Genomic DNA, 47,981 nt, shown 5'->3' with positions numbered 1-47,981 from the left:
GCCGAGGACGCGGCGCTGACCGCGTGCGTGCAGCACGTCACCGCGCAGCACGGACCCACATCGCGGGAAAGGGGTCCGTGGCCGCTCCGGCGGCCACGGACCCCTTTCCTTTCTCTCTCCTGCCGTGACGGCTCAGCGGCGGCGGAACAGCCTGCGCGCCCCGAGGAAGAGCACCATCGCCCCGGCGAACGTCAGCGCGGCCTTCGTCAGCGTCAGACCGCTGTCCTTCTCCTCGCTCCCGGCGTGGCTGCCGCCCTTGCCACCGCCGTCCTTCCGCTGCTCCTTGGCCGTGGCGTCCGGCAGCAGTTCCCCGTCCAGCGCCTCCGCGCTCACCCGGGAGTACCTGCCCTCGGTGCCGTACATCAGGGTGCCGCCGTCCGGGCTGAAGGTGACGGCCTCGCCCTGCCGCTGGAGCGGCAGCCCCGGCTCCTCGTCGAGCTCCTGGGGCTTCCCGCCCCGCCAGCGGTACTCGGCGGCGCTGAAGTAGCCGCGCAGCACGAGCCTGCTGCCGTCGGGCGCGAAGGCCCCGTCGGTGACCTCCATGTCGATGGGCGCGATCCGGCGGAAGACGTTCACCCCGGAGGGCGAGAGGGTGTCCGGCCCCTGGTACAGCCCGCCGTCCTCCTCGCTCTTGCTGGCGATGTAGACCTTGCCGGTCTTCGGATGGACCATCATCGCCTCGGCGTTGCGCGGTCCGCCCTGGTACTGGACGGTGAACTGGGTGGCCTTCACCGACATGTCGCGCAGCTTCTTCGGCTCGGGGAAGCGGTAGATCCACACGTGGGACCACTGTCCGCCGAGGTTGTCACCGATGTCGCCGACGTAGACATTGCCGTCCGGGCCGACCGAGACGGCCTCCACGTCCCGCGGTGAGCCGATCCCGCGCATCGCGATCCGCGCGACGGTCTTCCCCGTCCGGCTGTCGACCGCGTAGACGTAGGGCCCGTCCGAGCTGTCGTTGTGCGTCCAGTAGACGCCGGGGTGGGCGCGGCTCGCGGCGAGCCCGCTGGACTCGGCGATCCGGGAGTCCTTGATCTGGAACGACGACGGGGAGTCGTCGTCGGCCGCGGCGGGAGCGGCGGCGGGCAGGGCCACCAGCACGGCGGCACCGAGGAGAGACGGAAGCGGACGCATGGGCCCAAGCCTGCCATCCCGCAGGGACGCGCAGGGCGGGGGAACCGGACCGGCGGCCGGGGGCGGGGCGGACCGGGTATGACGCCGTATGTTCCGGGAAAGCGAAGGACACCATTCCCCCCGGAATTCCAAAGGGAATTCCTGAACCGCAGATAATTTGATCTGATCCGGGGAACATTTCAGCGAAAATTTATCGGTCATTGACGGCATAGCGGGCGGCGGCATTGCATTAAAGAATGGGCCCGCCCTACGGTCTCTGCCCATGAGCGATTACAACCAGTCCTCTTATGCGCAAACCGCGCCGCCCGTATATCCGGGCGCTCCGCAGAACGGCGGCGCGGTCGCGCCGTCCAAGAAGTTCGCGGTCCTCGGGATCGTCGGTTCCCTCGTCGCCCTGGTCGGCTCGCTGGTGAACTGGGTCGTCTCCAGCGAGGACATGAGCGACGGCGGCATCAAGGGGATGGACGGCGACGGCGTCATCACGCTGATCATCGCCCTGGTCGCGACGGTGCTCTTCCTCGTCACCCTGGCCCGCCAGAAGGCTCCGCTCTACCTCGGCGGCGGGCTGCTGGGCGCAGGCGCGGCCATCGTCGCCGCGATCAACATGGCGGACCCGGCGCGGCTGCTCGCGCAGAAGCTGGAGGACGAGGGCCTGCCCGCCGACGCCGCCGAGAAGGCGGCCGAGGAGGGCGTGGACAAGTTCGACATCGTCGCGGGTCCTGGAATCTACATGGTGCTGGCCGGCGGTCTGCTGGCGCTCGCCATCGGCATCGTCGGATTCATGAAGTCCCGCAACAGCAACTGATTCACATTTCTTTCACACGTCCGCCGCACCAGCTCGATACGGCGGAATCCGCAGGCCCGCATTTTGACCACACGGGGGGTCAAAAGGCGGGCCCTCGGATTTTCCCGGCCGGAAGCCGCGGCGGAATTCGCTGCCTGCGCTCCGGCCGTGGACCCTGACGGTGCCCCCTTGCTTGGAGCACACTCCAAGGGCTTGGCTGGCCTCATGAAGTACACGCAGCTCGGACGCACAGGTCTCAAGGTCAGCCGACTGGTCCTCGGCACCATGAACTTCGGCCCGCAGACCGACGAGGCGAACAGCCACGCGATCATGGACGCCGCGCACGAGGCGGGGATCAACTTCTTCGACACCGCCAACGTCTACGGCTGGGGCGAGAACAAGGGCCGCACCGAGGAGATCATCGGGAGCTGGTTCGCCCAGGGCGGCGGACGGCGCGAGAAGACCGTCCTCGCCACCAAGGTGTACGGGAACATGGGCACCGACAGCCCGGTCTGGCCCAACGACGACCTGCTCTCGGCCGTCAACATCCGCCGGGCCGTGGACGCCAGCCTCAAGCGGCTGCGCACCGACCACATCGATCTGTACCAGTTCCACCACGTGGACCGCGCCACCCCGTGGGAAGAGATCTGGCAGGCGATGGACGTCCTGGTCCAGCAGGGCAAGATCCTCTACGTCGGCTCCTCCAACCACGCGGGCTGGCACATCGCCAAGGCCAACGAGACGGCGCGGCGCCGCGGTTCCTACGGTCTGGTCAGCGAACAGTGCCTGTACAACCTGGCCGAGCGCCGCGCCGAGATGGAGGTCATCCCGGCCGCGCGCGACTACGGCCTCGGGGTGATCCCCTGGTCGCCGCTGCACGGCGGGCTGCTGGGCGGCGCGATCCGCAAGGAAAGGGAGGGCGGTGCCGCCCGCAGCTCGTCCGGCCGCAGCGCCGACGCGCTGAACAGCTCCACGGTGCGCGGGCAGGTGCAGGCGTACGAGGATCTGCTCGACAAGCACGGTCTGGAGCCCGGTGAGACGGCGCTGGCCTGGCTGCTCACCCGGCCCGGGGTGACCGGCCCGATCGTCGGCCCCCGCACCGCCGACCAGCTCGCCTCGGCGGTCCGGGCGACGGAGCTGACGCTGGACGACGAGCTGCTGCGCTCACTGGACGAGATCTTCCCCGGTCCCGGCCCCTCCCCCGAGGCCTTCGCCTGGTAGCCGCCCCCGGCGGCGGGCACGCGGCCGCGCGCGGCGGGGTCAGCCCCCGAGCGCGGCCGCCACGGCGACGACGAGGAGTATCAGCACCAGCGCGCCGCTCATGATCATGTTTCTGGTCTTCGGGTCCACACCCTGAGACTAGCCGGGCCGTTCAGCGGCCGAGCGGCCAGGCCGCCACCACCTCGTAGCGGGGCTGCCGGCCGGCCACCCCGGGGGCCGGCGGATGGCTGCGGACCAGGCTCAGTTCCCGCACCGGCCACACCCGGCCCGCGAAGTCGGCCAGCTCGGCGACATAGGGCGCGAGGCTGGTGGCGCCGCGGTTGCGGGCGATCGTCAGATGCGGGTGGTACGGCCGGTGCCGGTCCATCGGCACCCCGGCCCGACGGGCCCCGGCCTCGGCGGAGTCGGCGAGCCCCTTCAGGGCCGCGCTGTCACCGTCCACCCCGACCCACACCACCCGGTCCGCGAACCGTCCGCCGCCCGCGAGCCGCAGCGTATGGGGTTCATGGCGGTGGGCGGCGCGGGCCAGCCGGGTGTGCAGTCCGGGCAGCACCTCCTCGGCCACCTCGCCGAAGAAGGCGAGGGTGAAGTGCCAGCCCGCCCGCTCGGTCCAGCGCAGCCCGTCGGCACCCGGCAACGCATGCAGCGCGTCCACCCGGGCGGCCAGCTCGACGATGGCCTCCTCGGGCGGCAGCACGGCGGCGAAGAGTCTCATCCGGCCAGTCTCGCGCACCGGGCCCGCCGGAAGGGCGGGCACCGCGAGGGGCACGCCCGCGCCCCCGGGCGCCCTGCCACCCGGTCCGGACCGCGGCCTCCCGCCAGGCGCGCGGCGGACGGAAACCCCGGAAGGGACCGCGTGCGCGGGACCGCACGGCCAGCCGCGCGGGGAGACGGACCCCATCGGCTCGCGGCCTCGGCGGCCTAGGCCGCCGGGGCCAGCCGCTCCTCCTCGGCGCGCGGGACGAAGACCACATGCGGACGGCCCCGCCGCAGATCCAGCTTCATCCGCAGACCACCGGCCCGGACCAGGATCAGCCCCACCCCGACCGCCGCCGCGGCCGAGACCAGTCCGCCCGCGGCGAAGCCCACCCGGGCGCCGAAGGTGTCGGTCAGCCAGCCGACCAGCGGGCCGCCGATGGGGGTGCCGCCGACGAAGACCATCATGAACAGGCTCATCACCCGCCCCCGCATCGCGGGATCGGTCGCGAGCTGGACGCTGGAGTTCGCCGTGACGTTGAAGGTCAGGCTGAAGATGCCGATCGGCACCATCAGCGCGGCGAAGAGCCAGAAGACCGGGGTCACGGCCGCCGCCACCTCCAGCACGCCGAACATCAGCGCCGCCATGACCAGCAGCCGCCGCCGGGCCACCACCCGGCGGGCCGCCAGCAGCGCACCGGTCACCGAGCCGATCGCGATCAGCGTGTTGAGCAGGCCATACGTACCGGGTCCGGCATGGAAGACATCGTCGGCGAAGGCGCTGAGCCAGATCGGGAAGTTGAACCCGAAGGTGCCGATGAAGCCGACGAGCACGATCGGCCAGATCAGATCGGGCTGACCGGCGACATAGCGCAGCCCCTCCCGGAGCTGCCCCTTGCCGCGCGGGGTGCGCTCGACGGTGTGCAGCTCGCTGGTGCGCATCATCAGCAGGCCGATCAGCGGGGCACCGAAGGACAGGCCGTTGATCAGGAACGCCCAGCCGCTGCCCACGGCGGTGATCAGCACACCGGCGATGGCCGGGCCGACCAGCCGGGCGGACTGGAAGTTCGCGGAGTTCAGACTGACCGCGTTGCGCAGCTCACCGGGGCCGACCATCTCATTGACGAAGACCTGCCGGGTCGGGTTGTCGACGACGGTCACCATGCCGAGCAGGAACGCGATCAGGTAAACGTGCCAGACCTGCACATGGCCGCTGAGGGTGAGCGCGGCGAGCGCCAGACCGCACAGCCCCAGCGCGGTCTGGGTGAACAGCAGCAGCCGGCGGCGCGGATAGCGGTCGGCGATGACACCGCCGTAGAGGCCGAACAGCAGCATCGGCAGGAACTGGAGCGCGGTGGTGATACCGACCGCGGTGGAGGAGCCGGTGAGGCTCAGCACCAGCCAGTCCTGGGCGATACGGGACATCCAGGTGCCGGTGTTGGAGATCACGGCACCGGTGGCGAAGAGGCGGTAGTTGCGGACCTTCAGCGAGCGGAAGGTGCCGCCCTTGGCGCGTCCCGTCGCGGGGGCGCCGGAGGTGCGGGAGTCGGAGTGGGGATGCGGTGCGGGTGCGGAGTCTGCTCCGGGTCCCGTACTCAAGGGGCTTCGCCTCCTGATGGCTCGGGTTCTTACAAGTGCGCGAGCTTCTCCAGCACGGGCGCGGCGGCGCGCAGCGCGTCCCACTCCTCTTCGGACAGCTCTCCGACCAGCTCGGCCAGCCAGGCATTGCGCTTGCGCCGGCTCTCTTCGAGCATGGCCTCCGCCCGTTCGGTCTGCGAGACGACCTTCTGCCGCCGGTCCTCCGGATGCGGCTCCAGCCTGACCAGTCCCTTGGCCTCCAGCAGGGCCACGATGCGGGTCATCGACGGCGGCTGGACATGCTCCTTGCGGGCCAGCTCACCGGGGGTGGCACTGCCGCACTGGGCGAGGGTGCCCAGCACCGACATCTCGGTGGGACTGAGCGACTCGTCCACCCGCTGGTGCTTGAGCCGCCGGGACAGACGCATCACCCCGGACCGCAGGGCGTTCACGGCGCTCGCGTCGTCTGGCGGTGCCTCCGCCGAAGGCTGGAGACGGGACGGATCCGGCATGGTCTTTAGCATAACTCATTACCTCGCCTAAGGAAACCCGGGGAACCCTTTCCCGAGAGTGTCACCCAAAAGAGTGAGATGACTCCGAAAAGTGACGCACAGTGGCCCGAGGGGCGGCGACCCTGGGCCGCATGGGATCGAAGGTGCTCAGCCTGCGGATGGACGGTGAGCTGCTGGACCGGATCCGGCAGCACGCCGCGAAACGCGGAATGAGCGTCCAGGACTACGTCATCCGGACGCTCATTCGCGAGGACTTCGACGAGCGTTTCAAGACGTCCGTCGATGAGACGGAGCGCTTCTACGGCCAGGTCGGCTGACCCGGCCGTGCCCCGGCGCAAGGCCGGGGCACGCACTCCGCGCGGGGTGGCTCAGCTCGCCCCGACGGCCTGCTCGATCGGGTGGAGCAGGAAGTAGACCATGAAGCACAGCCCCACCACGGCCAGCAGCCACGGGATCTCCCGAGTGCGCCGGGTGGCGATCCGCAGCAGCAGGAAGGACAGCACACCGATACCGATCCCGTTGGTGATGCTGTAGGTGAACGGCATCGAGATCATGGTCAGGAAGGCCGGGATCGCGATGGTGAAGTCGCTCCAGTCGATCTCCTTGACGTTCGCCGCCATGATCAGGAAGCCGACGACCACCAGCGCGGGCGTCGCGGCCTGCGACGGGACCACCTTGGCCAGCGGGGTGAAGACCAGCGCGAGCAGGAAGAGACCGCCGGTGACGATGTTGGCGAGCCCGGTGCGGGCCCCCTCGCCGACACCCGCCGTGGACTCCACGAAACAGGTGTTGGCGGAGGCCGAGCCGAAGCCACCGCCCGCGACCGCGACACCGTCCACCATCAGGATCCGGCCCATTCCCGGGAGCTGACCGCGCTCATCGGTGAGCTTGGCTTCCTCGCCGACGCCGATGATCGTGCCCATCGCGTCGAAGAAGCCGGACAGCAGCACGGTGAAGACGAAGAGGCAGCCGGTGAGGATCCCGACCTCATGGAAGCCGCCGAACAGGCTGACCTCACCGATCAGCCCGAAGTCCGGGGTGTCCACGATCTTCTCCGGGACGTTGGGGACGGTCAGCCCCCACGAGGCGTCCGGGATGTCGACCAGCGCGTTGACCGCGACCGCGGCCACGGTCATGGTCACGATGCCGATCAGGATGGCACCGCGCGTCTTGCGGACGACCAGGACGAAGGTGAGCGCCAGCCCCACCACGAAGACCAGCACCGGCCAGCCCTGGAGCTTGCCCTCGATACCGAGCCCCATCGGCACGGTGGTGTGGGCCTTGTCCGGGTTGCGGGTGATGAACCCGGCGTCGACCAGGCCGATCAGGGCGATGAACAGCCCGATGCCGATCGCGATGGACCGCCGCAGCCCGCCGGGGATCGCGGCCATGACCCGTTCCCGCAGTCCGGAGGCGACCAGGACCATCAGCACCAGGCCCGCAAGGACCACCATGCCCATCGCGTCCGGCCAGCTCATCTTGGGGGCGAGCTGGAGCGAGACCACCGCGTTGATGCCGAGGCCCGCGGCGAGCGCGATGGGGACATTGCCGATGATGCCCATGAGCACCGTGGTCAGCCCCGCCATCAGCGCGGTGGCGGTGACGAGCTGGCCGTTGTCGAGGGTGTGGTGGAACTTGTCCTCACCGGCCCCCAGGATGATCGGGTTCAGTACGACGATGTAGGCCATCGCGAAGAACGTGGCCAGACCGCCGCGGAGCTCCCGGGAGATCGTGGAGCCGCGTTCACTGATCTTGAAGAATGTGTCGATGCCCTTGGTGGGCGGTGCCGGGGTCTGCCGCTTGGCATCGGCCGGCGCGGGGGCCGAGGGGGACATAAGGACCTCTGTGGTGCGCGAACATCAACAGTGGGCCCTTTGGATGATCACACAAGGATGCCTACTCAGACCCGGAACGGTTCAGTATGAATATATAAATGGCCGAACGCCAAACGTCTCCCCTGAGCTGCCCGGATGGCACGGGATCCGGTCCGGAACGGCCCCCGGGCCCGGCCCGTAAGCTGTGCCCATGACGAAGTGGACCCCCAAGCACGAGGCGCCGCCGCCCCTGGAGGGCAACGTTGTGGCGACCATCACCGGTGGCACGATCGTGTGGTTCGTCCTCTTCCTCGTCCAGCTCCCCTTCTACGGCTGGTACGACGACCACGGCCATCTGTGGTGGCTGTGGACCTGTCTGGCCGGTGGCGGCCTCGGGCTGATCGGCATCTGGTACGTACGGGCCCGTGAGGCCGCGCTCCGCCGCGCCGACGAGGGCCGCCCGGCGGCCGACGGCGGCTGACGGGCCGCCGGAGGGCCCGCCGGCCGCGGCCGGCAATCGACGCCTGGACAGGTGAACGGCGCGCCGCGCACGTACCGTCGAAGGCATGCCGGACCGGGTCGCCCCGGGACTGACCGCCGCCGAGGTCGCTGAGCGCGTCGCACGCGGTGAGATCAATGACGTCCCGGTGCGCTCCTCGCGCTCGTTCACCGAGATCGTCCGCGCCAATGTGCTCACCCGCTTCAACGCGATCATCGGCGTACTGTTCCTGATCATCCTGGTGGTCGGTCCGATCCAGGACGGACTGTTCGGCTTCGTGATCGTGGCCAACACCCTCATCGGGATCGTCCAGGAGCTACGGGCCAAGAAGACCCTCGACTCGCTCGCCGTCATCGGCGAGGCCCGGCCCACCGTCCGCCGCGACGGTGTGGCCACCGAGATCCCCACCGGCCGGATCGTCCTCGGCGACCTCATCGAACTGGGCCCCGGGGACAAGTGCGTCGTGGACGGCGAGGTCACCGAGGCCGAGGGGCTGGAGATCGATGAGTCGCTGCTCACCGGCGAGGCCGATCCGGTGCTCAAACAGCCCGGTGACACCGTGATGTCCGGCAGCTTCGTGGTCGCGGGCGGCGGCGCCTTCACCGCCACCCGGGTCGGCCGCGAGGCGTATGCCGTCCAGCTCGCCGAGGAGGCGTCCCGCTTCACCCTGGTCGCCTCCGAACTGCGCAGCGGTATCAGCCAGATCCTGAAGTATGTGACCTGGATGATGATCCCGGCCGCGATCGGCCTGGTGATCAGCCAGTTCGTGGTGAAGGAGAACGACTGGCGGGAAGCGGTACGGCGGATGGTGGCCGGGATCGTGCCGATGGTCCCCGAGGGCCTGGTGCTGCTCACCTCCGTCGCCTTCGCGATCGGGGTGATCCGGCTGGGCCGCCGGCAGTGCCTGGTGCAGGAGCTGCCCGCGATCGAGGGGCTGGCCCGGGTGGACGTGGTCTGCCTGGACAAGACCGGCACCCTCACCGAGGGCGGGATGGACGTCCGTGAGCTGCGGCTGCTCGACGGACACGGCGAGGCACCACCCGGCGACGGGCGCGGGGGCGGGCACGACGAGGGCTATGTGGGGCAGGTGCTGGGCGCCCTCGGCGCCAGTGACCCGCGTCCCAACGCCAGCCTCCAGGCGATCATCGACGCCTATCCGCGCCCGGACGGGTCCGACGGCGATGACGGTGCCGACGGCGGCTGGCGCTCCCGGGACGTGCTGCCGTTCTCCTCGGCCCGCAAGTACAGCGGCGCCACCCTCGACGCCCCCGACGGGCGGCGCGCCACCTGGCTGCTGGGCGCGCCCGAGGTGCTGCTGGCCGAGGGCGATCCGGCGCTGGGCCAGGTGGACGAGCTCAACGCACACGGGCTGCGGGTGCTGCTGCTGGCCCGTGCCGAGGACGGGACGGGCCCGCCGGCCGCCGGGGCCCCGGGCCCCCGGCCGGTCACCGCCGTCGCCCTCGTCGTCCTGGAGCAGCGGCTGCGGCCGGACGCCGCCGACACCCTGCGCTACTTCGCCGAGCAGAATGTCGCCGCGAAGGTGATCTCCGGTGACAACGCCGTCTCCGTCGGGGCCGTCGCGGCCGAGCTGGGACTGCCCGGCGCCGCGCACGCCCTGGACGCACGGCGGCTGCCCGCCGAAACCGCCGGGATGGCCACCGCGCTGGAGGACGGAACGGTCTTCGGACGGGTCACCCCACGCCAGAAGCGGGACATGGTGGGCGCGCTCCAGTCGCGCGGCCACAACGTGGCCATGACCGGCGACGGCGTCAATGACGTACTGGCGCTGAAGGACGCGGACATCGGCGTCTCGATGGGCTCGGGCAGTGAGGCCACCCGCGCGGTCGCCCAGATCGTGCTGCTCGACAACAGCTTCGCCACCCTGCCGTCGGTGGTGGCCGAGGGCCGCCGGGTGATCGGCAACATCGAGCGGGTGGCCCGGCTCTTCCTGGTGAAGACCGTCTACTCGGTCCTGCTCGCGGTGCTGGTGGTGTGCTTCCGGGTGGAGTACCCGTTCCTGCCCCGCCATCTGACGCTGCTGTCCACACTCACCATCGGCGTGCCCGCGTTCTTCCTGGCACTGGCCCCCAACAAGGAGCGCGCCCGGCCGCGGTTCGTGCGCAGGGTGATGCGGTACGCCATCCCCGCCGGGGTGATCGCGGGCGCGGCCACCTTCGCCGCGTATCTGCTGGCCCGTCATTACTACACGGGCCGGGGCGCACTCCAGGCCGAGACCAGCGCCGCCACGCTGACGCTGTTCCTCATCGCGCTGTGGGTGCTGGCCATCGTGGCCCGGCCGTACACCTGGTGGCGGATCGGTCTGGTGCTGACGATGGCCCTGGGGTTCGTGATCGTGCTGGCCACCCCATGGCTCCAGCACTTCTTCGCGCTGCGCCTGGTGGGGACGGCGATGCCGTGGACGGCGGTGGCCATCGCCGCCGTGGCCTCGGCGGTGCTGGAGTGGGTGTGGCGCCGGATCGCCGCGAACGGCGATCCGGCGTCCTGAACCAGCCTGGAGGCCGCTACCGCACGTCCACGAAGTCGGCCGTGGACTTCACCGGCCCGGTGGTGCCGGTGCCCGCGAAGTTCCAGCGGAAGTAACCGTCCTCGACGGCGGTCACGGTCGTCTTGAGCGCGCCCGCGGCGGCCGACTTCACCGTCTTCACCGCGGTGTAGGTGGAGCTGTTCTTCTTGCGGAACTCCAGCGTCACGGGCTGGACCGTGTAGCCCGCGTAGGCGGCCGTCTCCCAGTTGGCACGGGTCAGCGCACCGGTGACGGTGATCGTCCGGCCCTTGCGCACCGGCTCGGGCGAGGCGTTGACGGTCAGCTTGGCGGCGCGCCGCACGGTGAAGGACGCGGCCTTCTCCGTGTTCATGTAGTCGTCGTCGTTGGCGTCGACCAGCACATTGGCGTACCAGGTGCCCGCCGGGTCGTTGTCGATGAAGTCGACCCGCGGGTCCACGGTGAAGGACGCCGTGCAGGTGGAGGTGTGGGCGTCGGTGGCCGAGGCGACACACTTCGCCGGGCCGGTCGCGTCCAGGTACCCGTAGGACGGGCCGTCCACGTAGATCTGCGCGTCCTTGATCCCCGAGTTGTCGGTGGCGGTGACGGCGACCGTGAAGGTCTTGGCCTTCGTGGTCCCCACCACGACGTCCTTGCTGTTCACCGTCACGCTGCTGATCGTCGTGTCGCCGAAGCCGTCCGCCTGCGCGGCGGGCGCGGTCAGGGCGCCCACCCCCGCGGCGGTGGCGGTGGCGAGCACGACGAAGGTCATGCGCTTACGCATCGATTCCCCCACAGAATGCTGAGGCCCCGGGCCGCGAATGTCGCGGTCGGGGCCGGAACTGGCACAACTGTACGATCTTCACGGGACGTTCACAATGTTGTGGATGTTCCACGATGCGGATCCCTCCCGAAACCACCCCGTCCGACCCCAACCCGCCAGTAATGTGGGCGATATGACGGGGCACCGCTTTCGCGCAGACGAGATCGACACCAGCAAGCCGCATTCGGCACGGATGTACGACTACTTCCTGGGCGGCAAGACGCACTACGCGGTCGACACCCAGGCCGCGGAACAGGTCGAGGCCGTCTGGCCGGACGTCAAACCGTGGACCCGCGCCAACCGGGCCTTCATGCACCGCGCGACCCGCTGGCTCGCCGCCGAGGCCGGGATCCGGCAGTTCCTCGACATCGGCACCGGTATCCCCACCGAGCCCAACCTCCACCAGGTGGCCCAGGGCGTGGCGCCGGAGTCCCGGGTGGTCTACGCGGACAACGACCCCATTGTGCTGGCCTACGCCCAGGCCCTGCTGCTCTCCACCCCCGAGGGCCGCACCGCGTACATGCACGCGGACATCACCGAGCCCGAGGCGATCCTCGCCGCCGAGGAGCTGCACTCCACGCTCGATCTGACCCGGCCGGTGGCGCTGTCGCTCAACGCGGTCCTGCACTTCATCGCCGATGAGCAGAAGCCGTACGACATCGTGCGACGGCTGGTCGACGCGCTGGCGCCGGGGAGCTATCTCGTACTGTCCCACGGCTCGCCGGACCGCCGCCCCGGCATCTCGGACGCGGTCACCAACCTCTACCGCAGCAGCGGCATCCACGTACAGGGCCGCACCGAGGAGGAGATCCTGCCGTTCTTCGACGGTCTGGAACTGGTCGAACCGGGTGTGGTGATGCCGCACCGCTGGAAGCCGGAGAGCGAGCGGGCGCGGGCCGAGGCGGAGGCCCTGGACCTGTGGATCCACGCGGGCGTGGCCCGCAAGCCCTGACGCGGACGGCCCCGCCGCCGCCCCCGGAGGGACGGCGGCGGGGCCGCCGTGGGTCATGGATCAGGCCGTCAGCACCTCTTGATCTCGCCGGAGGACTCGAAGTGCCCGGAGTACGTCCACAGCGCCCCGCCGACGTCCTGAACCGAGTACCACACCCCGCCGCCGCCGACCTTGAGGGCGCACCAGACCCGGGCGGTCTCACCTCGTTGGAACGTACCCGCCCTGCGGGACCTGGTGCTGGCCTGCTCGTAGACCGGCGCCGGTTCGAAGGCCTTCAGCTCCACATAGCCACGCTTGGCCGGCACGTGGCTGTCCGCCTGGGCCACCGGCGACACCATCGCGGTCAGCGCGATCACCGCTCCGGCCAGCGCCGTCCCCCGTGCGAGCTTGCTCATGGGCACACTCCCTGAACGTCCGAACTGTCATCGGTCCGGACCCGGGGTCCCGCACGGCCTCGGTGTTCCCCCGGCACCGCGCCCCCGCGTCCTGTCCGTCAGTCTGCCGGGGCGGCGGGTACGGGGCGTTAGCACTCGGTCCACAGCCCGATTGGCTCTGCGTCGCCCCGACCGGACACGCCCTAGTCGAACCAGCGGGCGCGGGCCAGTTCCTCGGTGCGGGTCAGGTCCTCCAGCAGGGCGGCCACCTCGAAGCGGCGGGACCACTGGCCCGCGGCCCAGGACAGTCCGGCCGCGACGCCCTCGACCGTCGAGGCGTGCAGGGTGCCGTCCAGGTACCGCCAGTCGAGCTCGGTCCCGCCCTCGACCAGCAGTTCCTCATGCTCGACATACGACAGCGGGGCGTCCGGGAGGAGTTCGCGCACCGCCTCCGCGACCTCGTGGGGTTCCCCCTGGGAGACCACCGGCGCCGGGTACGCCTCGGTCAGCCGCCGCACCTGGAACAGCTCCGCCAGGTCCGCCGCCCGCGCCGGGGCCACCGGCAGCAGGGCCCGGCCGTCCGCCTCGGCCAGCGGCATCAGGTCGGGCGCGTCCGCGACCAGCGCCTCGCCCGCGTCCACCACGTGCGGACGCCCGTCCACCACGGCCCGTAGATCGTCCGGCAGGGTCACCTGTTCGGGGTCGAGACCGGCCAACTGTCCGTAGAGCGCGCGTAGCTGGGCCGGGGTCACCTCTCGGTCCGGGTCGGCCAGCCGGGCCAGCAGCTCGGCCGCGCCGCCCGGTTCGTCCAGCAGCGCCGCCACCGAGGTCCGCACCCCGAGCGCGCGCAGCACCTGCTCGTCCTCAAATCCGGCCGCGTCCACCGCCTCGTAGAGCCCGGCCAGCAGCGGATCGCCGCCCGCCGCGCGCAGTCCGGCGGGACGGCGGCCGTCCAGCACCGGATGGCCGCGCAGCCACCACGCGGTGTACGACCGCACGATCTCGGTGGTGCCGTCCGGCAGCAGCACCCGCACCGGGGCGGTCAGCGCGTCCCGCAGCGGCGGCTGGGCGAGCATCGCCAGCGCCGCCGGCCAGGCGTCGTCGTCTACCAGGTCCAGGTCCCGCACCGCCACGATCTCGGTGGCCACCGGCGGCACCGGGGTCTCCGGCAGCCGGTCCAGCGCGTCCTCGCACCACACGTCCACCGCGTCCAGCACACCCACGTCATCGGGCTCGGTGTAGTCGCCCTCGCGCGGCTCCAGCTCATCCGGGTCCAGCACCACATCGGTGGCCCGGACCAGGGCGAAGCCCGCCAGCACCCCGACGGCGGCCAGCGGCTGTTCGCCCCAGCGCTCGGCCAGCTCGGCGTCGCACGCGGCGAGTTCGCCCTCCCGCATCACCCGTTCGAAGGCGCTCCCGGGCAGCACCAGCTCACCGGCCGGGGCCAGCTCCCCGTCCTCGTCCGGCAGCGCCAGCGCGGCCAGCCACGGTTCGTCACCGGGCGCCAGCCGGGCCTGCTGGACCAGGCCGAGGACGGTGTCGGCCAGCGCGTCGGCGTCCAGCGCCGCGCCCAGCCCGGCGCCGTCCTCCGGGAACGGGTCGTAGTCGTCCTCCGCCTCCAGCGAATGCGCCACGGCGGCCCGCACCTGGGGGGTGGTCAGCACGGCGCGCGGGGTGGCCGGGGTCGCGCCCAGCTTCTCCAGCAGCGGATGCGCGGCATCCGGGTGCGCCACCTTCAGGCCCAGCCGGGCCAGTGTGCGATGGGTCTCGGCGACGCCCTCGCCCTCACCGCCGATGTCGGTCTCCCCGGGCAGCGGGAGCAGCACCTGCCGCGGCCCGATCGTCGTCCGGCCGTCGGCCAGCGGCACCGGCAGCCCGCTGAGCCGGTCCGGGTCGGTCCCGGCCAGCGCGTCGTACAGCCGCCGCCACCAGGACGGGTCGCGCTCCACCCCCGCCAGCCGGTCGATCACCTCGCCCAGCGGCACCCGCGCCACCTCGAGCACCCGCAGCTCCGTGCGGCGTTCGAGACCGGCGGGCAGCAGGGTCGGGAACAGCTCGGCCAGCACCTCCACGGTCGCCGCGCCCGCGCCCTCGACGATCTCCGCGTCACGGGGGCGCAGCGCGTACGGCTCACCCTCCAGCGCGCCGGGCGCCAGGACGTCGTCGTCCCAGCCGCCGAGGTCGGGCGCCGGGGGCCGCTCCGGCGTCCCGCCTGCGGCCCCCACCGCGGGTCCGCCCTCCGCCGCGTCCGGGCCGAGCGCGTCCGGCGAACCCAGCCAGCCCGCCACCGGTTCGCGGCCGCTCTCGCCCGCCGCCGGTGCCGCCGCGCTGGGCAGGAACGGCACCCTCGGCAGCCGCTCCAGCACCCGCTGCCGCAGCTCACCGTCCAGCTCGCCCTTGCCCAGCGGGCCCGGGACCAGGCCGATCGTGCCGACCCCCACCGGATGCCAGTCGCGCAGCAGCGCGGCGTACGCCTCGGCCGCGCGGTCCAGCAGGAAGTCCGTGAGCGGGCCGGGCGCGGTGTGCCGGCGGGTGGGCTCCAGCGGGAACGAGGCGATCAGCAGCGCGGGCAGCCCCATCGGCTCGTCGGTGGGCGTCGGCGCGTGCACCACCGGGGCTGTGGCGGGCCGCACCGGCGCGCCCTCGGCGTCCACCGGCACCGCCCAGGTCACCGACCACACCGGCCGCAGCCGCTCCTCGACCGGCCGGTCGGCGAGCAGCGCGGTGTCCAGCCGTCCGCCCGCGGTCTCGGTGCGCCAGCGCGTCGTACCGCGCTCACCGCTGTCCTCGACGACCGTGTACGGCCCCTCGGCGCGGCGCCGCAGCGTCCGTACGCCCTCGGGCGTCTCGACCACGACCTCGGCCAGCCCGGGCAGGGTCAGCAGCAGCGCGTCATCAACCCCCGCGAGCAGCCGCTCGGCCACGTCCAGGGCGGCGCCGTCGCGCAGCGGCAGCACCACGACGGTGTCATAGCCCTCCGGCGCGCTGCCCTCGGCGGGCAGCGGCAGCCGCAGCAGCGGAACGTGCCCGTCCCGGCGGCGCAGCTCGTCCGCCAGGCCCGGCGCGGCCTCCGCGGTACGCAGGGCCAGCTCCCGCGCCTCGGCCAGCGACCAGCGGATCCCGCCGCTCCGGCCGACGACCGCGGGCTCGTCGCTCACCGCGAGCACCGCCGCGAACCCGACACCGAACCGGCCCACGGCGCTGTCCGGCTCGTCCCGTTTGGCGGAGGCGCGCAGCGTGGACAGCGACTCGGCCCCGGCGGCGTCCAGCGGGGCACCGGTGTTGGCGGCGGCCAGCACGGCCGGGTCGCCGTCGGTGGCCGGGTGCAGGGTGAGCCGCAGCCGCCCCGGGAGCCCGGAGCGCGCGGCGGCGTCCGCCGCGTTCTGCGCGAGCTCGACGATCAGCCGGTCGCGGTGGCCGCCGAGCGCGAGGTCCTCCTCGGCGTTGGCGTCCTCCCGGAAGCGGGCGGGCGAGGCGGTCCAGGCGTCCAGCACGCCGCGCCGCAGTCGCGCGGTCCCGAACGGGTCCGCGTCCTCGGTCGCGCCTCGCACCATCGCCGTGCTGCTCACGTCTCGCCTCCGGAGTTCCTGGTCCGTGCCCTGCGGTCCTGCCGTACGGGTGCCCGCTGCCGGGTTCCCCACTCTCGCCGGGCCCCCGCGCCCGAGGGCGTCCACCTGCGAACGCCCCTGGTGATGAGGGACCCTAGCGGCGAACGTACCCCTCCCGCGATCCACCCCGACGCCGGACGGCCAGCCACCGGCATCCACCCCGCCGGAGGCCGGTCACCACCCGTTCGCGGCGCCCGGCCCGAGCGGACGCGAACGCGCCCGGACTCGGCCCGCACCCGTGCCGGCCGAGGAGGTACGACGCAGCGGCGGCGGTGTGCCGGTCGAGCACCGGCAGGTCCGCTGTGCCGGCGAACGCCGAAGGCCGTGAGCCGCCGGGCGGCGGTCGCCGCGTTGCGGCCGGGGCACGGCCCCTCGTGAGCACGAGCCCGGTACGGGGCCCGGGGCGTGAGGTCACCGGGGAGGATCTGACGCCGCCGTGGGCAACGCCCCTGCCGACCGGCGCACCGACCGAAGCCCGAGGACACCCACCGCCGCGCGCGGGCTCCACGGCGGGCGCCCGGACAGCGAGGCACGGGCACCGCCGTAGCGCACGGGCCCGCCCCGGCGGGACGGGCCGCGACCGGGCGGCCGGGGCGCGCCAGGTCGGGATCGCCGCCCGGGGAGGGCTAGGAGTGGCCGAGTTCCTCGGCCGGGGCGTCCGGCTCCACCGAGCCGCCGGTGCGGTCGGGGTGGAGCGGCATCGGTTCGACGACCGTCTCGTCGAGCACGGGCTCCGCCGGACGCGGCGGCTTCGGCATCACGGCCGCCTCGGAGTGCGCCCCGCAGCCGTACGACAGGGACACCACACGGCCGTCCGCCGGGCTGAACTCATTGGCGCAGACCCCGAACGCCTGTCGCAGCGAACCCGCGAGCGGCATCAGGAAGCCGCAGCTCGCACAGGTGCCGGGGGCCGCCTGCGCCATCGGGGTCTTGGCGCCGAACGCGTCGTCCCAGCGGTCGGCGGCGTCGTGGAGGCCGTACCGGGAGAGCACCCGGGCGCGGCGCATGCCCAGTTCCTCGGCGAGGGCCGCGATGGAGCCGGTCGCGGGCGCGGCCCCCTGGGCGGCGGGCGCCCCGGGCGTCACGTCCGCCTCCTCCAGCGCGGCGAGCTGCTGCATCTCCTCGGAGACCACGGAGTTGGGCGGCGGGGCGTCCTCGCCCGAGTAGCCCGCCTCCAGCCGCAGGTCCTCGGCCTCGGTGGGGAGCAGGTCCCCCGGCCCCATGTCGCCCGGGCGCAGCCGCTCGCTCCACGGCACCCATTCGGGCGCCAGCAGCGCGTCCGGACCGGGCACCAGCACCGTCTCGTCCAGCGTGACGGCCTTCGCCCGTGAGGCACGGGTGACGGTGACCGCCCAGCGCCAGCCGCGGTAGCCGGGTTCGGAGGCTTCGAAGAGGTGGGTGACGACGCGGTCTCCTTCCGCGACGGCACCGACATGCTCGCCCACCGTCCCGGGCCCGGCCGCTTCCCCGGCTGCCTCGCGGGCGAGTTCGACCGCCTCGGCGCACAGGCGGTCAGGGGTACGGCTTCGCATCGCAGCACTCACAGGATCGATTCTCTCTTCCACGCCGTCGCAGCCGTCTGACGAGTGCGCCAGCCGACCGCCGGACGGCGGGACTGCGGACGGAGCGGACCATGGGGCCGCGTCGACGTCCGCGCCCGATCCGACCTCGGGCGCACCTTGTACGTTCCATTCTGCGGGATGGGAACTCGGTACATGGCCAGGAACGACCGTCGGTGGCGCGCTACGCACGCTACCTTGTCCGGCCGGGCCGCCCCCACCCCCGTCCCCGTCCGATCCTCCGTCATCCGTCCCATCCGAACCGCGTTTGCGCAGGACAGAGCGGGGTTACCGGGGGGTGCCATGGGTGTCGGAGTGAACCGAACCGATCCGGAAAGCCGCCGAAGGTCTCACGTACCGGCCGTGTTGGCTGCACCATGGTCAGGTGGCAGCCATGCGGTTCCAGGGGAGTGGCCCGATCCAACGGTCGGGCCGCTGGATCGCCCGCGCGCTGCACCTCCCCTTCACCGCGACCGGCCGCGGCATCCGGCGGGCGACCCATGCGCACGGCGCCGGGGAGTCCGGGCTGGGCAAGCTGATCGAGCTGCACGCGGTGAACTCGGCGGGCGACATGATGATCACCGTTGCGCTCGCCTCCACGATCTTCTTCTCGGTCCCGACGGACGAGGCGCGCGGCCGGGTGGCGCTGTATCTGGCCATCACGCTGGCCCCGTTCGCCCTGCTGGCCCCCGTGATCGGTCCGCTGCTGGACCGCATCCCGCACGGCCGCCGCGCGGCGATGGCGGGCGCGATGCTCACCCGGGCCGTGCTGGCGCTGACGATGGCGGGCGCGGTGGTGGGCGGCGGTCTGGAGCTCTATCCGGCGGCGCTGGGCGTGCTGGTGGCGTCCAAGGCGTACGGAGTGGTGCGGTCCGCGATCGTGCCACGGCTGCTGCCACCACGGTTCTCGCTGGTCAAGGCAAACTCCCGGGTGACCCTGGCCGGGCTGCTGGCCACCGGGGTCGCCGCGCCGCTGGGGGCCGGGCTGCATCAGCTGGGGCCGAGCTGGCCGCTCTACGGCGCGTTCGTGATCTTCATGGCGGGCACGTTCCTGTCCTTCACGCTGCCGCACAAGGTGGACTCGTCCCTGGGCGAGTCGCGGGCGCGGCTCACCTCCGGCACCCACCATCTGCATCTGCCCGCCTCGGTCCACCGGCCGCGGCCCAGGCCGACGACACCCTCGGGCGCGCGGCTGGGGACGAAACCGGGCGGACGGCCGGGCGGACGCTTCGGCCGCGCGTTCGGCGGACGCTTCGGCGGCGCGTTCCGCGAGCTCTTCGGCCGGCGCCCGGCCAACCCGCTCGGCGGCCGGGAGCGGCGCCCCGGGCTGCGTACCGTCGGCCCGTCCGTCCTGCACGCCCTCCAGGCGTGTGCCGCGCTCAAGACGCTGTCCGGCTTCCTCACCCTGTTCCTCGCCTTCCTGCTGCGCGACCAGCCGGTGGGCGGGCTCGGTCCCGAACTCTCCCTGGCCCTGGTCGCGGTCGCGGCGGGCGGCGGGAACGCCCTGGGCACGGCGATCGGCGCCTGGCTGCGGGCCCGCGGGCCGGAGCGGATCATCGCCGTGGTGCTGACCTCGGCCCTCGGGGTGCTCATCGTGTCGGCCGCGCTGTACGGCGTGGTGACGGTCGCCGCGGTCGCCGCCACGGCGGGCATCGCCCAGGCGCTGGGCAAGCTGTCGCTGGACGCGCTCATCCAGCGCGACGTACCGGAGGAGGTCCGCACCTCGGCGTTCTCCCGTTCGGAGACCACACTCCAGATCGCCTGGGTGATCGGCGGGGCCATCGGTATCGCGCTGCCGCTCAACGGGGTGCTGGGGATGGCGGTCGCCGCGGGGGTGATCGCCCTGGGCGTCGCCGTGAGCGTACGGGGGCTGCTGACCGCCTCCCGGCACGGCACGCCGCGCCCCCGGGTGGCGTGACGCGCGGCCACCGCCCGGGCCGTACCGGAAGCGCCGCGGCGGGCCCGGAAGCGGCCGGAACCGCGGCCGTACGCGGGGGCGAAACGCTCTGGGACGAACCCGCGCGCGGCATGATCGGAACGGACCGATAGCCTGCCCGCATGACCGCTGCGCTGTTTTCCAGGGGCAAGGGCCGCCGCGCCGCCACCGCCGCCTGCGCTGTTGCCCTCGGGCTCATCGCCCTCTCCGCCTGCGACAAGCCGACTCCGATCGCGACGGTGACGGTCGGCTCGACCACCGTGACCGCGGAGGCCGCCAAGGGCTGCTACAGCGAAGGCGGGCAGCTCAGCAAGTCGGAGCTGAACAAGTGCCTGGACGGCGCGCCGGAGAAGACGATCAAGGTGACCACCGGTGAGAAGGTGCGCATCGGCGTCGACCCGAAGATGGCCGAGACGGGCTGGGCCGTGGTGGCCGGTACGCCGGTCATGAACGAGCCGAGCAAGGAGACCTACCGCAGCTTCGACAGCGAGGCCCTGCTGTCGCAGTCAAACCCCCAGACGGGGCAGTCGACTCCGGTCAACAAGGTCACCCTCACCGTCGTCCAGGTGGACGAGAGCGGGAAGGGCAGCCAGCGCCCCAAGGGCATCTGGCGCTTCAAGCTCGAGCGGGACTCCTGACGGACGACCGGCGCCCATGCGCGCGCTGATCGTCACGGCCGTCGCCGCGGAGCGGGACGCGGTGGTGCGGGGCCTCACCCGGCACCTCCACGCCGCCACGCCGCCGGACGGGCCGGGCATCACCGGCGACGGCAGGTCCACCGCGCCCGGCCGGGAGGCCGGGTGCGTCGAGGTCACCCTGCCCGGCGCCGTTCTGCACCGCCTGACGCGGTCCGGCTCCCCGGCGCTCACCGTCGACGTCCTGGCTGCCGGGGTCGGTCCGGCGGCCGCCGCGGCGGGCACCGCCACCGCGCTGACCGCCGCCGCACTCGCGGGCACCCCCTATGACCTGGCGGTATCGGCCGGTATCGGCGGCGGCTTCACCGGTCCGGCCAGTGCCGGTTCCGGGGACGCGCCCCGCGCCCCGCTCGGCTCGGTCGTCGTCGCCGATGCCGTGGTCGCCGCCGACCTCGGCGCGGAAACCCCCGACGGCTTCGCCGCCGTCACCGACCTCGGCTTCGGAACCATCGAACATCTGCCGCCCGCCGATCTCGTGGCCGCGGCCGCCGAGGCCGCCCGCGCGGCACGCGGCACCGTGCTCACCGTGTCGACCGTGACCGGCAGCGCCGGGCGCGCCGCGGAGCTGCTGCGGCGTCATCCGCGGGCCACCGCCGAGGCGATGGAGGGATTCGGGGTGGCCGAGGCGGCCGCAGCGCAGTCGGTGCCCGTCCTGGAGGTACGGGCGGTCTCCAACGCCGTCGGCCCGCGCGACCGCGCCGCCTGGCGGATCGGTGAGGCGCTGGAGGCCCTGGCCGACGCCTTCGGGCACCTCGTACCCGTCCTCAGCACCTGGACCCGGGCCCCGGGCCCGGACCCCGACCGGGAAGGAACCGGGCCGTGACCGAGCCCCTGAAGATCGCGTACTCCCCGTGCCCGAACGACACCTTCGTCTTCGACGCCTGGGCCCACGGCCGCGTTCCCGGGGCTCCGCCGCTGGACGTCACCTTCGCGGACATCGACATCACCAACGGGATGGCCGAGCGCGGGGAGTTCGACGTACTGAAGGTGTCCTACGCCGTTCTCCCCTGGGTGCTGGACCAGTACGCGCTGCTGCCGTGCGGCGGGGCCCTGGGCCGTGGCTGCGGTCCGCTGGTGCTGACCCGGGAGCCCGGCCGGGCGGCCGACCTGGCGGGTCGGACGGTCGCGGTGCCGAGCGAGCGTTCGACGGCCTATCTGCTGTTCCGGCTGTGGGCCGCGACCGAAGTCCCGGACGGCGTGGGGCAGATCCAGGTGCTGCCGTTCCACGAGATCATGCCCGCGGTGCGGGACGGCAAGGTGGACGCCGGACTCGTCATCCACGAAGCCCGGTTCACCTACCGGGATTACGGCCTGCACTCCCTCGCCGACATGGGCGAGCACTGGGAGTTGACGACCGGGCTGCCGATCCCGCTCGGCGCGATCATCGCCAAGCGCTCACTGGGCACCGAGCGGCTGCGCGCACTCGCCGACGCCGCCCGCACCTCGGTACGGATGGCCTGGGACGACCCGGAGGCGTCCCGCCCCTATGTGCTGGCGCACGCCCAGGAGATGGACCCGGCCGTCGCCGACCAGCACATCGGTCTGTATGTCAACGAGTTCACCGCCGGGCTGGGCGAGGACGGCTACGCCGCGGTGCGGGGGCTGCTGACCCGTGCGGCGGCCGAGGGGCTGGTACCGCCCCTCGGCCCCGATGCGCTGGAATTCGCCTGACCGTCGTTCCCGGGCATCACCGCGACACGTCTCCGCCGTCTCTTTGTCCGGAACTCGTCGCTGAGCGTGTCTGATTCATTACGTTCCGGGGGTGGCCCGCACGGTGCGGGGCGCCCGGATCGGACGTCGGACCGATCAGACGTCGAGCTGATCGGCGACCGCGCGCAGCATGCCCGCGATCTTGTGGCCGTGCGCCTTGTCGGGATACCGGCCGCGCTCCAACTGCTGGGTCACGTTCTCCAGCAGGGTGGTCAGATCCTGGACGATGGACGCCAACTCGTCCGGCTTGCGCCGCTGGGCCGCCGCGACCGACGGCGTCGGGTCAAGGATCGTCACCGAAAGTGCCTGGTCACCGCGGTTTCCCGCCACCACGCCGAATTCCACGCGCTGCCCCGGCTTCAGGGCGTCCACGCCGTCCGGAAGCACTGACGAGTGCACGAAGACGTCACCGCCGTCATCGCGGGAGAGAAAGCCGAAGCCCTTCTCACTGTTGAACCACTTGACCTTGCCGGTAGGCACGTCTGTCCTCGTCCTCGTCGCTCGTCGGAAAACACGGAAAAACAGCTCTGGATAGCACTACAGCGGGTCGTAGGACCCGCCACCACCAAGGCTAATGGTCCCGAGCCTGGTGACAAGACGTACCCGGATGGTTCCGGGTGGTTCGCATGGGCGCTCAGGCACCGATCTACCCTGGTGCGGTGAGCAATGAAACCCCGCACCGTGGCAGCCCTCCCGACGGGCCGGGCGACCGGCTGGTCCGTATCGGCGTGATCGTCTTCGTCGTCGGCGCGATCGCCACCCTGGCCACCGTCGCACCCATGTTCCTGGGCGCGGATCCGCTGCCCACCGCCGCGTATCTGATCTCGATGCTCATGGGCGTCGGCTTCGCGCTCGCCGCGGCCGGAGTGCTGCGGTCGATCACGGCGCAGCGGCGGGAGGCCGCGCGGGTCACGGACGGCCGCTAGGACGGATGGCGAGGGTCAGCTTCCGGCCGGCCGGCCGTCGAGGTGCTCCGCCAGCCACTCCGGGAACGCGGTCAGATCGGTGAGCACCACGTCGGCCCCGGCCTGACGCAGCTCCTCCGCACCGCACGGACCGGTGGGGACCGCCACCGACAGCGCGTCCGCGAGGCGCGCGCCCCGTACGTCGCCGGTGTGGTCGCCGACGTAGACCGTCGCACCGTGCTCGCGCAGCGCCTCCGCCTTGGCCTCGGCCCACAGCCAGCCGACGACCGCGTCCGGCACGATGCCCAGGTGGCTCAGGTGCAGTTCGGCGTTGGGCTCGTGCTTGGCGGTCACCACGATGCTGCGGCCCCCGGCCCGCCGCACCGCCTCGATCGCCTCCCGGGCACCGGGCAGCGCGGCGGTGGGCGCTATCGCGAACTCCGGGTAGAGCGCGCGGTAGAGATCGCTGATCTCCGGGATCCGCTCATCGGGGAACCAGTGCGCGAGCTCCTGCTCCAGCGGCGGCCCCAGCCGGGTGACGGCCAGCTCCGCGTCGACGAAGGTGCCGGTGCGGGCGGACAGCTCCTCGTACGCCGCCTTGATACCGGGCCGGGAGTCGATGAGCGTCATGTCCAGGTCGAAGCCGACCGTCACCGTGTGCGAAGCCATGTCCTTCATTGTGCCGTCCGCTCGGCGGGCTCCTCCGGTCAGGTTGACCTGCCGCGTTGACGCGGTGGGTTGACCCGGGGACCCGCGCGGGAGGGGTCAGCCCCGGCGCCGCGCCCGCCACACCAGGAAGAGCACCGTGGCCACGGCCGCGGCCCGGACGATCACCGGCCAGGTGTCCGTCAGCGCGTCCTTCATCCCGTCCTTAGGGATCGGGTCGCCCCACTTGCCGTTGGAGCGCCCCCACAGCCAGACCATGCCCCCGGCCGCGACCAGACCCGGCATGACCAGCACGGCCCACTTCGCCTCGGCGCGGGAGTGCCTGCCGGTGGTGTACGCGAGCACCCAGCCGAAGCCCAGCAGCAGGACGTTGCCCATCGCGGCGCCCGCGATGAGCAGGGCGATCGAGAGCAGCAGCAGCGGGCCGAGCCCCGCCAGCCACCCGGCCCCGGCGGCCCGGCCGCCGTCCTCCGCCGCGGCCTTGCCCGGCCCGAACAGGGTGCGGCGCAGCAGCCCGCGCCGGCCCGCACCGGCGCCCTCCGCTTCGCCGTCCGCCTCGGCTTCCGCCTCCTCCTCGGCCGCGGCCCGCTCGGCGGCGTCCCGTTCGAACCGCTCACGCCGTTCCCGGCGCTCCTGCTCGGCCGAGGTACCGCCGAGCAGCTCGGGGATCTCGATCCCGCCGACGAACCCCTCGACGGCGCCGTACTGCGCGTCGTGCTGCTCGGGCTGGGCGAACGGCCCCGGCTCCACATGCCACCAGTCGGGGTTGGACTCGCGCGGGCCGAGCTCGTCCTCGCCCGCGAGGTGCGGCGGTGACGCGGCGGCCGACCGCGGGGCGGGGATGGCGGGCCCGTCGGGGGTGACCGGGGTGTGCTTGATCAGGGAGGTGCCGTCACTTGCCCCGCCGCCACCGGACGCCCGGTCGCCGTACGCCCCGCCCCCGTAGCCCCCGCTGTCGTTCCCCTTGCGCGGGGTGGGCACCTTGCCGCCGGTCAGCCCGGTGCGTTCGGCGAGTCCGGCCAGTTTGTCGCGGGCCGCCCGTGCCGCGCCCGCGGCACCGCGCGGCGGTTCGGAGGTCGCCGGGCCCGACACGCCCGGGCCGGAGGGGTCCGGTGCGGACGCTCCGGTGGAGGGGCCGCCGGGCGCGCCCGCGCCCGGACCGGGATCGGAGGCCCGGCCGCCCGCGGCGGCGACCACGTCGGCGGGCGAGCCCAGCTTGGCGAGGATCCGCTTCACCCCGGCCGCGCTGTCCGCGCCGCCGGTGGCCCGCCGGTGGTCGATATCGGCGCGGAGCCCGGAGACCAGCCGCATCCGGTCGCCCGACGGCAACCCCTGCTGCTGGGCCAGGTCCCCGACACGGCTCAGATAGTCGTAGACGAGCTTCTCGCTCTCGATCCCCACCAAGACCCCTGAGAATGCGCACGGTCGGCGTACCAGACGGCTTCGACCGTACCGTGCGGGAGCGGATTCCCGCCGCACCACCGGCGTCCGCCGCCCCGGGTACTGTGGATCGAATGACCAGCTCGCGGAATCGGGAGGCGCGCGTGGCGGCAGAGACCGGCCCGGCGGACGGCGGCCGCGGCGCGCCGCGCACACTCGCCGAGGAGCTGCGCACCCGCCCCGACGACGCCCTCGCGACGCTGCTGCGCGCCCGTCCCGATCTGCTGTCCCCCGTCCCGAACGACCTCACCCAGCTCGCCACCCGGGCCGGGACCCGCGCCTCGGTCGTACGGGCGGTGGAGCGCCTGGACCGGTTCGCGCTCCAGACCGCCGAGGCGCTGGCCGTCGCCCCGGACCCGTGCCCGTACGAGACGCTGCGCGACCTGATGACGGGGACGGGCGACCAGCCGGGGCCGGACGACCAGCCGGGGTCGGGCGGCGAACCGGCCGGGGCGGCGTCCCTGCCCGACGGGCTGCGGGCGCGGATCGCCGAGGAGCTGCCGCGCGCCGTCGCCACCCTGCGCCGCCAGGCCCTGGTGTGGGGCGGCGACGACAAGTTGCGGCTGGTCCGCACCGCCCGTGAGCTGCTGACCCCGTCCCCCGGCGCACCGTCCCCGACCGGGCTCGGCCCCACCGTCCAGGAGGCCACGGCCGGGACGTCGCCGGGGCGCCTCCAGGAGTTGCTGGCCACCGCCGGACTGCCGCCCACCCACGATCCGGTGACGGCCGTGGCCGCGCTCGCCGGGCTGTTCGGCGACCGCGCGCGGATGGCCGCGCTGCTGGCCGGGGCGCCGGAGGGAGCCCTCGCCGTCCTGGCCAAGCTGGTCTGGGGGCCGCCCTACGGCGAGGTGTCCGTGGCCGCGCCGAGCCCGCCCGTCGCCTGGCTGCTGGAGCGCGGGCTGCTGCTGCCGTCCGGGCCGCGCAATGTGGTGCTGCCCCGTGAGGTGGCCCTCCATCTGCGCGGCGGCCGGGCGCACCGCGCCCCCGAGCCGCTGCCCCCGCCGCTGCCGCCCGCCGCCGAACACCGTCCACAGGCTGTGGACAGCACTGCCGCGGGCCAGGCGTTCACCGCCCTGGACACCGTCGAGGAGCTGATGGGGCAGTGGGAGACCGCCGCCCCGCAGGTGCTGCGCGCGGGCGGGCTGAGCGTACGTGACCTCAAGCGGACGGCCGCCGCGCTCGACGTGACCGAGCAGACCGCCGCCTTCTGGATCGAACTGGCCTACGCGGCCGGTCTGCTGGCCTCCGACGGGGAGACCGACGAGCGCTACGCCCCCACCCCCGCCTACGACGACTGGCTGCGGCTGGCCCCCGAGGAGCGGTGGGCCGGGCTGGTCTCCGCCTGGCTCGCCGCGACCCGTACGGCGGGTCTGATCGGCGCCCGGGACGCCAAGGGCCGTACGCTCGCCGCGCTCGGCCCGGAGCTGGACCGCTCCCCGGCGCCGGAGGTGCGCCGCCGACTGCTCACGCTGCTCGCGGCGGTCCCGTCGGGGGCCTCGGCCGACGCCGACGGACTGCTGGCGCGACTGCGCTGGGAACGGCCGCCGCACCGGGGGGCCGCACCGGCCGTTCCGGCGCCGTCGTCACCCTCGGGTGCCGGTTCCGTTCCCGGTTCCGCTTCCTCCGCCTCCCCCGGTGACGATCTGCGGTCGCGGCTGGCCCGCTGGACCCTCACCGAGGCCGAACTGCTGGGCGTCACCGGCCGCGGCGCCCTCTCCTCCCACGGCCGCGCGCTCCTCGGTCTGCCGCCGGAGGGTCCGGCGCCTGCGGCCGCGGCCGCACAGCCGACCACCCCCGCCGAGACGGCCACCGCGACCGCGAACGCCGCCCGGCTGCTCGCCCCGCTGCTGCCCGAACCCCTGGACCACGTACTCCTCCAGGCCGATCTGACCGCTGTCGCGCCCGGCCCCCTGGAGCGGCCGCTCGCCGAGACGCTGGGCGTCCTGGCCGAGGTCGAGTCCAAGGGCGGTGCCACGGTCTACCGCTTCACCCCCGCCTCCGTGCGCCGCGCCCTCGACGCCGGGCGGGCCGCCGACGATCTGCACACCTTCCTCACCGCTCACTCCCGCACCCCGGTGCCCCAGCCGCTCGCGTACCTGATCGACGACGTGGCGCGCAAACACGGCCATCTGCGGATCGGCGCCGCCTCCGCGTATGTGCGCTGTGACGATGAGGCGCTGCTGGTGGAGATCCTCGCCGACCGCCGTTCCGCCGGGCTGCGGCTGCGCCGTCTCGCCCCCACCGTGCTGGCCTCCCAGGCCCCGCCGGACGCGCTGCTCGACGGTCTGCGCGCCATGGGGTACGCACCGGCCGCCGAATCCGCCGAGGGCGATGTGCTGATCACCCGCGCCGAGGCCCAGCGCACCCCGCCCCGCACCGCGCCCACCCCGGTGCCGGACGGGCCGCCGCGGCCCGATGACACCCTGCTCGGCGCCGCCGTCCGCGCCATCCGCGCCGGAGATCTCGCCGCCACCGCGCCGCACAAGCCGGTACCGGCCGCGGCGGGCACCGCCTCCGGCCGGCTGCCGCGCACCACCTCCGCCGACACCCTCGCCACCATGCAGGCCGCGGCCCTCACCGGGTCCGCCGTCTGGATCGGCTACGTCAACGCGGACGGCGCCGCCAGCCAGCGCGTCATCGCCCCGGTCCGGGTCGAGGGCGGTTTCGTCACCGCGTACGACCACACCGCGGACGAGGTCCGCACCTATCCGCTGCACCGCATCACCGGCGTCGCCGAACTGGCCGACGAGGCCGGGTAGCTCACGCCGCCGGGCCTCCGGCCGCGGAGGAGGACGAAGGCTTGGTCCAGCGGTGCCACCAGTGGCGGCGCCGCGGATGCAGGGCACGGCCGAGCAGCCGCCCGATCAGGACGTAGCCCAGCAGGGCACCGCTCGTATTGAGGATCACGTCGTCGACGTCGAAGGCACGCCCCTCGACGATCAGCCCCTGTGCCGTCTCGACCATGACCATCACCAGCCCGGTCACCAGCACCACCCGCACCGCGCCCCGCGCCCGGGGCATCAGCATCGGCAGCAACACCCCGAAGGGCGCGCCGAGCAGCACATTGCCGCCGATCTGCTTGACCGTGTCCTGGAAGGCGGGCTGATCGAGGTACGCGCGCAACGAGGCGCCCGGCCGCATGTTCGTGTGCACGAGATCGGACGAACCGGGCGACGGCACGAGCGTCGCCCCGGCGAGCGCCACCGCGAACCCCACCATGCAGACGAATGCCAGCAGCAGCACCACCACTCGCGCGGCCTGCGCCTGCCACGAGTCCCGCTGGAGCAGCGGCCGCCTGGGCGCGGCCGCCGTCTCCGTCGCCGGTGCCGGTGCCGCGGCGGCCTCCGGCTTCGGCTTCGGCCGCGTCTTCGGGGGCAGCGCCTCCGTGGTCCTCGTGGTCGACGTCTTCGTGGCCGACGCCTTGCTGGACGACGCCTTGGTGGCCGTCGTCTTCTTCGCCGGTGTCCGCTTTGCGGCCGTCTTCTTCGCCGCCGTCGTCTTCTTCGGCACGCCCGCCGCCTTCTTCTTCGTCGTCGTCTCGGCGGGCTTCTTCGTCGTCGCGCTCTTCGGAGTCTTCTTCGCGCCGGTCGTCTTTGCCGCGCCGGTCTTCCGGATCTCCCACCCGGCGATTGTGACCACAGGGACCAACCTCCCACCGCTGTCTCTGTCCCCGCTTGCCCGTAGCGGTGGGGAGTATCCCTGTGGCTCTGTGTGACCGCTCCGCTACATCTCCCCGCCCGTTCCGCCCGATGGGGGACACTGGTTCTTTGGCCACCCGGCCGAGCCCCAGCGAAACGGAAGGATCCAGGCGCGTGAATGGACCCCTCATCGTCCAGAGCGACAAGACCCTCCTGCTCGAGGTGGACCACGAGCAGGCGGACGCCTGCCGCCGCGCCATCGCGCCCTTCGCCGAGCTGGAGCGGGCGCCCGAGCACATCCACACCTATCGGGTGACCCCGCTCGGGCTGTGGAACGCCCGCGCCGCCGGGCACGACGCCGAGCAGGTCGTCGACGCGCTCGTCGAGTTCTCGCGCTACCCCGTCCCGCACGCCCTGCTCGTCGACGTCGCCGAGACGATGGCCCGCTACGGGCGGCTGCGGCTGCTGAAGCACCCCACCCACGGGCTGGTGCTGGAGACCAGCGACCGCCCGGTGCTGGAGGAGATCCTGCGGTCCAAGCGGGTCCAGCCGCTGGTCGGGGCGCGGATCGATCCGGACACGGTGGTGGTCCACCCCTCCGAGCGCGGGCAGATCAAGCAGACGCTGCTGAAGCTGGGCTGGCCCGCCGAGGACCTGGCCGGTTACGTCGACGGTGAGGCCCACCCCATCGAGCTGCGCGAGGACGGCTGGGGCCTGCGGCCGTACCAGAAGCAGGCCGTCGAGGGGTTCTGGCACGGTGGGTCCGGGGTGGTCGTCCTCCCCTGCGGCGCCGGAAAGACGCTGGTCGGGGCGGGTGCGATGGCCACCGCCAAGTCCACCACGCTGATCCTGGTGACCAACACCGTCTCCGCCCGGCAGTGGAAGCACGAGCTGGTGCGCCGTACCTCGCTCACCGAGGAGGAGATCGGTGAGTACAGCGGTACGCGGAAGGAGATCCGCCCGGTCACCATCGCCACGTACCAGGTGCTGACCACCAAGCGGAAGGGCATCTACCCGCACCTGGAGCTGTTCGACTCCCGCGACTGGGGTCTGATCGTCTACGACGAGGTGCATCTGCTGCCCGCGCCCGTCTTCAAGTTCACCGCCGACCTCCAGGCGCGGCGGCGGCTCGGGCTGACGGCCACGCTGGTCCGCGAGGACGGCCGCGAGTCCGATGTCTTCTCGCTCATCGGGCCCAAGCGCTTCGACGCGCCCTGGAAGGAGATCGAGGCCCAGGGCTACATCGCACCCGCCGACTGCGTCGAGGTCCGCGTCAATCTGACGGAGACCGAGCGGCTGGCGTACGCCACCGCCGAGACCGAGGAGAAGTACCGCTACTGCGCCACGACCGGTTCCAAGCGCCGCGTCACCGAGGCGCTGGTGGCCCGGCACCGGGGGCAGCAGACCCTGGTGATCGGTCAGTACATCGACCAGCTCGACGAGTTGGGCGAGCACCTGGACGCGCCGGTCATCAAGGGCGAGACCACCAACGCCCAGCGCGAGAAGCTCTTCGACGCCTTCCGGCAGGGTGAGCTGTCCGTGCTCGTCGTCTCGAAGGTCGCCAACTTCTCGATCGACCTCCCCGAGGCCACGGTCGCCATCCAGGTGTCCGGCACCTTCGGCTCACGCCAGGAGGAGGCCCAGCGGCTGGGACGGGTGCTGCGGCCGAAGGCCGACGGCCATCCGGCGGTGTTCTACTCGGTCGTCGCGCGCGACACGATCGACCAGGACTTCGCCGCGCACCGGCAGCGGTTCCTGGCCGAGCAGGGGTACGCGTACCGGATCGTGGACGCGGGGGAGCTGCTGGCGGACGAGGACGTCTGACGGGGCGGGATCGGGCCGGGCTCCGGCGGCGGTGTGCTCAGCGTCTGGGTACCGTCACGCCCCGCGCGTCGTCCCCGTACGAACCGAGCACGGCCACGCTGAACGCCGTGCCCGCGAAGACCCGTACCGCGCGGAGGGCCTGGCCCACCAGGTGACGGGGGTGGGCGGCGGCGCCCGCGGCGGCGTCCTGGCCGGTGCTTGCGCTGGTGCTGATCGCTGCGGTGGTCATGTCCTCCAGCATGCTGCGCGGGTCCGGCCGCGGCATCGACCTGCCGGTGTAATCGGCCCGGCGGCGGCGTACGACCGCAGGGCCATGCCGTCCCCTCCGGGGGGAGGAGCCCGACCCTGAGACGGGGAGGGACACGGGTCCTGCCGGAGGATGACCGGCTGACGACCCGGCGGCGGCCGGACCGCGGCCGGACGGTGAAGAAGGCTGCGGAAAAATCGTTCGCGACCGCGATCCGCCCTGGCTACAATCGCGCGTCTGCCGCCTCCCGTACGGGGAGAGCCGCCGCCCGGTCGGAAACCGGTCGGCATCTCGAGCTCGTCGAACGTTCCTCATTCGCCCTGCCGCACCCTGCCCGGAGGCTACGCCGTGCCCTCGCACGTCCCTGACCCGTCCGACGCCCCGACCGACGTCTCGTCCGACCCGCTCGCCCGGGAACGCTCCCACCTCAGCGCCTCCCGTGCCGCCCTGCGCGCCATGCGCGCCGACGTCGAGGCGCTCGACCTCCGGGACGTCACCGCCAACTGGGTCAACGCCGAGGTGCTGCAACGCCAGGTCGAGGACCGCATCAAGGCGCTCGCCGACCTCGCCGACACCCCGCTCTTCTTCGGCCGGCTGAACTACCTGCACGCCCCCGGCGCGGAGACGGCGGAGGGCGCCGAGGGCGAGCTCTTCTACATCGGGCGGCGGCATGTGCACGACGCCGACGGCGACCCCATGGTCATCGACTGGCGCGCCCCCGTCTCCCAGCCCTTCTACCAGGCGTCGAAGAAGGCGCCGATGGACATCGCGCTGCGCCGCCGCTTCGGCTACACCGGCGGTGAGCTGACCGCCTACGAGGACGAACGCCTCAGCGACCCGGACGAGGCCGAACACTCCAGCAAACTGCTCCAGGCCGAGATCGAGCGTCCGCGCGTCGGCCCGATGCGGGACATCGTCGCGACGATCCAGCCCGAGCAGGACGAGATCGTCCGCGCCGGGATCGGCGGCACCGTCTGCGTCCAGGGGGCGCCGGGCACCGGCAAGACGGCCGTGGGCCTGCACCGGGTGGCCTATCTGCTCTACGCGCACCGCGAGCGGCTGGCCCGCTCCGGCACCCTCGTCATCGGCCCGAACCGCTCCTTCCTCCACTACATCGAGCAAGTTCTCCCCGCGCTCGGGGAGTTGCAGGTCGCCCAGGCGACCGTCGAGGACCTGGTGGGCCATGTGGAGGTGCGCGGCACCGACACCGCCGAGGCCGCCCGGCTCAAGGGCGACGCCCGGATGGCCGAGGTGCTGCGGCGCGCCCTGCGGTCGCATGTGACCGTCCCCGCCGAACCCTGTGTGGTCGTGCGCGGCTCACGCCGCTGGCGGGTGCCCGCGTACGAACTGGAGGAGATGGTGCGGGAGTTGCTGGACCGCGACATCCGTTACGGCGCGGCCCGCGATGCCCTGCCGCAGCGGATCGCCCACGCGGTGCTGGTCCGTATGGAACAGGCGGGCGAGGCCCCCGACGACCGGGTGCAGGACGCGGTGGCCCGCAACGCGGCGGTCAAGGCGGCGGTGAAGGCGATCTGGCCCGTCGTCGACCCGGCCAAGCTGGTGCTGCGGCTGCTCTCCGACGCCGACTTCCTGGCCGCGCACGCGGACGGGATCCTCGACGCCGACGAGCGGAAGGCCGTGCTGTGGGCCAAGCCCGCGCGGGGCGTGAAGACCGCGAAGTGGTCCCCGGCGGACGCGGTGCTGATCGACGAGGCGGCCGACCTCATCGAGCGCACCCACTCCCTCGGCCATGTGGTCCTCGACGAGGCGCAGGACCTCTCCCCCATGCAGTACCGCGCGGTCGGCCGCCGCTGCACCACCGGTTCGGCGACGGTGCTCGGCGACCTCGCGCAGGGCACCACCCCCTGGGCGACGGCCAGTTGGGAGGAGGCCCTGACGCATCTGGGCAAGGCGGGGGCCACGGTGGAGGAGCTGACCCAGGGCTTCCGCGTACCGCGCGAGGTGATCGCCTACGCGTCACGGCTGCTGCCGGACATCGCCCCCGGTCTCAACGAGGCCACCTCCGTCCGTGAGGCCGCGGGCGACTTCGCGGTGCGGGCCGTGGATCCGGCCGAGCTGGACGACGCGGTCGTGACGGCCTGCCGGGAGGCGCTGACCCACGAAGGTTCGATCGGTCTCATCGCCGCCGATGCCCGGGTGCCGGTGCTGGCGGAGAAACTGACGGCGGCGGGGCTGTCGTACCTCGCCCCGGGCGAGGAGACCAGCGCGGACGCCCGGCTCACCCTGGTCCCGGCGACGCTGGCGAAGGGCCTGGAGTACGACTACGTGGTCCTGGACGAACCGGCGGCCGTGGTGGACGGCGAACCGGATGAACGGACCGGGCTGCGACGGCTGTACGTGGCGCTGACGCGGGCGGTGTCGGGGCTGACGGTGGTGCATGGGGCGGGGTTGCCGGAGCGGTTGCGGTAATCGATCGCCGTGACGCCCCGCACCCCCCTTCAGTGACCCGTGTCACATCCGACTCCTGTCAGCAAGCGGGGCGCTGTCCCGTTCAAGGGGCACGCGAACGAGACAGGAGACCGCCATGAAGCACCGCATCGTCGTACTCGGCGCTGGATACGCCGGGGCCTTCGCCGCCGGAAACCTGGCCCGCCGGCTCTCCCCCGCCGACACCGAGATCACCGTCGTCAACGCCGTGCCCGACTTCGTCGAGCGGATGCGACTCCACCAGCTCGCGAGCGGCCAGGACCTCGCGTTCCGCAAGCTCGCCGACATATTCGCGGGCAGCGGGGTGCGGTTGCGCCTGGCGCGCGTCACCGGCGTCGACCCCGAGCGCAAGACCGTCGCCCTGAACGGCAAGGACGGCGAGGACGGCAGCGGTGAGCTCGCGTACGACACGCTTCTCTACACGCTCGGCAGTTCCGTGGCCCACCATGGCGTCCCCGGCGTGGCCGAGTACGCCTTCGATGTGACCGGTCTGTCCGCGGCGCTGCGTCTGCGCGAGCGTCTGGCCGGCCTGCGCGAGGGCGGCACCGTGCTGGTCGTCGGGGAGGGGCTGACCGGCATCGAGACCGCCACCGAGTTCGCCGAGTCCCGGCCCGACCTTTCGGTCGCGCTCGCGGCCCGCGGCGAATTGGGCGCCTGGCTCTCCCCGAAGGCCCGTCGTCACCTGTCCCAAGCCTTCGACCGGCTGGGCATCACCGTCCATGAGCACACCGGCGTCGAAGCCGTCGAGCCGGCACGGGCGGTCGCCGCCGGCGGTACGTCCCTCCCCGCCGACGTGACCGTGTGGTCGGCCGGATTCGCCGTGCACCCCATCGCGGCCACCAGCGGCCTGGAGGTCGTCGAGAGCGGCCAGATCGCCGTCGACCGCACCATGCGCTCGGTCTCGCACCCGGACGTCTACGCCGCCGGTGACTGCGCCTACGCGATCGGCGAGGACGGTCGGCCGCTGCCGATGTCCTGTGCCTCGGCCGGCTCCACCAACATGCAGGCGACCGCCGCGATCATCGCCCGCCTGACGGGCGGCGAAGTCCCGGCCATCGGGCTGAAGTACCACGGCAACCACATCAGCCTCGGGCGGCATGACGCGATCTTCCAGATGGTGGACGGGGACGTCCGGCCGAAGTCCTGGTACCTGGGCGGCCGGACCGCCGCGCGACTCAAGTCGGGCGTGCTCAAGGGGGCCGGGTGGGGCATCGCTCACCCGACCTTCGGTATGCCGAAGCGCAAGCGCCGCCTGGCCACCGGGTCTGAGCGGGTCGGCGTGGAGGTCGCCGCATAGGCTGTTTCGCGTGGACAGCGCGGCCATCGACCGGTTCGAGGCCAGCCGGGGCAGGCTGGCCTCGCTCGCATACCGTCTGCTCGGCTCGGCGGCCGATGCCGAGGACGTCGTCCAGGACGCGTTCCTGCGCTGGCAGGCCGCGGACCGGGAACGCATCGAGGTACCGGAGGCGTGGCTGACCAAGGTCGTCACCAATCTCTGCCTCGACCGGCTCCGCTCGGCGCAGGCGCGCCATGAGCGCGCTGCCGGAGACTGGCTGCCCGAGCCGCTCCTCGATGGCGATCCGATGCTCGGCCCCGCCGACACCTTCGAGCAGCGCGAATCGGTGTCCTTGGCCGTACTGACCCTCATGGAGCGTCTCTCGCCGGTCGAGCGGGCCGCTTACATCCTGCGCGAAGCCTTCACGTACCCCCACGCCGAGATCGCCGGGATCCTCGACATCACCGAATCCGCGAGCCAGCAGCATGTCCACCGGGCCCGACGCCGGGTCGCCGCCGAGCGCCGCGGCGGCGACGAGGTGGACCCCGCGTCCGCGCGCCGGATCGTCGAGGAGTTCCTCGCCGCCGCCACGTCGGGGCGCACCGAACGGCTGGTGGCGATGCTCACCGCCGACGTGACCGCGGTCTCGGACGGCGCCGGACTCGCCAGGCGGCTGCTGCGGTACGGCACGCGCGAGCGCGTCGCCTCCTACGTGCGGGCCGGCTTCAAGCCCACTCCGGCGAAGCGGCGGCTGGCAGGCGGCTCCCCCGCGTTCCACATCGCGCTGGTCAACGGCTCCCCGGCGGTCCTTGCCGTGGTCGACGACCGGGTCGTGGGCGCCGTGGTGTTCGACATCACCGACGGCAAGGTCGCGGCGCTGTGCGGCATCGCCGCCGCCGGCCGGCTCACGCGTCTCAACGAGACCTGGCGGCGACGCGAAACCGACGCGCCGGTCATCGACGCATGGTGACGTTTCGTCAGCGGCCCCTCGTCGGCGGGGCGCGGGTGCGTTGTTCTCGGGTGCGGGGCCGGGGCCTCCGGGGCGGGGTCCTGGACCGTCTATTTACGGCGCCGGTGCCCGGAGACGTGTGGCGAACCCAAGATTGGCGCCACAAATACACGAAAGTGTCCCGGACCCCGCCCCTGCGACCCCGGCCCCTCCCGTCTCGTCGGCGGCTCTCCGTCAGCCCACCGGGACGGGCACGTCCAGCGCGGTGCGCCACCGACGGACGGCGGCCGTGTCCACGGGGCCGTCCCATCCGGCGGGGCGGGCCGCACTGCCGATGTGGAAGGCGTCGATCCCCGCCGCGCGGAGGGCGGACAGATGACCGAGGCGCAGTCCGCCACCGGCCATGATCCGCGGCTCGTAGCCGGGCAGGCCGGTGCGGGCGGCTTCGACGAGGAGGGTCGGCAGCCCCTCGTCCACTCCCTGTGCCGATCCCGCGGTGAGGTAGGTGTCGAGACCGGGGAGGTCCGCGAGTTGCTTGCGGAGCATGTCGCGGTCGGCGGCCCGGTCGATGGCGCGGTGGAAGGTCCAGCGGCTCTCGTCCATACCGGGTCCGGCCCCGATGACGTCGGTGAGGGCGCGGACCGCGTCCAGGTCGATGTCACCGGTGTCGGTGAGGAACCCCAGCACGAACTCGTCGGCGCCCTCGGCGTACAGCGCGGCGGCGCGCTTGCAGAGGGTGTCGAGGTCGGCGGCGTTCCCGGCGGCGAAGCCGTCGGACGCGCGGAGCATCACCCGCACCGGGATGTCCACGGCCGACCGGACAGCGGCGAAGGTCTCCCGGGAGGGGGTGAGCCCGTCGGCGGCCATGTCGGTGACCAGTTCGAGGCGGTCCGCCCCACCGGCCTGTGCGGCGATCGCGTCAGCGGGGTGGAGCGCGATCACCTCGAGAACTGGTCTAGACATGCTTCTCAGCTTGCCACACGGCGGTGGGGGCGAAACCGGTACCCCACAATTGGCTCATGTCCGCCCCTGCGCGCCACCCCGCCCATGACGCTCTGCTCGCCCGCTGGACAACTTTGTTGACCGGTGCCCGTGAGGTCACCACCCCTCCGGCGGCCCCTTACGGCGAAGACCTCCTCGCCCGCTGGGCCGAACCCCAGCGCAAGTACCACACGACGGACCATCTGATCGCGGTCCTGGACCGGATCGACGAGCTGCTGGCGCATGTCGCGGCCCCCGACCCCGACGCCGTCCGGCTGGCGGCCTGGTTCCACGACGCCGTCTATCTGCCGGAGCGGTCGACGAACGAGGACCGCAGTGCGCGCCTGGCCGAGCGGGCACTACCGGAGGCGGGTGTGCCGGAGGCGCGCGTCGAGGAGGTGGCCCGTCTGATCCGGATCACCGCGGACCACGATCCGGCCGAGGGCGACCTCAACGCCGAGGTGCTGTGCGATGCCGATCTGGCCGTTCTGGCCGGTGCGCCCGGGGACTACGCCGCTTACGCGGCGGCCGTGCGGGAGGAGTACGGGTTCGTGCCCGACGATGTCTTCCGCGAGGGCCGCGCCAATGTCCTGCGCCAACTGCTGGGGCTGGGGAGGCTGTTCCGTACGGCGGTCGGCCACGACCGCTGGGAGGCGGCGGCCCGCCGGAACATGGCCACGGAACTGGAGCTGTTGGGGACCTGACTCAGGCCCCCTCGAGCTGGTCCGCCAGATCGGCCAGGTCGGAGGCGTACAGGTCGAACCGGTCCGAGGGCAGGGGCGGGTCACCGACCGGGCGGGCTACGTAGGCGGTGCGCAGTCCGAGGTTCCGCGCCGCGCGCAGGTCCCAGGCGTGGGCGGCGACCATCATCAGCCGCTCCGGCGGCCGTGCGGAGACGGTGACGGCCAGCCGGTAGACCGCCGGATCCGGTTTGTAGGTCCGGGCGTCCTCGGCGGACAGGGCCTGGTGCCAGCGCAGTCCGGCGTGGGCGTTGAGCTCCAGCAGTGCCGTACGGCTCGCGTTGGAGAGCCCGATCAGCGGGAACCGCCCGGCGAGACGGGCGAGCCCCGCCTCGGTGTCGGGCCACGGCGAAAGGCGCCGACCCGACCGGGCCAACGCCGCCACGGCAGCCGGATCCTCGACCCCGGCGGCCTCGGCGACGATCCGGGCGGCTTCCCCGTCGAGGGCGTCACTGGGGAGGAAGGGCCGGGTGCCGTCGAGGATGCGGCGCTGCTCGCGTTCGATGTGCTGTTGCCACAGCGCGATGAGCCGCTCGGTGCCGGGGTCGTCGAGCGACGGGGCGAATGCCTGGATGCCGGAGCGGATACCGGCTGGTTCGTCGACGAGCGTGCCGAGCACGTCGAACACAAGGGCGTCGATCTTCAACTCCGGCATGACGTCTCTCCCGGGACGGGTCAGGGAGTCACCCTCAACGTCGTGGGCGACCATGGGGATTCCCCGTCCGCAGGAATGCCCGGTTCATTGGAGCGCTCAGCCGTAGGAGGCGGACCACCCGCCGCTGGTGAAGTGGCACACCCCATCGGGTGTGATGTGCACCCTGCTGCCGTAGACCGGAAGGCCACCCTCGGCGTTGAGCCGGTGTCTGATGCGTTCGAGCACCGTCCACAGGCGCTGGGGACCACCCTGGTGAACCTCGGGCGGATCGATCCAGGTCGCTGAAGCACGCGCCCACGAGCCGTCGTTGTGCACCAGCCATGCGGTGCGTTGATCACCGTGCTCCTCGTAGTGGGTCTCGACCCCGGGCACGGCGAGTTCCAGCATGGCCCGCACGTCCCACGCCTCCGCGACGTTGAGTACCGGATAGCGGCCCGCGGTCACCTGCTCGCCCTCGCGTCCTCGTACGGTCGCGAACAACTCGTTGATATCGGGCGGATAGTCCGCCCCGGTGCGAGTGCCCATGAACCCCGCGCGATCCCACTCGACCACCCCGTGGGCGACACCGTCAGGCCCCTTGTCAGCCGTGATGATCACGTTCATCCGGACGAGTGTCGTCACCAGACGGCCACCTGGGCGGAGAGCCGCCAGCACGCTCGCGAGGTTGGGGAGCGCGACCAGGGACACGACACGGTCGAAACTGCCCGGAAGTGAGCTGGTGGCATCGCAGGTGACCACCCGGGGAGACATCCCCAGCGAGTCCAGCCGCTCGGTCGCGGCCTCGGTCAGATACGGGTCGACGTCCATGGCCGTGACGTGCCCCTCACCGAGCCGCCGTACCGCGAGAGCGGTACTGGCACCGGTACCCGTGCCGATCAACCCGAGGTCCGCGCCGTCGTACAGAAGTCCGTGCCGCAGCATCCTGACGACCAGGCGGAACATGGTGCTCGACGACGTGGGCCGTCCCGTCGGCCGGTCGTCGGGGCCGGCGTGGTCTGCGTGCCACGGACCGACCCGGGTCACCAGGGACGTGTCCGAGTAGGCAGCCCTCAGCCACGCCGACTCATCCGCGTGCCCGTCGCGCAGCGCCCATGTCCCGTCGCCCTCCCGCTCCCACCACCGGGGGACGAAGCAGTGCCGGGGAGTCGAGGCGACCGGACTCCGCCATCGCGAGACGGACGGCGTGACCTCGCGAGCGAGCCTTTCGGCGTGGGGTTTCCAGTCCATCGGCCCCTCACTCGTCGTACTTCGGATCGCACGCCGGTTGCTCGGCGGGCGCGCAGTCCGCGCCGTCGGACGCGGGCTTGCAGTCAGGGTCACACGGCCCTCCGTCCGCGCGGGCCGGAATCAGCCGTAGCGCCTCGGCCCATGATGTGCCGCGCAGTACTGTGGCCAGGCCGCTCTCCCGCACATTGCCGGTGGTCAGCCACCGCGCCATCACACACGGTGTCACCTCGCCCGAGGGCAACACGGCCGCCTGTCCACGCCCGCACCGTCCGCACAGCTCCGCCGCGTTCGCCGCGGCAGCGGGCAGCGAGGCACGGCCGAGGCGCCGCGTCCGGTCCGTACGGATCGCCCTGACCCCGAGCGCTTCCAGTTCCCTGCGGGCTTCGCTCACGCGCTGCCCCGGCAGGACGGACACGATGCCGACGCGCAGCGGGATGCCGCGCCGGACGGCTTCGATGATGTTCGCCCGGGTCCGTTCGTAGCTGCCCGGACGGGTCGTGATCGCGTCATGTTCCTCGGCGCGGTCGCTGTAATAACTGGTGGCCAGCTTCACACCGTCGCGGCCGAATACGTTCCACCAATCCGGCTTGATGTGGAACAAGTTGCTGTAGACCTCGACCTGAAGCCGGAGGTCCAGCGCGTGGTCCACCAGCGCGGCCCACGCCGGGTGTGTGGTCGGCTCGCCTCCGATGAGCTGCACGTCCCGCGCGCCGATTGCTGCCGCGTCGCTGATCACCCGCCGCCAGTCGGCCGCAGTCAGCACACCGTGCGTCCCGTTCGGCCCGGACTCGGCGAAGCACTGGGTGCACTGGAGCTGACAGGTGCCGGTGATCTCCAGTGCGACGACGGTCGGCGAGGCTGGGGGCTGGACGACCGTGGTCATGCGCGTCTCCCTCATCGTGTGCTTCCCGGGTAGCGGATCGGCTGACGGCACTCCGGGGACCCAGTGGGTGGCTGCCGGCCGTCGAGGGCGAAGCACAGGGCCGCGTGCAGATGTTCTGCCGAAACGGGAGTCAGACGGAGCTCCGCGGTGCCGAGGCGCTGGTTGTTCCTGCTGATGTGAAGCGCAATGGTGAAGCCGTCGTCGGAGCGACGGGTCACCTTCCAGCCGGGGGCGTGGTCGAGCTGCCAGTCGGTCATGACGGGTCCGCCTCGGGTACGACTACGTCAGGCCCGATGTGGCTCCGGGCGATCCGCAGCGCGTCCCGCAGTGCGTCGTACAGGCACCTCGCCAGGAATCGGAGTTCGTCGGCACTCGCCCGGCTGTCGTCCAGCAACTCGCGCGCATGCCCGCAGATATCGGCTCCCATGCCCAGCTGCAACGACTCGACGGTGTCCGCCCTCTCGCCGAGCAGGCTGCGGCCATGGTCGGAGATGAGGTAGCACGGCTTGCCATCGGCGTTGGTCCATGGGAGCAGGCGGAGCGCGGATGGCGGGAAGGCGGAAAGCGGACTCATTCGCTGTGAGGAGCCAGAGTTAGAGTCGATCACGTCGACGGGTCCCTTCTGACATCGTTCGGGCACCCCAGCCGGTGGCATGGTCGTGGGGCTTCCACGGACACAGAGTGGCGCCCCAAAAGGGACGTACGGCAGTCCGTTGTGAGGACACTTGGGCCGTCTCGCCGCTACTGTCGGAGAACGCCCAAACGTCCCTGGGGGAAGCCTTGAACGCAGCCTTACGATCGGCTACGGAGTCCGCGGGACTCTCCCCCCGGCAGCTCGCTGCCCGGGTAGGGGTGTCCGGAAAGACCGTTGAGCGGTGGATCGCGGACGAGGAGCTCATTCCCCACTCCAGAAACCGGTCGGACACCTCGAAGACGTTGGGAGTGGAAGCAGAGATGCTGTGGCCGAAGTCCGTGCGGAACCGGCTCAGGGCCGGTGGCGACCAGGAGATCGTTCAGAGCTATCCGTATCGCTCGGCATGTCCGTCCACACTTTGGGCCGACCTCGTGGCCGAGGCCGACGACGAGCTGTTCTTCGCCGGGTACACGTCCTATTTCCTCTGGACCCAGGTGCCCGCCTTCGCGCAGACCCTGCGGCGCAAAGCGGAGAGCGGATGCCGGGTCCGCTTTCTGCTCGGCGATCCGAATGGGGCGGTGACCCGGCAGCGGGAGGAGATCGAGGACGTCACCCTGACCGTTTCCACCCGGATCAGCATGACTCTTGAGCAGCTGGACCGGATGGGCCCGGTCGAGGGGGTGGAGGCGCGCTTTTCGGCGGCGGCCGACGCCGTGAACCACATCTCGCTGTCGGTCTTCCGATTCGATGACCAGGCACTGGTCACACCGCATCTGGCCCGGCTCGTCGGGCATGACTCTCCCCTGATGCATCTGCGGCGGAGGGCCGACGGCGGGATGTTCTCGCGGTTCGCGGAACACGCTGAGGAATTGTGGATGGGCGGTGTGCCGGTCCCGGCGGAACGGGTGAGGTAGCCGGGCAGGAATGCCGTGGTCCCGGGTGGTGTTGTCGCCCGCATGTCCTCCCGCGCCAGCGCCCGTATGCCCGTCGCCGTGTACGTCCTCGGTCTGTCCGTCTTCGCGCTCGGGACGTCCGAGTTCATGCTGTCCGGGCTGCTGCAACCCGTGGCGCGGGACATGGGGGTGTCGATCCCGACGGCCGGGCTGCTGGTGTCCGCGTTCGCCATCGGGATGGTGGTCGGGGCGCCGGCGCTGGCGGCGGCCACGTTGCGGTTGCCGCGGCGGACGACACTGATGGCGCTGCTCGCCGCCTTCGGACTCGGCCAGGTGGCGGGGGCGCTGGCGCCGTCGTACGGGGTGCTGTTCGCGTCGCGGGTGGTGAGCGCGCTCGCGTGCGCCGGGTTCTGGGCGGTGGGCGCGGCGGTGGCCGTGTCGCTGGTGCCCATGAACGCGCGGGCGCGGGCGATGGCCGTGATGGTCGGGGGCTTGAGCATCGCCAATATCGCGGGAGTGCCCGCGGGGGCGCTGCTGGGGCAGCACGCCGGATGGCGCGCCGCGTTCTGGGCGGTGGCCGGTCTTTCGGCGCTGGGGCTGGCGGGCGTGGCCGCGCTGGTGCCGCGTACGGAGGTGCCGGGCGGTGCGGACGCCCCGCGGCTGCGGAACGAGCTGAAGATCTACCGCGACCGGCAGGTCTGGCTGGCGCTGCTCACCACCGCGCTCAACGGCGGGGCCGTCTTCTGCCTGTTCTCCTACCTCGCGCCGCTGCTGACGGACGTGGCCGGGCTCGCGGAGAGCTGGGTGCCGACGGTGCTGGCGCTGTTCGGGGTGGGGGCGCTGATCGGTACGGCGATCGGCGGGCGGATCGCGGACGCCCATCTGTTCGGCACGATGTACGGCGGCATAGCCGCCTCGGCGGTGGTCCTGGCCCTGCTGGCGCTCACCGCGCAGTCCCCCGTGGCGGCCGTGACCCTGGCGCTGCTGCTGGGGGTCACCGCCTTCTTCACCGCACCCGCGCTCAACGCCCGGATGTTCAACGTGGCGAACGCCGCGCCGACGCTGGCGGGTGCGACCACGACCGCCGCCTTCAACATCGGCAACACGGTCGGCCCATGGCTGGGCGGGCTCGTGATCAGCGCGGGCTGGGGCTATCCGGCGGTGGCCTGGACCGGTGCGGTGATGGCCACCCTCGCCATCGGCACGACGGCGCTCGCCTCCCGGATCCACCAGGCGGAGAGCGGCTCACGAGTGATCACGGGTTCGGCGGCCGCGGCCCTGGACCGGGAGTCCACCCGCGTCACACGGTGATCCGCGGGGTCCCCCGCCGGGTATGCCGGGGTGTTCCGCCCGGCCGGAGCTCGGACCCACGGGGAACGCGCCGTCCCGGCGCGACGCGTCGTCATGGGCGTCCCTCACGCCCCCGCGGTCCGCGCCCGCTTCGGGCGGCGCAGGCCCGCCGTCGTCAGGCGGCGGAGCAGTTCCTTGCTGCCGACCTCCTCGGCTCCGGCCCGGACCGCCGCGTCGTAGAGCTCGCTCGGGACGTCGTAGTGGTCGCGGTCGAAGCCGCGGCGGGGGGCGCCGATGCGGTCGGCGAAGGCGTGGAGTTCGTCGTAGGAGACGTCGCTCACCAGGTGTGACCACATTCGGCCGTGGCCCGGCCAGGAGGGCGGGTCGATCAGGACGGCCATCAGAGGGTCGCCCCGAGGGAGCCCACGCGGGCCACCGCGACCGCCGTCTTGCCGCAGACCCAGTGCGGGTCCGCGCCCAACTCCGGTTCCACGTCGAGGGCGTGGAGGTCGCCGCCCTCGGTGCAGACCGGGCACAGCGGCCAGCGGCCGTACCGCTCCAGCAGGGCGTCCTGGACGTCCTGGGCGACCAGCCCGGCCACGTACTCGGCGCCTTCCGGCCACTGCTCGACCCACCACCGCCGGTGCGCAATCGCGTCCTCGACCAGGGAGACGATGTCCGCCTGGGCGACCTTTCCCGCCGCGAGATCGGCAAGGACGAGCGCACGCGCCGCGTGCAGTGCGTGTTCGAGCTTCATGGGTCCCATTGTCACCTTTGCTGCGCGCGGGCGCCCGCCCATCACCCTCCGTCCGCACCGACCCGGTGACATACCGGGGTGCGCCCAGGGTTGACGGTCGCCCTGACTGGAAATAGTTTTCAAGAGTGAGCAGTAAGCTGAAGGAAACTTTCACCCCGTCCGAGGCCCCCGCTCCCGCACCGGCCGCCCTCGCGGCGAAGGTCCGTACGCTGGCTCCCTCCATGACCCGTTCCATGCAGCGCGTCGCCGAGACCGTGGCGGGTGATCCGGCCGGTTGCGCCGCGCTCACCGTCACCGGGCTCGCCGAGCGCACGGGTACCAGCGAAGCCACCGTCGTACGCACCTCCCGGCTGCTCGGGTACCCCGGATACCGCGATCTGCGTCTCGCGCTCGCCGCGCTGGCGGCGCAGCAGGCGGCCGGGCGGGCTCCGGCGGTCACGGCGGACATCGCGGTGGACGACCCGATCCCCGATGTGATCGCCAAACTGGCGCAGGAGGAGCAGCAGTGTCTGGCGGACACCGCCGCCGGACTGGACACCGCCCAGCTCGAGTCGGCCGTCTCGGCGCTCGCCGCCGCCCGGCGGATCGACGTCTACGGGGTGGGGGCCTCCAGTCTGGTCGGCCAGGACCTGGCGCAGAAGCTCCTGCGCATCGGGCTGATAGCCCACGCCCATGCCGATCCGCATCTGGCGGTCACCAACGCCGTGCAGCTCCACTCGGGCGACGTGGCCGTCGCGATCACCCACTCGGGCCGCACCACGGACGTCATCGAACCGCTGCGGGTCGCCTTCGAACACGGGGCGACCACCGTGGCGATCACCGGACGCCCGGACGGCGAGGTCGCCCAGTACGCGGACTTCGTCCTCACCACCTCCACCGCCCGCGAGAGCGAGCTGCGCCCGGCCGCCATGGCCAGCCGCACCAGTCAGCTACTGGTGGTGGACTGCCTGTTCATCGGGGTCGCCCAGCGTACGTACGAGTCGGCGGCGCCCGCGCTGTCCGCCTCCTACGAGGCGCTCGCCCACCGGCACGACCCCCGCCCCCGGCACCGCTGACCCCGTACCCGAGAGCACCGAGCCACCCCCGAGTCATCAGCCCACCCCCACCCCCGCCACGCTGACTATGGGAAAGAGCCGTTTCGCATGACTTCCGCCGCCGACCAGGGCCGGAGCCCGGCAGAGCTCCGGGCCCAGCTGGAGACCCTCACCACCGAGGCGTTCCGCCCCGAACTCGCCGAGATCGACCGGCTCGACACGCTGGAGATCGCCCGGATCATGAACGGGGAGGACGCCACCGTCCCCACCGCCATCGCCGCCCAGCTCCCCCGGATCGCCGCCGCCATCGACGACATCGCCGCCCGGATGTCCCGCGGCGGTCGGCTGGTCTACGCGGGCGCGGGCACCGCGGGACGGCTCGGGGTGCTCGACGCGAGTGAATGCCCGCCCACCTTCAACACCCGGCCCGGCCAGGTCCTCGGAGTGCTCGCGGGCGGTCCGGAGGCCATGGTGACCTCCGCCGAGGGAGCCGAGGACAGCGGGGAGCTGGCCGCCGCCGATCTCGACGCACTGGGGGTGGGCGAGGCCGACGCGGTCGTCGGGATCTCGGCGTCCGGCCGCACCCCGTACGCGATCGGCGCGGTCGGGCACGCCCGGTCCGCGGGTGCGCTCACCGTGGGGTTGTCCTGCAACGCGGGCTCGGCGCTGGCCGCCGCGGCCGACCACGGGATCGAGATCGTGGTGGGGCCGGAACTGGTCACCGGCTCGACCCGGCTGAAGTCGGGCACCGCCCAGAAGCTGGTGCTCAATATGATCTCGACCATCACCATGATCCGGCTCGGCAAGACCTTCGGGAACCTGATGGTCGATGTCCGCGCCTCCAACGAGAAGCTGCGGGCCCGTTCGCGCCGGATCGTCTCGCTGGCCACCGGCGCCCCGGACGAGCGGATCGAGCGCGCGCTCGCGGCCACGGACGGCGAGACCAAGAACGCCATCCTCACCATCCTGGGCGAGGTGGACGCGCCGACCGCCGAGCAGCTTCTCGGCGAGGCGGGCGGCCGGCTGCGCGCGGCCCTGGAGGCCGCGCGGGCTCGCTGACGCCCCGCGGGGTCTCCAAGAGAACGCCGTCGGGGCGGCACCCCTGGGAGAGGGTGCCGCCCCGACGATCTCAGGACGGTTCGACCGACCGACGAAGGATCGTCGTCGATCAGAAGTCCATGTCACCGCCCGGCATGCCGCCCGGAGCGCCCGCCGCGGCGGCCTTCTCCGGCTTGTCGGCGATGACGGCCTCGGTGGTGAGGAACAGCGCGGCGATCGACGCGGCGTTCTGCAGCGCGGAGCGCGTGACCTTGGCCGGGTCGATGATGCCCTCGGCGATGAGGTCGACGTACTCGCCGGTGGCGGCGTTCAGGCCGTGGCCCGGGGTCAGGTTGCGCACCTTCTCCACCACGACACCGCCCTCGAGGCCGGCGTTGACCGCGATCTGCTTCAGCGGGGCCTCGAGCGCCAGGCGGACGGCCTGGGCACCGGTGGCCTCGTCACCCTCGAGCTCCAGCTTCTCGAAGACCGAGACGGTCTGGAGCAGGGCCACGCCACCACCGGCGACGATGCCCTCCTCGACGGCGGCCTTGGCGTTGCGCACCGCGTCCTCGATGCGGTGCTTGCGCTCCTTGAGCTCGACCTCGGTCGCGGCACCGGCCTTGATGACGGCCACGCCGCCGGCCAGCTTCGCCAGGCGCTCCTGGAGCTTCTCGCGGTCGTAGTCCGAGTCCGAGGACTCGATCTCGGCGCGGATCTGGTTGACGCGGCCCTGCACCTGGTCGGTGTCGCCGGCGCCGTCCACGATCGTGGTCTCGTCCTTGGTGACCGTGACCTTGCGGGCGCGGCCGAGCAGGTCGATGCCCGCGTTCTCCAGCTTGAGGCCGACCTCCTCGGAGATGACGGTGCCACCGGTGAGGATGGCGATGTCACCGAGCATGGCCTTGCGGCGGTCACCGAAGCCCGGGGCCTTGACGGCGACGGACTTGAAGGTGCCACGGATCTTGTTGACGACCAGGGTCGCCAGGGCCTCGCCCTCGATGTCCTCGGCGATGATCAGCAGCGGCTTGCCGGACTGCATGACCTTCTCGAGCAGCGGGAGGAGGTCCTTCACGCTGGTGATCTTCGAGTTGACGATCAGGATGTACGGGTCGTCGAGCGACGCCTCCATACGCTCCATGTCCGTCGCGAAGTACGGGGAGATGTAGCCCTTGTCGAAGCGCATGCCCTCGGTGAGCTCGAGCTCGAGCCCGAAGGTCTGCGACTCCTCGACGGTGATGACGCCTTCCTTGCCGACCTTGTCCATCGCCTCGGCGATGAGCTCGCCGATCTGGGTGTCGGCGGCGGAGATGGAGGCGGTGGAGGCGATCTGCTCCTTGGTCTCCACGTCCTTGGCCTGCTCAAGGAGCTGGGCGGAGACGGCCTCGACGGCCTTCTCGATGCCGCGCTTGAGGGCCATCGGGTTGGCACCCGCGGCGACGTTCCGGAGGCCTTCCTTGACCAGCGCCTGGGCCAGGACGGTCGCGGTCGTCGTGCCGTCACCGGCGACGTCGTCCGTCTTCTTCGCGACCTCCTTGACCAGCTCGGCGCCGATCTTCTCGTACGCGTCCTCGAGCTCGATCTCCTTGGCGATGGACACACCATCGTTGGTGATCGTGGGGGCGCCCCACTTCTTCTCGAGGACGACGTTACGGCCCTTGGGGCCGAGAGTGACCTTGACGGCGTCGGCGAGCTGGTTCATCCCGCGCTCGAGGCCGCGCCGTGCCTCCTCGTCGAACGCGATGATCTTGGCCATGTGAAGTGGTCCTCCCAAGACTTAGGGGGTACCTCCCAGGCCGTCAGGCCGTGGGGGCGGATTGCTCCGGACCGCGCTGGCGCCCGCGACGGACGGCCTGCCTGCCCTACGGTTCCTTGCCCCGTAAGGCCGACGGGCCTCACCGACCCGGTCCTTCTGTCACTCTCACCTTCAGAGTGCTAACGCCAATGATTAGCACTCGACCCATGAGAGTGCAAGCGCCCGAGGGGCGTCCTGGAGGGGTGGCGGTCGGGTGAGGGGTGGGCTCGGGGGCGGGACACGCCGGAGGGGGCCCCCCCCCC

45 protein-coding genes are annotated in these 47,981 nt (G+C 72.4%); 22 read left to right on the top strand and 23 right to left on the bottom strand.

What is annotated here, in order from left to right:
* Positions 1 to 132: 132 nt before the first annotated feature.
* Entirely contained in the window at positions 133 to 1,134 is a 1,002-nt protein-coding gene (locus tag NMK44_RS38255) for a hypothetical protein (protein WP_254752159.1), read from the bottom strand.
* A gap of 262 nt (positions 1,135 to 1,396) precedes the next feature.
* On the opposite strand from NMK44_RS38255, the gene NMK44_RS38250 reads away from it, so the two are divergent.
* Complete coding sequence (locus tag NMK44_RS38250) at positions 1,397 to 1,939, top strand: hypothetical protein (protein WP_254752157.1); 543 nt, start codon at positions 1,397 to 1,399, stop codon at positions 1,937 to 1,939.
* 204 nt (positions 1,940 to 2,143) lie between these two features.
* Entirely contained in the window at positions 2,144 to 3,139 is a 996-nt protein-coding gene (locus NMK44_RS38245; protein ID WP_254752155.1) for an aldo/keto reductase, read from the top strand.
* A 151-nt stretch (positions 3,140 to 3,290) separates the two neighbouring features.
* On the opposite strand, the gene thpR is transcribed toward NMK44_RS38245, so the two are convergent.
* The 3 genes from thpR to NMK44_RS38230 form a co-directional block, all read right to left on the bottom strand.
* Positions 3,291 to 3,854 carry an RNA 2',3'-cyclic phosphodiesterase gene (thpR, locus tag NMK44_RS38240; protein ID WP_254752153.1) on the bottom strand — a complete coding sequence of 188 codons (564 nt, stop codon included), beginning with the start codon at positions 3,852 to 3,854 and terminating at the stop codon, positions 3,291 to 3,293.
* 206 nt (positions 3,855 to 4,060) lie between these two features.
* A complete protein-coding gene (locus NMK44_RS38235) occupies positions 4,061 to 5,434 on the bottom strand; it encodes an MFS transporter (protein ID WP_254752151.1) in 1,374 nt (457 codons plus the stop codon).
* A 29-nt stretch (positions 5,435 to 5,463) separates the two neighbouring features.
* Positions 5,464 to 5,925, bottom strand: coding sequence for a MarR family winged helix-turn-helix transcriptional regulator (locus NMK44_RS38230; protein ID WP_254752149.1), 462 nt, complete (start codon positions 5,923 to 5,925; stop codon positions 5,464 to 5,466).
* A 131-nt stretch (positions 5,926 to 6,056) separates the two neighbouring features.
* Between NMK44_RS38230 and NMK44_RS38225 the strand changes: the two genes are divergently transcribed.
* Entirely contained in the window at positions 6,057 to 6,242 is a 186-nt protein-coding gene (locus NMK44_RS38225) for a BrnA antitoxin family protein (RefSeq protein ID WP_254752147.1), read from the top strand.
* 51 nt (positions 6,243 to 6,293) lie between these two features.
* Here the strand turns inward: NMK44_RS38225 and NMK44_RS38220 are convergent, their stop codons facing one another.
* Positions 6,294 to 7,760, bottom strand: coding sequence for an NCS2 family permease (locus NMK44_RS38220; protein WP_254752145.1), 1,467 nt, complete (start codon positions 7,758 to 7,760; stop codon positions 6,294 to 6,296).
* 190 nt (positions 7,761 to 7,950) lie between these two features.
* Between NMK44_RS38220 and NMK44_RS38215 the strand changes: the two genes are divergently transcribed.
* Both NMK44_RS38215 and NMK44_RS38210 read left to right on the top strand, forming a co-directional pair.
* The gene (locus NMK44_RS38215) at positions 7,951 to 8,220 is read left to right on the top strand and encodes a DUF2530 domain-containing protein (protein ID WP_254752143.1); all 270 of its coding nucleotides are present in this window, start codon (positions 7,951 to 7,953) and stop codon (positions 8,218 to 8,220) included.
* Positions 8,221 to 8,305: 85 nt separating this feature from the next.
* Positions 8,306 to 10,744, top strand: coding sequence for an HAD-IC family P-type ATPase (locus NMK44_RS38210; RefSeq protein ID WP_254752141.1), 2,439 nt, complete (start codon positions 8,306 to 8,308; stop codon positions 10,742 to 10,744).
* Positions 10,745 to 10,760: 16 nt separating this feature from the next.
* On the opposite strand, the gene NMK44_RS38205 is transcribed toward NMK44_RS38210, so the two are convergent.
* Complete coding sequence (locus NMK44_RS38205; protein WP_254752139.1) at positions 10,761 to 11,525, bottom strand: calcium-binding protein; 765 nt, start codon at positions 11,523 to 11,525, stop codon at positions 10,761 to 10,763.
* Between the two features lie 172 nt (positions 11,526 to 11,697).
* On the opposite strand from NMK44_RS38205, the gene NMK44_RS38200 reads away from it, so the two are divergent.
* The gene (locus tag NMK44_RS38200) at positions 11,698 to 12,516 is read left to right on the top strand and encodes an SAM-dependent methyltransferase (protein WP_254752137.1); all 819 of its coding nucleotides are present in this window, start codon (positions 11,698 to 11,700) and stop codon (positions 12,514 to 12,516) included.
* Between the two features lie 68 nt (positions 12,517 to 12,584).
* Here NMK44_RS38200 and NMK44_RS38195 read toward each other — a convergent pair whose 3' ends face one another.
* The 3 genes from NMK44_RS38195 to NMK44_RS38185 form a co-directional block, all read right to left on the bottom strand.
* Positions 12,585 to 12,911: a hypothetical protein gene (locus tag NMK44_RS38195; RefSeq protein ID WP_254752135.1), complete on the bottom strand. Its 327-nt coding sequence runs from the start codon at positions 12,909 to 12,911 to the stop codon at positions 12,585 to 12,587.
* Between the two features lie 182 nt (positions 12,912 to 13,093).
* The gene (locus NMK44_RS38190) at positions 13,094 to 16,444 is read right to left on the bottom strand and encodes a sacsin N-terminal ATP-binding-like domain-containing protein (RefSeq protein WP_254752173.1); all 3,351 of its coding nucleotides are present in this window, start codon (positions 16,442 to 16,444) and stop codon (positions 13,094 to 13,096) included.
* 680 nt (positions 16,445 to 17,124) lie between these two features.
* A complete protein-coding gene (locus tag NMK44_RS38185; protein WP_254752133.1) occupies positions 17,125 to 18,042 on the bottom strand; it encodes a DUF3027 domain-containing protein in 918 nt (305 codons plus the stop codon).
* Between the two features lie 409 nt (positions 18,043 to 18,451).
* Between NMK44_RS38185 and NMK44_RS38180 the strand changes: the two genes are divergently transcribed.
* The 4 genes from NMK44_RS38180 (at position 18,452) to NMK44_RS38165 (ending at position 22,359) form a co-directional block, all read left to right on the top strand.
* Positions 18,452 to 19,975 carry an MFS transporter gene (locus tag NMK44_RS38180; RefSeq protein WP_254752171.1) on the top strand — a complete coding sequence of 508 codons (1,524 nt, stop codon included), beginning with the start codon at positions 18,452 to 18,454 and terminating at the stop codon, positions 19,973 to 19,975.
* A gap of 140 nt (positions 19,976 to 20,115) precedes the next feature.
* A complete protein-coding gene (locus NMK44_RS38175; RefSeq protein ID WP_254752131.1) occupies positions 20,116 to 20,631 on the top strand; it encodes a hypothetical protein in 516 nt (171 codons plus the stop codon).
* Between the two features lie 16 nt (positions 20,632 to 20,647).
* On the top strand, positions 20,648 to 21,511 hold the full coding sequence (locus NMK44_RS38170) for a futalosine hydrolase (RefSeq protein ID WP_254752129.1): 864 nt from the start codon (positions 20,648 to 20,650) through the stop codon (positions 21,509 to 21,511).
* Positions 21,508 to 22,359 (top strand): 1,4-dihydroxy-6-naphtoate synthase, encoded by an 852-nt coding sequence (locus NMK44_RS38165; RefSeq protein WP_254752127.1) that lies wholly within the window; start codon positions 21,508 to 21,510, stop codon positions 22,357 to 22,359. The genes NMK44_RS38170 and NMK44_RS38165 overlap by 4 nt, the downstream gene beginning before the upstream one ends.
* A gap of 135 nt (positions 22,360 to 22,494) precedes the next feature.
* Here the strand turns inward: NMK44_RS38165 and NMK44_RS42285 are convergent, their stop codons facing one another.
* The gene (locus tag NMK44_RS42285) at positions 22,495 to 22,878 is read right to left on the bottom strand and encodes a cold-shock protein (protein ID WP_308358768.1); all 384 of its coding nucleotides are present in this window, start codon (positions 22,876 to 22,878) and stop codon (positions 22,495 to 22,497) included.
* Between the two features lie 146 nt (positions 22,879 to 23,024).
* Between NMK44_RS42285 and NMK44_RS38155 the strand changes: the two genes are divergently transcribed.
* Positions 23,025 to 23,324, top strand: coding sequence for a hypothetical protein (locus tag NMK44_RS38155; protein WP_254752125.1), 300 nt, complete (start codon positions 23,025 to 23,027; stop codon positions 23,322 to 23,324).
* 15 nt (positions 23,325 to 23,339) lie between these two features.
* Here the strand turns inward: NMK44_RS38155 and NMK44_RS38150 are convergent, their stop codons facing one another.
* Positions 23,340 to 23,972 carry an HAD family hydrolase gene (locus tag NMK44_RS38150; protein WP_254752123.1) on the bottom strand — a complete coding sequence of 211 codons (633 nt, stop codon included), beginning with the start codon at positions 23,970 to 23,972 and terminating at the stop codon, positions 23,340 to 23,342.
* Between the two features lie 96 nt (positions 23,973 to 24,068).
* Positions 24,069 to 25,370: a hypothetical protein gene (locus tag NMK44_RS38145; protein WP_254752121.1), complete on the bottom strand. Its 1,302-nt coding sequence runs from the start codon at positions 25,368 to 25,370 to the stop codon at positions 24,069 to 24,071.
* A gap of 113 nt (positions 25,371 to 25,483) precedes the next feature.
* On the opposite strand from NMK44_RS38145, the gene NMK44_RS38140 reads away from it, so the two are divergent.
* Positions 25,484 to 28,168 carry a helicase C-terminal domain-containing protein gene (locus NMK44_RS38140; protein ID WP_254752119.1) on the top strand — a complete coding sequence of 895 codons (2,685 nt, stop codon included), beginning with the start codon at positions 25,484 to 25,486 and terminating at the stop codon, positions 28,166 to 28,168.
* A 1-nt stretch (position 28,169) separates the two neighbouring features.
* Here the strand turns inward: NMK44_RS38140 and NMK44_RS38135 are convergent, their stop codons facing one another.
* The gene (locus tag NMK44_RS38135) at positions 28,170 to 28,628 is read right to left on the bottom strand and encodes a VanZ family protein (RefSeq protein WP_308358767.1); all 459 of its coding nucleotides are present in this window, start codon (positions 28,626 to 28,628) and stop codon (positions 28,170 to 28,172) included.
* On the opposite strand from NMK44_RS38135, the gene NMK44_RS42525 reads away from it, so the two are divergent.
* Both NMK44_RS42525 and NMK44_RS38130 read left to right on the top strand, forming a co-directional pair.
* A complete protein-coding gene (locus tag NMK44_RS42525; RefSeq protein ID WP_308358764.1) occupies positions 28,627 to 29,124 on the top strand; it encodes a hypothetical protein in 498 nt (165 codons plus the stop codon). The genes NMK44_RS38135 and NMK44_RS42525 overlap by 2 nt on opposite strands.
* Before the next feature lie 97 nt (positions 29,125 to 29,221).
* Positions 29,222 to 30,871 carry a DNA repair helicase XPB gene (locus NMK44_RS38130; RefSeq protein ID WP_254752117.1) on the top strand — a complete coding sequence of 550 codons (1,650 nt, stop codon included), beginning with the start codon at positions 29,222 to 29,224 and terminating at the stop codon, positions 30,869 to 30,871.
* A 37-nt stretch (positions 30,872 to 30,908) separates the two neighbouring features.
* On the opposite strand, the gene NMK44_RS38125 is transcribed toward NMK44_RS38130, so the two are convergent.
* Positions 30,909 to 31,100: a hypothetical protein gene (locus tag NMK44_RS38125; RefSeq protein WP_254752115.1), complete on the bottom strand. Its 192-nt coding sequence runs from the start codon at positions 31,098 to 31,100 to the stop codon at positions 30,909 to 30,911.
* Between the two features lie 366 nt (positions 31,101 to 31,466).
* Between NMK44_RS38125 and NMK44_RS38120 the strand changes: the two genes are divergently transcribed.
* From NMK44_RS38120 to NMK44_RS38110, 3 genes are all read left to right on the top strand, one after another.
* A complete protein-coding gene (locus NMK44_RS38120; protein WP_254752113.1) occupies positions 31,467 to 33,548 on the top strand; it encodes a HelD family protein in 2,082 nt (693 codons plus the stop codon).
* A 115-nt stretch (positions 33,549 to 33,663) separates the two neighbouring features.
* Positions 33,664 to 34,863, top strand: coding sequence for an NAD(P)/FAD-dependent oxidoreductase (locus NMK44_RS38115; RefSeq protein ID WP_254752111.1), 1,200 nt, complete (start codon positions 33,664 to 33,666; stop codon positions 34,861 to 34,863).
* Positions 34,864 to 34,873: 10 nt separating this feature from the next.
* Positions 34,874 to 35,812, top strand: coding sequence for a sigma-70 family RNA polymerase sigma factor (locus NMK44_RS38110; protein WP_254752109.1), 939 nt, complete (start codon positions 34,874 to 34,876; stop codon positions 35,810 to 35,812).
* A 213-nt stretch (positions 35,813 to 36,025) separates the two neighbouring features.
* On the opposite strand, the gene NMK44_RS38105 is transcribed toward NMK44_RS38110, so the two are convergent.
* The gene (locus NMK44_RS38105) at positions 36,026 to 36,754 is read right to left on the bottom strand and encodes a copper homeostasis protein CutC (protein WP_254752107.1); all 729 of its coding nucleotides are present in this window, start codon (positions 36,752 to 36,754) and stop codon (positions 36,026 to 36,028) included.
* A gap of 56 nt (positions 36,755 to 36,810) precedes the next feature.
* Here NMK44_RS38105 and NMK44_RS38100 point away from each other — a divergent pair, with 56 nt between their 5' ends.
* Positions 36,811 to 37,476 carry an HD domain-containing protein gene (locus tag NMK44_RS38100; protein ID WP_254752105.1) on the top strand — a complete coding sequence of 222 codons (666 nt, stop codon included), beginning with the start codon at positions 36,811 to 36,813 and terminating at the stop codon, positions 37,474 to 37,476.
* A 1-nt stretch (position 37,477) separates the two neighbouring features.
* Here NMK44_RS38100 and NMK44_RS38095 read toward each other — a convergent pair whose 3' ends face one another.
* The 5 genes from NMK44_RS38095 to NMK44_RS38075 form a co-directional block, all read right to left on the bottom strand.
* Positions 37,478 to 38,167, bottom strand: a complete 690-nt coding sequence (locus tag NMK44_RS38095) for a haloacid dehalogenase type II (RefSeq protein WP_254752103.1) — start codon at positions 38,165 to 38,167, stop codon at positions 37,478 to 37,480.
* A 96-nt stretch (positions 38,168 to 38,263) separates the two neighbouring features.
* The gene (locus NMK44_RS38090; protein WP_254752101.1) at positions 38,264 to 39,394 is read right to left on the bottom strand and encodes a methyltransferase domain-containing protein; all 1,131 of its coding nucleotides are present in this window, start codon (positions 39,392 to 39,394) and stop codon (positions 38,264 to 38,266) included.
* 7 nt (positions 39,395 to 39,401) lie between these two features.
* The gene (locus NMK44_RS38085) at positions 39,402 to 40,277 is read right to left on the bottom strand and encodes a radical SAM/SPASM domain-containing protein (protein ID WP_254752099.1); all 876 of its coding nucleotides are present in this window, start codon (positions 40,275 to 40,277) and stop codon (positions 39,402 to 39,404) included.
* A gap of 11 nt (positions 40,278 to 40,288) precedes the next feature.
* On the bottom strand, positions 40,289 to 40,534 hold the full coding sequence (locus NMK44_RS38080; protein WP_254752097.1) for a hypothetical protein: 246 nt from the start codon (positions 40,532 to 40,534) through the stop codon (positions 40,289 to 40,291).
* Complete coding sequence (locus NMK44_RS38075; protein WP_254752095.1) at positions 40,531 to 40,851, bottom strand: hypothetical protein; 321 nt, start codon at positions 40,849 to 40,851, stop codon at positions 40,531 to 40,533. The genes NMK44_RS38080 and NMK44_RS38075 overlap by 4 nt, the downstream gene beginning before the upstream one ends.
* A 380-nt stretch (positions 40,852 to 41,231) precedes the next feature.
* Here NMK44_RS38075 and NMK44_RS38070 point away from each other — a divergent pair, with 380 nt between their 5' ends.
* Both NMK44_RS38070 and NMK44_RS38065 read left to right on the top strand, forming a co-directional pair.
* Positions 41,232 to 41,825 (top strand): XRE family transcriptional regulator, encoded by a 594-nt coding sequence (locus tag NMK44_RS38070; RefSeq protein WP_254752093.1) that lies wholly within the window; start codon positions 41,232 to 41,234, stop codon positions 41,823 to 41,825.
* 66 nt (positions 41,826 to 41,891) lie between these two features.
* Positions 41,892 to 43,115, top strand: coding sequence for a Cmx/CmrA family chloramphenicol efflux MFS transporter (locus tag NMK44_RS38065; protein ID WP_254752168.1), 1,224 nt, complete (start codon positions 41,892 to 41,894; stop codon positions 43,113 to 43,115).
* 104 nt (positions 43,116 to 43,219) lie between these two features.
* Here NMK44_RS38065 and NMK44_RS38060 read toward each other — a convergent pair whose 3' ends face one another.
* Together NMK44_RS38060 and NMK44_RS38055 are read right to left on the bottom strand one after the other, a co-directional pair.
* The gene (locus NMK44_RS38060) at positions 43,220 to 43,495 is read right to left on the bottom strand and encodes a DUF4031 domain-containing protein (RefSeq protein WP_254752091.1); all 276 of its coding nucleotides are present in this window, start codon (positions 43,493 to 43,495) and stop codon (positions 43,220 to 43,222) included.
* Complete coding sequence (locus tag NMK44_RS38055; RefSeq protein WP_254752089.1) at positions 43,495 to 43,851, bottom strand: DUF8819 family protein; 357 nt, start codon at positions 43,849 to 43,851, stop codon at positions 43,495 to 43,497. Before NMK44_RS38055 ends, NMK44_RS38060 begins: the two co-directional genes overlap by 1 nt.
* A gap of 125 nt (positions 43,852 to 43,976) precedes the next feature.
* Between NMK44_RS38055 and NMK44_RS38050 the strand changes: the two genes are divergently transcribed.
* A complete protein-coding gene (locus tag NMK44_RS38050) occupies positions 43,977 to 44,906 on the top strand; it encodes a MurR/RpiR family transcriptional regulator (protein WP_254752087.1) in 930 nt (309 codons plus the stop codon).
* 87 nt (positions 44,907 to 44,993) lie between these two features.
* Entirely contained in the window at positions 44,994 to 45,944 is a 951-nt protein-coding gene (gene murQ, locus NMK44_RS38045; RefSeq protein WP_254752085.1) for an N-acetylmuramic acid 6-phosphate etherase, read from the top strand.
* Between the two features lie 109 nt (positions 45,945 to 46,053).
* On the opposite strand, the gene groL is transcribed toward murQ, so the two are convergent.
* A complete protein-coding gene (gene groL, locus NMK44_RS38040) occupies positions 46,054 to 47,679 on the bottom strand; it encodes a chaperonin GroEL (RefSeq protein ID WP_254752083.1) in 1,626 nt (541 codons plus the stop codon).
* Positions 47,680 to 47,981 lie beyond the last annotated feature (302 nt).

Source organism: Streptomyces cucumeris (genome assembly GCF_024295805.1).
Taxonomy (GTDB): Bacteria; Actinomycetota; Actinomycetes; order Streptomycetales; family Streptomycetaceae; genus Streptomyces; species Streptomyces cucumeris.
The sequence above is the reverse complement of the archived record's forward strand: the minus strand, read 5'-3'. Positions and strand labels throughout refer to the sequence as shown.

Bases quoted from the DNA above. Each gene is read 5' to 3' on its own strand.
- NMK44_RS38255 (WP_254752159.1), bottom strand. From the start codon at position 1,134: ATGCGTCCGCTTCCGTCTCTCCTCGGTGCCGCCGTGCTGGTGGCCCTG.
- NMK44_RS38250 (WP_254752157.1), top strand. From the start codon at position 1,397: ATGAGCGATTACAACCAGTCCTCTTATGCGCAAACCGCGCCGCCCGTA.
- NMK44_RS38245 (WP_254752155.1), top strand. From the start codon at position 2,144: ATGAAGTACACGCAGCTCGGACGCACAGGTCTCAAGGTCAGCCGACTG.
- thpR (WP_254752153.1), bottom strand. From the start codon at position 3,854: ATGAGACTCTTCGCCGCCGTGCTGCCGCCCGAGGAGGCCATCGTCGAG.
- NMK44_RS38230 (WP_254752149.1), bottom strand. From the start codon at position 5,925: ATGCCGGATCCGTCCCGTCTCCAGCCTTCGGCGGAGGCACCGCCAGAC.
- NMK44_RS38225 (WP_254752147.1), top strand. From the start codon at position 6,057: ATGGGATCGAAGGTGCTCAGCCTGCGGATGGACGGTGAGCTGCTGGAC.
- NMK44_RS38220 (WP_254752145.1), bottom strand. From the start codon at position 7,760: ATGTCCCCCTCGGCCCCCGCGCCGGCCGATGCCAAGCGGCAGACCCCG.
- NMK44_RS38215 (WP_254752143.1), top strand. From the start codon at position 7,951: ATGACGAAGTGGACCCCCAAGCACGAGGCGCCGCCGCCCCTGGAGGGC.
- NMK44_RS38210 (WP_254752141.1), top strand. From the start codon at position 8,306: ATGCCGGACCGGGTCGCCCCGGGACTGACCGCCGCCGAGGTCGCTGAG.
- NMK44_RS38205 (WP_254752139.1), bottom strand. From the start codon at position 11,525: ATGCGTAAGCGCATGACCTTCGTCGTGCTCGCCACCGCCACCGCCGCG.
- NMK44_RS38200 (WP_254752137.1), top strand. From the start codon at position 11,698: ATGACGGGGCACCGCTTTCGCGCAGACGAGATCGACACCAGCAAGCCG.
- NMK44_RS38195 (WP_254752135.1), bottom strand. From the start codon at position 12,911: ATGAGCAAGCTCGCACGGGGGACGGCGCTGGCCGGAGCGGTGATCGCG.
- NMK44_RS38190 (WP_254752173.1), bottom strand. From the start codon at position 16,444: ATGGTGCGAGGCGCGACCGAGGACGCGGACCCGTTCGGGACCGCGCGA.
- NMK44_RS38180 (WP_254752171.1), top strand. From the start codon at position 18,452: ATGCGGTTCCAGGGGAGTGGCCCGATCCAACGGTCGGGCCGCTGGATC.
- NMK44_RS38175 (WP_254752131.1), top strand. From the start codon at position 20,116: ATGACCGCTGCGCTGTTTTCCAGGGGCAAGGGCCGCCGCGCCGCCACC.
- NMK44_RS38170 (WP_254752129.1), top strand. From the start codon at position 20,648: ATGCGCGCGCTGATCGTCACGGCCGTCGCCGCGGAGCGGGACGCGGTG.
- NMK44_RS38155 (WP_254752125.1), top strand. From the start codon at position 23,025: ATGGGCGCTCAGGCACCGATCTACCCTGGTGCGGTGAGCAATGAAACC.
- NMK44_RS38150 (WP_254752123.1), bottom strand. From the start codon at position 23,972: ATGGCTTCGCACACGGTGACGGTCGGCTTCGACCTGGACATGACGCTC.
- NMK44_RS38140 (WP_254752119.1), top strand. From the start codon at position 25,484: ATGACCAGCTCGCGGAATCGGGAGGCGCGCGTGGCGGCAGAGACCGGC.
- NMK44_RS42525 (WP_308358764.1), top strand. From the start codon at position 28,627: ATGCAGACGAATGCCAGCAGCAGCACCACCACTCGCGCGGCCTGCGCC.
- NMK44_RS38135 (WP_308358767.1), bottom strand. From the start codon at position 28,628: ATGGTGGGGTTCGCGGTGGCGCTCGCCGGGGCGACGCTCGTGCCGTCG.
- NMK44_RS38125 (WP_254752115.1), bottom strand. From the start codon at position 31,100: ATGACCACCGCAGCGATCAGCACCAGCGCAAGCACCGGCCAGGACGCC.
- NMK44_RS38115 (WP_254752111.1), top strand. From the start codon at position 33,664: ATGAAGCACCGCATCGTCGTACTCGGCGCTGGATACGCCGGGGCCTTC.
- NMK44_RS38105 (WP_254752107.1), bottom strand. From the start codon at position 36,754: ATGTCTAGACCAGTTCTCGAGGTGATCGCGCTCCACCCCGCTGACGCG.
- NMK44_RS38100 (WP_254752105.1), top strand. From the start codon at position 36,811: ATGTCCGCCCCTGCGCGCCACCCCGCCCATGACGCTCTGCTCGCCCGC.
- NMK44_RS38095 (WP_254752103.1), bottom strand. From the start codon at position 38,167: ATGCCGGAGTTGAAGATCGACGCCCTTGTGTTCGACGTGCTCGGCACG.
- NMK44_RS38090 (WP_254752101.1), bottom strand. From the start codon at position 39,394: ATGGACTGGAAACCCCACGCCGAAAGGCTCGCTCGCGAGGTCACGCCG.
- NMK44_RS38085 (WP_254752099.1), bottom strand. From the start codon at position 40,277: ATGACCACGGTCGTCCAGCCCCCAGCCTCGCCGACCGTCGTCGCACTG.
- NMK44_RS38080 (WP_254752097.1), bottom strand. From the start codon at position 40,534: ATGACCGACTGGCAGCTCGACCACGCCCCCGGCTGGAAGGTGACCCGT.
- NMK44_RS38075 (WP_254752095.1), bottom strand. From the start codon at position 40,851: ATGAGTCCGCTTTCCGCCTTCCCGCCATCCGCGCTCCGCCTGCTCCCA.
- NMK44_RS38070 (WP_254752093.1), top strand. From the start codon at position 41,232: ATGCTGTGGCCGAAGTCCGTGCGGAACCGGCTCAGGGCCGGTGGCGAC.
- NMK44_RS38065 (WP_254752168.1), top strand. From the start codon at position 41,892: ATGCCCGTCGCCGTGTACGTCCTCGGTCTGTCCGTCTTCGCGCTCGGG.
- NMK44_RS38060 (WP_254752091.1), bottom strand. From the start codon at position 43,495: ATGGCCGTCCTGATCGACCCGCCCTCCTGGCCGGGCCACGGCCGAATG.
- NMK44_RS38055 (WP_254752089.1), bottom strand. From the start codon at position 43,851: ATGAAGCTCGAACACGCACTGCACGCGGCGCGTGCGCTCGTCCTTGCC.
- murQ (WP_254752085.1), top strand. From the start codon at position 44,994: ATGACTTCCGCCGCCGACCAGGGCCGGAGCCCGGCAGAGCTCCGGGCC.
- groL (WP_254752083.1), bottom strand. From the start codon at position 47,679: ATGGCCAAGATCATCGCGTTCGACGAGGAGGCACGGCGCGGCCTCGAG.